General features: G+C 68.5%; 52 protein-coding genes and 1 CRISPR repeat array (2 of these 53 cut by a window edge). Of the genes, 24 read left to right on the top strand and 28 right to left on the bottom strand.

The annotated features are described in order from the left end of the window. Both G6O69_RS27580 and G6O69_RS27575 read right to left on the bottom strand, forming a co-directional pair. Window positions 1-1,127, bottom strand: the beginning of a protein-coding gene (locus G6O69_RS27580; protein ID WP_172306466.1) for a SulP family inorganic anion transporter. 1,246 nt of this gene lie to the left of the window's left edge; 1,127 of the gene's 2,373 nt are visible here — the first part of the coding sequence; the start codon lies at window positions 1,125-1,127; its stop codon lies beyond the left edge, outside the window. 106 nt (window positions 1,128-1,233) lie between these two features. Further along, window positions 1,234-1,563 (bottom strand): hypothetical protein, encoded by a 330-nt coding sequence (locus G6O69_RS27575; RefSeq protein WP_172306465.1) that lies wholly within the window; start codon window positions 1,561-1,563, stop codon window positions 1,234-1,236. Between the two features lie 222 nt (window positions 1,564-1,785). Here G6O69_RS27575 and G6O69_RS27570 point away from each other — a divergent pair, with 222 nt between their 5' ends. The 3 genes from G6O69_RS27570 to ung all read left to right on the top strand — a co-directional run bounded on the left by G6O69_RS27570 (window position 1,786) and on the right by ung (window position 4,399). Continuing rightward, the gene (locus tag G6O69_RS27570; RefSeq protein WP_172306464.1) at window positions 1,786-2,607 is read left to right on the top strand and encodes a lysophospholipid acyltransferase family protein; all 822 of its coding nucleotides are present in this window, start codon (window positions 1,786-1,788) and stop codon (window positions 2,605-2,607) included. After that, window positions 2,604-3,542 carry an NAD-dependent epimerase/dehydratase family protein gene (locus G6O69_RS27565; RefSeq protein ID WP_172306463.1) on the top strand — a complete coding sequence of 313 codons (939 nt, stop codon included), beginning with the start codon at window positions 2,604-2,606 and terminating at the stop codon, window positions 3,540-3,542. Before G6O69_RS27570 ends, G6O69_RS27565 begins: the two co-directional genes overlap by 4 nt. Window positions 3,543-3,709: 167 nt before the next feature. Next, window positions 3,710-4,399 carry a uracil-DNA glycosylase gene (gene ung, locus G6O69_RS27560; protein ID WP_172306462.1) on the top strand — a complete coding sequence of 230 codons (690 nt, stop codon included), beginning with the start codon at window positions 3,710-3,712 and terminating at the stop codon, window positions 4,397-4,399. 90 nt (window positions 4,400-4,489) lie between these two features. Here ung and G6O69_RS27555 read toward each other — a convergent pair whose 3' ends face one another. The 5 genes from G6O69_RS27555 to G6O69_RS27535 all read right to left on the bottom strand — a co-directional run bounded on the left by G6O69_RS27555 (window position 4,490) and on the right by G6O69_RS27535 (window position 8,800). Continuing rightward, the gene (locus G6O69_RS27555; protein WP_172303344.1) at window positions 4,490-5,635 is read right to left on the bottom strand and encodes a site-specific integrase; all 1,146 of its coding nucleotides are present in this window, start codon (window positions 5,633-5,635) and stop codon (window positions 4,490-4,492) included. A 68-nt stretch (window positions 5,636-5,703) separates the two neighbouring features. After that, window positions 5,704-5,931 carry a helix-turn-helix domain-containing protein gene (locus G6O69_RS27550; protein ID WP_172302468.1) on the bottom strand — a complete coding sequence of 76 codons (228 nt, stop codon included), beginning with the start codon at window positions 5,929-5,931 and terminating at the stop codon, window positions 5,704-5,706. 169 nt (window positions 5,932-6,100) lie between these two features. Continuing rightward, window positions 6,101-6,516: a CRISPR direct-repeat array (repeat unit 36 nt; unit sequence GTGCTCAACGCCTTTCGGCATCAAGGCAAGGAAGAC). An 858-nt stretch (window positions 6,517-7,374) separates the two neighbouring features. Then, window positions 7,375-7,716 (bottom strand): helix-turn-helix transcriptional regulator, encoded by a 342-nt coding sequence (locus tag G6O69_RS27545; protein WP_172303343.1) that lies wholly within the window; start codon window positions 7,714-7,716, stop codon window positions 7,375-7,377. A gap of 64 nt (window positions 7,717-7,780) precedes the next feature. Further along, entirely contained in the window at window positions 7,781-8,335 is a 555-nt protein-coding gene (locus G6O69_RS27540; RefSeq protein ID WP_172303342.1) for a Uma2 family endonuclease, read from the bottom strand. 24 nt (window positions 8,336-8,359) lie between these two features. Then, a complete protein-coding gene (locus G6O69_RS27535) occupies window positions 8,360-8,800 on the bottom strand; it encodes a hypothetical protein (RefSeq protein WP_172303341.1) in 441 nt (146 codons plus the stop codon). 145 nt (window positions 8,801-8,945) lie between these two features. Here G6O69_RS27535 and G6O69_RS27530 point away from each other — a divergent pair, with 145 nt between their 5' ends. After that, complete coding sequence (locus tag G6O69_RS27530) at window positions 8,946-9,272, top strand: hypothetical protein (protein ID WP_172303340.1); 327 nt, start codon at window positions 8,946-8,948, stop codon at window positions 9,270-9,272. 69 nt (window positions 9,273-9,341) lie between these two features. After that, a complete protein-coding gene (locus G6O69_RS27525) occupies window positions 9,342-10,151 on the top strand; it encodes a hypothetical protein (protein ID WP_172303339.1) in 810 nt (269 codons plus the stop codon). Window positions 10,152-10,264: 113 nt separating this feature from the next. Here G6O69_RS27525 and G6O69_RS27520 read toward each other — a convergent pair whose 3' ends face one another. Next, on the bottom strand, window positions 10,265-10,804 hold the full coding sequence (locus G6O69_RS27520) for a sigma-70 family RNA polymerase sigma factor (RefSeq protein ID WP_176396751.1): 540 nt from the start codon (window positions 10,802-10,804) through the stop codon (window positions 10,265-10,267). Window positions 10,805-10,958: 154 nt separating this feature from the next. On the opposite strand from G6O69_RS27520, the gene G6O69_RS27515 reads away from it, so the two are divergent. After that, complete coding sequence (locus G6O69_RS27515; protein WP_255216210.1) at window positions 10,959-12,491, top strand: serine/threonine-protein kinase; 1,533 nt, start codon at window positions 10,959-10,961, stop codon at window positions 12,489-12,491. Here G6O69_RS27515 and G6O69_RS27510 read toward each other — a convergent pair. The 5 genes from G6O69_RS27510 to G6O69_RS27490 all read right to left on the bottom strand — a co-directional run bounded on the left by G6O69_RS27510 (window position 12,452) and on the right by G6O69_RS27490 (window position 16,874). Beyond that, entirely contained in the window at window positions 12,452-12,979 is a 528-nt protein-coding gene (locus G6O69_RS27510) for a hypothetical protein (RefSeq protein WP_172303336.1), read from the bottom strand. The two genes, G6O69_RS27515 and G6O69_RS27510, sit on opposite strands and share 40 nt — an antisense overlap. Before the next feature lie 122 nt (window positions 12,980-13,101). Further along, entirely contained in the window at window positions 13,102-13,530 is a 429-nt protein-coding gene (locus G6O69_RS27505) for a hypothetical protein (protein WP_176396749.1), read from the bottom strand. Window positions 13,531-13,544: 14 nt separating this feature from the next. Continuing rightward, window positions 13,545-15,506 (bottom strand): hypothetical protein, encoded by a 1,962-nt coding sequence (locus G6O69_RS27500; RefSeq protein ID WP_172303334.1) that lies wholly within the window; start codon window positions 15,504-15,506, stop codon window positions 13,545-13,547. Beyond that, window positions 15,506-15,718 (bottom strand): hypothetical protein, encoded by a 213-nt coding sequence (locus G6O69_RS27495; protein ID WP_172303333.1) that lies wholly within the window; start codon window positions 15,716-15,718, stop codon window positions 15,506-15,508. The genes G6O69_RS27500 and G6O69_RS27495 overlap by 1 nt, the downstream gene beginning before the upstream one ends. Window positions 15,719-15,746: 28 nt before the next feature. Next, entirely contained in the window at window positions 15,747-16,874 is a 1,128-nt protein-coding gene (locus G6O69_RS27490) for a hypothetical protein (RefSeq protein ID WP_172303332.1), read from the bottom strand. A gap of 365 nt (window positions 16,875-17,239) precedes the next feature. Between G6O69_RS27490 and G6O69_RS27485 the strand changes: the two genes are divergently transcribed. From G6O69_RS27485 to G6O69_RS27420, 14 genes are all read left to right on the top strand, one after another. Next, the gene (locus G6O69_RS27485) at window positions 17,240-17,632 is read left to right on the top strand and encodes a hypothetical protein (protein ID WP_172302440.1); all 393 of its coding nucleotides are present in this window, start codon (window positions 17,240-17,242) and stop codon (window positions 17,630-17,632) included. A gap of 75 nt (window positions 17,633-17,707) precedes the next feature. Beyond that, window positions 17,708-17,932, top strand: coding sequence for a hypothetical protein (locus tag G6O69_RS27480; RefSeq protein WP_176396748.1), 225 nt, complete (start codon window positions 17,708-17,710; stop codon window positions 17,930-17,932). Beyond that, complete coding sequence (locus G6O69_RS27475) at window positions 17,929-18,528, top strand: hypothetical protein (RefSeq protein ID WP_255215706.1); 600 nt, start codon at window positions 17,929-17,931, stop codon at window positions 18,526-18,528. The genes G6O69_RS27480 and G6O69_RS27475 overlap by 4 nt, the downstream gene beginning before the upstream one ends. Then, window positions 18,528-18,986, top strand: coding sequence for a hypothetical protein (locus G6O69_RS27470; RefSeq protein ID WP_255215756.1), 459 nt, complete (start codon window positions 18,528-18,530; stop codon window positions 18,984-18,986). The genes G6O69_RS27475 and G6O69_RS27470 overlap by 1 nt, the downstream gene beginning before the upstream one ends. Next, window positions 18,949-19,635 carry a hypothetical protein gene (locus G6O69_RS27465; protein WP_172302439.1) on the top strand — a complete coding sequence of 229 codons (687 nt, stop codon included), beginning with the start codon at window positions 18,949-18,951 and terminating at the stop codon, window positions 19,633-19,635. Before G6O69_RS27470 ends, G6O69_RS27465 begins: the two co-directional genes overlap by 38 nt. After that, entirely contained in the window at window positions 19,632-19,832 is a 201-nt protein-coding gene (locus tag G6O69_RS27460) for a peptidoglycan-binding protein (protein ID WP_172303331.1), read from the top strand. Before G6O69_RS27465 ends, G6O69_RS27460 begins: the two co-directional genes overlap by 4 nt. Before the next feature lie 3 nt (window positions 19,833-19,835). After that, window positions 19,836-20,657 (top strand): hypothetical protein, encoded by an 822-nt coding sequence (locus G6O69_RS27455; RefSeq protein WP_172302437.1) that lies wholly within the window; start codon window positions 19,836-19,838, stop codon window positions 20,655-20,657. Continuing rightward, window positions 20,647-21,393, top strand: coding sequence for a hypothetical protein (locus G6O69_RS27450; protein ID WP_346017006.1), 747 nt, complete (start codon window positions 20,647-20,649; stop codon window positions 21,391-21,393). The genes G6O69_RS27455 and G6O69_RS27450 overlap by 11 nt, the downstream gene beginning before the upstream one ends. Further along, on the top strand, window positions 21,390-21,815 hold the full coding sequence (locus G6O69_RS27445; protein WP_172303330.1) for a hypothetical protein: 426 nt from the start codon (window positions 21,390-21,392) through the stop codon (window positions 21,813-21,815). Before G6O69_RS27450 ends, G6O69_RS27445 begins: the two co-directional genes overlap by 4 nt. Before the next feature lie 28 nt (window positions 21,816-21,843). Continuing rightward, on the top strand, window positions 21,844-22,683 hold the full coding sequence (locus G6O69_RS27440) for a hypothetical protein (RefSeq protein WP_172303329.1): 840 nt from the start codon (window positions 21,844-21,846) through the stop codon (window positions 22,681-22,683). A 42-nt stretch (window positions 22,684-22,725) separates the two neighbouring features. Continuing rightward, window positions 22,726-27,105 (top strand): methyltransferase, encoded by a 4,380-nt coding sequence (locus G6O69_RS27435; RefSeq protein WP_172303328.1) that lies wholly within the window; start codon window positions 22,726-22,728, stop codon window positions 27,103-27,105. Beyond that, window positions 27,105-27,740, top strand: coding sequence for a peptidoglycan recognition family protein (locus tag G6O69_RS27430; protein ID WP_172302433.1), 636 nt, complete (start codon window positions 27,105-27,107; stop codon window positions 27,738-27,740). The genes G6O69_RS27435 and G6O69_RS27430 overlap by 1 nt, the downstream gene beginning before the upstream one ends. Before the next feature lie 622 nt (window positions 27,741-28,362). Then, a complete protein-coding gene (locus tag G6O69_RS27425; RefSeq protein WP_172306461.1) occupies window positions 28,363-28,920 on the top strand; it encodes a hypothetical protein in 558 nt (185 codons plus the stop codon). Between the two features lie 166 nt (window positions 28,921-29,086). Then, on the top strand, window positions 29,087-30,616 hold the full coding sequence (locus tag G6O69_RS27420) for a hypothetical protein (RefSeq protein WP_172306460.1): 1,530 nt from the start codon (window positions 29,087-29,089) through the stop codon (window positions 30,614-30,616). A gap of 41 nt (window positions 30,617-30,657) precedes the next feature. Here the strand turns inward: G6O69_RS27420 and dapF are convergent, their stop codons facing one another. Next, window positions 30,658-31,488 (bottom strand): diaminopimelate epimerase, encoded by an 831-nt coding sequence (gene dapF, locus G6O69_RS27415; RefSeq protein ID WP_217909922.1) that lies wholly within the window; start codon window positions 31,486-31,488, stop codon window positions 30,658-30,660. Window positions 31,489-31,517: 29 nt separating this feature from the next. Further along, window positions 31,518-32,060, bottom strand: coding sequence for a TlpA disulfide reductase family protein (locus G6O69_RS27410; RefSeq protein ID WP_172306459.1), 543 nt, complete (start codon window positions 32,058-32,060; stop codon window positions 31,518-31,520). Between the two features lie 142 nt (window positions 32,061-32,202). Between G6O69_RS27410 and G6O69_RS27405 the strand changes: the two genes are divergently transcribed. Then, window positions 32,203-32,928: a hypothetical protein gene (locus tag G6O69_RS27405; protein WP_172306458.1), complete on the top strand. Its 726-nt coding sequence runs from the start codon at window positions 32,203-32,205 to the stop codon at window positions 32,926-32,928. A 148-nt stretch (window positions 32,929-33,076) separates the two neighbouring features. Here the strand turns inward: G6O69_RS27405 and ftsH are convergent, their stop codons facing one another. Beyond that, window positions 33,077-35,026: an ATP-dependent zinc metalloprotease FtsH gene (gene ftsH, locus G6O69_RS27400; RefSeq protein ID WP_172306457.1), complete on the bottom strand. Its 1,950-nt coding sequence runs from the start codon at window positions 35,024-35,026 to the stop codon at window positions 33,077-33,079. A 125-nt stretch (window positions 35,027-35,151) separates the two neighbouring features. Continuing rightward, window positions 35,152-36,207: a tRNA lysidine(34) synthetase TilS gene (gene tilS / locus G6O69_RS27395; protein WP_172306456.1), complete on the bottom strand. Its 1,056-nt coding sequence runs from the start codon at window positions 36,205-36,207 to the stop codon at window positions 35,152-35,154. A gap of 87 nt (window positions 36,208-36,294) precedes the next feature. Here tilS and G6O69_RS27390 point away from each other — a divergent pair, with 87 nt between their 5' ends. Further along, complete coding sequence (locus G6O69_RS27390) at window positions 36,295-38,109, top strand: DUF6178 family protein (RefSeq protein WP_172306455.1); 1,815 nt, start codon at window positions 36,295-36,297, stop codon at window positions 38,107-38,109. A gap of 118 nt (window positions 38,110-38,227) precedes the next feature. Here the strand turns inward: G6O69_RS27390 and rnc are convergent, their stop codons facing one another. Then, window positions 38,228-39,019: a ribonuclease III gene (rnc, locus tag G6O69_RS27385; protein ID WP_172306454.1), complete on the bottom strand. Its 792-nt coding sequence runs from the start codon at window positions 39,017-39,019 to the stop codon at window positions 38,228-38,230. Window positions 39,020-39,102: 83 nt separating this feature from the next. On the opposite strand from rnc, the gene G6O69_RS27380 reads away from it, so the two are divergent. Continuing rightward, the gene (locus G6O69_RS27380) at window positions 39,103-39,516 is read left to right on the top strand and encodes a TerB family tellurite resistance protein (protein WP_172306453.1); all 414 of its coding nucleotides are present in this window, start codon (window positions 39,103-39,105) and stop codon (window positions 39,514-39,516) included. Between the two features lie 9 nt (window positions 39,517-39,525). Here G6O69_RS27380 and mnmA read toward each other — a convergent pair whose 3' ends face one another. Next, window positions 39,526-40,614: a tRNA 2-thiouridine(34) synthase MnmA gene (mnmA, locus tag G6O69_RS27375; protein WP_172306452.1), complete on the bottom strand. Its 1,089-nt coding sequence runs from the start codon at window positions 40,612-40,614 to the stop codon at window positions 39,526-39,528. After that, window positions 40,605-41,780: a cysteine desulfurase family protein gene (locus tag G6O69_RS27370; protein ID WP_172306451.1), complete on the bottom strand. Its 1,176-nt coding sequence runs from the start codon at window positions 41,778-41,780 to the stop codon at window positions 40,605-40,607. Before G6O69_RS27370 ends, mnmA begins: the two co-directional genes overlap by 10 nt. 144 nt (window positions 41,781-41,924) lie before the next feature. Between G6O69_RS27370 and G6O69_RS27365 the strand changes: the two genes are divergently transcribed. Further along, on the top strand, window positions 41,925-43,475 hold the full coding sequence (locus G6O69_RS27365; protein WP_172306450.1) for a hypothetical protein: 1,551 nt from the start codon (window positions 41,925-41,927) through the stop codon (window positions 43,473-43,475). Window positions 43,476-43,511: 36 nt separating this feature from the next. Here the strand turns inward: G6O69_RS27365 and G6O69_RS27360 are convergent, their stop codons facing one another. The 8 genes from G6O69_RS27360 to G6O69_RS27325 all read right to left on the bottom strand — a co-directional run. After that, window positions 43,512-44,711 (bottom strand): succinylglutamate desuccinylase/aspartoacylase family protein, encoded by a 1,200-nt coding sequence (locus tag G6O69_RS27360; protein WP_172306449.1) that lies wholly within the window; start codon window positions 44,709-44,711, stop codon window positions 43,512-43,514. A gap of 126 nt (window positions 44,712-44,837) precedes the next feature. Next, on the bottom strand, window positions 44,838-46,760 hold the full coding sequence (locus G6O69_RS27355) for a glutamate-cysteine ligase family protein (RefSeq protein WP_172306448.1): 1,923 nt from the start codon (window positions 46,758-46,760) through the stop codon (window positions 44,838-44,840). A gap of 149 nt (window positions 46,761-46,909) precedes the next feature. Next, the gene (locus G6O69_RS27350; RefSeq protein ID WP_217909921.1) at window positions 46,910-47,722 is read right to left on the bottom strand and encodes a hypothetical protein; all 813 of its coding nucleotides are present in this window, start codon (window positions 47,720-47,722) and stop codon (window positions 46,910-46,912) included. A gap of 37 nt (window positions 47,723-47,759) precedes the next feature. Further along, a complete protein-coding gene (locus G6O69_RS27345; protein WP_172306446.1) occupies window positions 47,760-52,190 on the bottom strand; it encodes an AAA family ATPase in 4,431 nt (1,476 codons plus the stop codon). After that, window positions 52,187-53,773: an exonuclease SbcCD subunit D C-terminal domain-containing protein gene (locus tag G6O69_RS27340; RefSeq protein WP_346017089.1), complete on the bottom strand. Its 1,587-nt coding sequence runs from the start codon at window positions 53,771-53,773 to the stop codon at window positions 52,187-52,189. The genes G6O69_RS27345 and G6O69_RS27340 overlap by 4 nt, the downstream gene beginning before the upstream one ends. 1,299 nt (window positions 53,774-55,072) lie before the next feature. Further along, on the bottom strand, window positions 55,073-55,300 hold the full coding sequence (locus tag G6O69_RS27335; protein ID WP_176397123.1) for a hypothetical protein: 228 nt from the start codon (window positions 55,298-55,300) through the stop codon (window positions 55,073-55,075). Beyond that, window positions 55,297-56,415, bottom strand: coding sequence for an FAD:protein FMN transferase (locus G6O69_RS27330; protein WP_217909920.1), 1,119 nt, complete (start codon window positions 56,413-56,415; stop codon window positions 55,297-55,299). The genes G6O69_RS27335 and G6O69_RS27330 overlap by 4 nt, the downstream gene beginning before the upstream one ends. A gap of 1 nt (window position 56,416) precedes the next feature. Next, window positions 56,417-57,377 carry the end of an FtsX-like permease family protein gene (locus G6O69_RS27325; RefSeq protein WP_172306444.1) on the bottom strand. Its footprint extends 1,316 nt past the window's final position, so the window shows 961 of its 2,277 coding nt (coding positions 1,317-2,277); the start codon falls outside the window, past its right edge; the stop codon is at window positions 56,417-56,419.

Here is a 57,377-nt window from a genome sequence, read left to right as displayed (position 1 = left end):
AGGCAAGACAGGGGGATGCGGTTGAGCAGCCCGGCCAGCAAGAGCACCGCGCCCAGGAGCAGCGCGCCGTGGACGATCGTCGCGCGCTTGCTGACGCCGCCGGCGTGGATGTTGACCGAGCCGCGGATGATCACCGCCGTGACCGGCAGGCCACCGAGCAAGCCAGCCACGATGTTGCCCGCGCCCTGGGCCATGAGCTCGCGGTTGGCCGGGGAGCGCCGCTGCTGAGGGTCGAGGCGATCGACAGCCTCGACATTGAGCAGGGTCTCGAGCGAAGCGACGATCGCGATGGTCAGCGCCCCCGTGTAGATCGCCGGCTCTCGCCAGCGCGAGAAGTCCGGGAAGCTGAGCAGGTCGGCGACCCCCGACAGCCCGCCCTCGACGACCGGGACCTGAACGAGGTGGCTCGACTCGATCAACCACGGCCCGCCCATGGTCTCGAACACCCAGCCCATGCCCAGGCCGAAGAGCACGACCACCAGCGGCGCGGGGATCCCCGACTTGGCCAGGCGCTCCGAGCGACTCCAGGCGACCAACAGCACGAGCGAGAGCAAGCCGATGACCGCCGCCCCCATGTGCAGGTCGCTGATCGTGGCCAGCAGCTCGCTGAAGGTGTTCTCGTGGTCGGGCTGCTCGAAGGCCATCTCGCCCTCGGGATCCGTGTCGTGGCCGAACACGTGGGGGATCTGCTTGAGGATCAGGATCACCCCGATGGCCGCGAGCAGGCCCTTGATCACGCTCGTCGGCACGAAGGTGGTGAACACCCCGGCGCGCCCGAGGCCGAGGCAGATCTGGATCACCCCGGCGAAGGTCACACACAGCAAGAAGGCCTCGAAGGAGCCCAAGCTGGTGATCTGCGCGAGGACGACCGCGGTCAGCCCCGCGGCGGGGCCGGACACGCTGGTGTGCGAGCCGCTCAGGGCGCCGACGACGAGGCCCCCGACGATGCCGGCGACGAGGCCGGACATCAGCGGCGCGCCCGAAGCCAGGGCGATGCCCAGGCACAGCGGGAGCGCGACCAAGAAGACGACGAGGCCCGCGACCGCGTCGCGGAGGATGCCTTGGACGCCGGTCGGCGGGGACGGCTTTGTTGTGGAATTGGACGCGGGAGGCGCGGATTGGCTCATGATGACGACGTGACGAGATCGCTGGCGGTGGACGAATGGGTGCGGACACACGATGCAGCTCGCCGCGCGCCCTCGGTGGTGAACACCGCGAGCGCGCGCCGGCTGATCAGCAGCCCGCGTCGTCCGAGTCGTCGTCGTTCGAAGGCGGCCGTCGACGCGGCCGCTGCCAGCTCGGCGCGGGCGGAGGATCCGTCTTGGGCGCGAGCGTGCGCGGCTCGACCGGTCGAGGCGGCGCCGCGACGGTCAGCCGAGCTCCCAGGAAGCTCTCGCGTCCCCGTCGGGCCTCGACGCGCTCGGCCTCGATCGCCTCGATCGCCTCGCCCTCCCCCTCGCCGTCTCCCTCACCGCCGCCTTCGCCCTCTTCGATCAGGTCGCGCTCACTCGCGCTCGCGAAGACCGTCGCGCCCGCGCCGAAGAGCACGATCACCATCACCATCACACGGCCGATCCAAGCCAGCAGAGCGCTAGCTGGGTGGCGGCGGCGGGTGAGCGAAGAGCGCACGTTCCCCTGGGTTTAGCACGGACCGAGACTCGACAGGCCCCCTTCGTTTAGATGGGGCCTGGCACCGCATCCAGCGTCATTTGGCACCATGGTCCCAGGCGCTCGGCGCGAACAAGTGCGCCCGGACCGCCCCACGGGTTACACTTCCGCCCTTCCATGTGGCGCCAAGCGATCAGCCCCGATGTCCGTGCCCGCATCGAAGAGCTCGATCTGCCCTTCAACCGCTGGGGTCTCGATCCCTACGGCGTCTCCAAGGAGCACCTCGGTTTCTTCCTCTCGAGCCTCGGCCTGGCCTACCACCACTACTTTCGCGTCCGCACCTTCAACATCCAAAACGTGCCCGACACCGGGCCGGTGATGTTGATCAGCAACCACTCCGGTGGCCTGCCCACGGACGGCGGGATGATCCTCGCGTCGATGTTCTTCGACCATGATCCGCCCCGCCTCGCCCACGGGATGGTCGAAAAATTCGCGCAGAACTGGCCGGTGCTCAGCCCGCTCTTCTCGCGGGTTGGCCAGCTCCCGGGGCTGCCCGAGCACGCCAAGCGCCTGCTCTCCGATGGCCGGGTGCTGATGGTCTTCCCCGAGGGCGCGCGCGGGACCGGCAAGCTCTACCGCGATCGCTACCAGCTGGTTCGCTTCGGCACCGGCTTCATGCGCATAGCCCTCGAGATGAACGCGCCGATCGTCCCGCTCGCCTTCATCGGCGGCGAGGAGGCCATCCCCACGATCCACCACTCCAAGACCCTGGCCAAGATCTTCAAGGCGCCCTACGTGCCGATCACCCCCTACATCGTGCCCTTCCCCCTCCCGGTCCACTGCGAGGTTCACTACGGCAAGCCGATGCGCTTCGAGGGCAGCGGGGCCGAGCCCGACGACGTGATCGAGGGCTACGTCGCCCAGGTCAAGGAGCAGGTCGAGCAGCTGATCGCCGACGGCCGCGGCTCTCGCTCGCGCAACATCGCGGAGGAGCCGTGAAGGTCCTCGTCACCGGCATCGCCGGGGCCCACGCCCAGCACGTGGCCCTGCGCCTGGTCGAGCGCGGCCACGAGGTCCTGGGCATCGACGTGCGCCCCTGGCAGGGCGCCCCCCGGGGCGTGAAGATGTTCCAGACCGACGTCCGCAAGCGCCCGGCCGCCGACGTGTTTCGCGTGCACCGCCCCGACGTGGTCATCCACATGGCCACGGTCACGCACTTCGACACCAGCGCCGAGCAGCGCTACCGCGTCAACCTGCGCGGGACCCAGGCCGTGTTCCGCCACTGCGAGGAATTTGGTGTCCGCAACGCCGTGTTCGTCGGGCGCCACACGATCTACGGCGCGGCCGCCGACGCCCCGCTCTACCGCACCGAGGACGAGCCGCCGCTCGCCGTCTCGACCTTCCCCGAGCTCGCCGATCTCGTCGCCGCCGACCTCTACGCCAGCCGGGCGCTGTGGAGCTGCAAGTCCATGCGCACCGCCGTGCTGCGCTGCGTCTACGCCCTCGGCCCCAGCGGCCGCGGGACCCTGGCGAGCTTCCTGGCCGGGCCGCGCGTGCCCATGGCCCTGGGCTTCGACCCGCTCTTTCACGTGATGCACGAGGCCGACACCGCCGCGGCGATCGTCGCCGCCGTCGAGCACGAGATCGCCGGGGTGTTCAACGTCGCCGGCCCGCCCCCGGTGCCCCTGTCGATCCTCTGCCAGGCCACCGGGCGCACCCCCGTGCACCTGCCCGAGGGCGTGCTCCCCCGGGTGCTCGGGCGCTTTGGCCTCCCGCGCCTGCCCAAGGGCGCCATCGGCCACCTCAAGCACCCCGTGGTCGTCGACGACAAGGCCTTCATCGCGGCCACGGGCTTCACCTACCAGTGGGACGAGCACGCGACCATGAACGCCTTCCGCAGCGCGACCATCCTGCGTGAAGATCGAGGACTCTAGGAGCCCGTGGTGAAACCCAACACGACACCTCGCTTGGTCTTTTCGCCGATGGCGTTGTCGCCAAAACTTCCAGTACACCCGGTACAGCGGCGTTTTGGCTTCGCGCCCTCGACGAAAATCCCGGCGCGACTCCTCGCGCCGGGTTTCACCACGGACTCCTAGCACCCATGACCGAGCCCTTCCCCCCGCTCCCCTCCAGCTGGCAGGCCGCCCTCGGCCCCGAGCTCGACAAGCCCTACTTTCAAAAGCTGCGCGCCTTCGTGGCCCGAGAGCGCGCCGAGCATCAGGTCTTCCCCCCCGCCGAGGAGACCTTCGCCGCCCTCGAGCACACGCCCCTCGAGGACGTGCGCGTGGTCGTGCTCGGCCAGGACCCCTACCACGACGACGACCAGGCCCACGGCCTTTGCTTCTCGGTGCGCCGCGGGATCAAGGTCCCGCCCTCGCTGCGCAACATCTACAAGGAGCTGAAGACCGACCTCGACATCGACGCCCCGGACCACGGCTTCTTGGAGGCCTGGGCCGACCGCGGCGTGCTCCTGCTCAACACCGTGCTCACGGTCCGCGCCCACCAGGCCAACTCGCACCGCAAGCAGGGCTGGGAGACCTTCACCGACGAGGTCATCGCGGCCTGCGCGGCCCGAGAGGCGCCGATGGTCTTCGTGCTGTGGGGCAAGCCGGCGCAGAAGAAGGCCGCGCTGATCGAGCGCGTTGGCGAGGGGCGTCACGCCATCATCGCCATGGCTCACCCCTCGCCGCTCTCGGCCAAGAAGTTTCTGGGTACGCGGCCGTTTTCACAGGTCAACGCGGCGCTCGAGGGCTTTGGGGTCGAGGCGATCGACTGGCGCTTGCCGGACTAGGAGCCCGCAGTGAAACCCAAGCTTGGTTCCACCACGGAATCCTGAATACGCCCCTAAGCCATCGAGATCAAACAAGTTTCTGGAGCCCGGCTAGACCGTCTCCACCATGTCTCCACTCCCGACCGGCGAGCCGGGCGAAGGAAGTTCGAGGAGCTTGATCGCCCGCTCGAGCGCAGCAGGGCTCAAGTGCATGTAGCGCTGCGTCGTCTGGAGGTTGCCGTGCCCGGCGAGCTCCTGGATCGCCCTCGCGGGCGCCCCCCTCATGGCGAGGTGGGAGCAGAAGGTATGCCGGAGCTTGTGGGGCGACCTGTACTTCAGCTTGGCCTGCCGGCACAGCTTCATGAGCCAGTTCGCCAGGCTGTTGACGTGCAAGGGCTCCCCGTCGTCCTCGTAGAGGACCCGCGGGCCTTGTGAGTGCCGGTGCTTCCTGAGCGCCTTCGTGAGCCGCTCGGTCATGGGGACCGTGCGGATCTTGTCGTGCTTGGGCAGCGTCACGTGGCCCTCCCACTCCGCCTGTTCGACCGTGAGCAGCCGCCGGCGGAAGTTGATCGACGACCACTCGAGGCCGCGGATCTCACCGGAGCGCAGGCCCGCCTCGCCGCCGAGCAGGACCATCACGAGCATGCGGTGGTCCAGCCGCGTCGCTGCGGTGACCAGCGCCTCGAACTCGTCGAAGTCGTAGAACTCCATCGCGGTCATGGGCAGCTTGAGCATCTCGATCTCGAGGGGCATCGCCTCGATGATCCGCCAGCGGACGGCGACCTTGAGCATGGTCTTGACCTGCCCGAGGAGCTTGTTGACGGTGCTGTTGGCGAGGTGTTTGCGCTGGCCCTTGAAGAGCTGGATGTCCTCGGGCGCGAGCTCGTGGAGCCGAGTGCCCCCGAAGGCGGGGAGGATGTGAAGGCGCAGCTTCTTCTTGGTGTTCTTGACGGTGGTCGGCTTGTGCCGGTTGGCGTACACGTGTCCTTCGAGGAAGCGCGGCGCGAACTTGGCGAAGGTCGGGACCTCCTTCGTCTCGGACCGGGGCGCCGCCCCGGCCTTGGTGCGCGTCGACGTCTTGGGCGTGGGCCCGTGCTTGAGCAGGTGGCGCTCCCGCTGCTGACCCCAGCGCAACGCGGCCGACTTGAGCTCGACGGGCGCCTTGCGGCGCTCGCGGTATCGCTCTCCGTTGTCGAGCCGGATCATGATGTCGACTTCCCAGCCGCCCTTGCGGTACGGCCTGATTTTCACGGTCATTGCCTGTCTCTCCTGACAGGCGCGACCGCACGTCTGATGCCCACCCAGCCTAGCAGCGGGGGATCGACCTAGCCAGCCCACGGGCCAGGCTCGACGGAGGAGGCCAGCCACGCCTCGAGAGCGTCACGGCGGAAGCGCAGCCGCCGGCCGAGCTTGGTGACCCCGGGGATCTCTCCGCGCTCGACCATGGCGTACACGGCCTTGCGGCTCACGCGGAGGAGCTGGGCGACCTCGTCTGCCTGGAGGAGCAGGGGGAGGTCTTCGAAGCCTGGCAGGCGACGGGAGCGGCGCGCCATCCAAGGAGTGTGGCGCGGGTCCGAAAGGCCGCCAACGGCCGTGGGGCGGGGATCGATGCCGACGTCTTGCGATCGTTCCGGTGTGTAGGCCGGGCGGTGATGTCGGGTCGCACAGTCGTCCTTTGGGTGGCTGGGCTTCCGGCCACCCGTGACCCCGAGCGCGTCGCCCCCCTGCAAGCCCTTTCGGCATCAAGGCAAGGAATACAGGCGTCAAGTTCTAGTGGCTCCGACGCGTTCTTTCGCTGTGCTCAACGCCTTTCGGCATCAAGGCAAGGAAGACCGAGGTGAAGACCAGACACCACGCGAGCGGCTGCCACAGCCTGTGCTCAACGCCTTTCGGCATCAAGGCAAGGAAGACCCCGGGTCACCAGCAGCGAGGGCGGCCAGCGCTCGCTGGTGCTCAACGCCTTTCGGCATCAAGGCAAGGAAGACAAGCATCTCCGAAACGGTGCGCTCAACCTGCTTCGCCGAGTGCTCAACGCCTTTCGGCATCAAGGCAAGGAAGACACAGCCGTTGGTGACTCTCATGTCGGGGAGCGCCGAGACAGAGTGCTCAACGCCTTTCGGCATCAAGGCAAGGAAGACCCTGCCTCTGCAAGTCCGCAAGATAAAACACTTTTTTCACCTCCTCCGCAAGCACCTCCCCGTGCGCTCTCTCCGCACGCCAAAAGGAGACCAACCCCTGACCCAAAACCCCGCCAAACGACGTTCCCTGGCCCCAAATCCCCCGGTGAGCACCTCTGCCCCCCTCCACAGCCTCTAAGTGCGCGTGTTCATTCATGAAAGTTGTCAAACCGGGGCTTCCCTCGGCAAACACCCGGAGGTGCTCACCCCTGCTCAGAAGCTGTCGTGTTGGCGGATCGAGAGCAAAATACGCAAACCCTGACCTCGATGGTAGCACTTTTCATGCAAGCATCAGGTGCTCCCCAGTGGGCTCCCAGCTGGCGAGCAGGCCCAGGGTGATCCGCTCCGCACGCTCGAAGTCTCCCTCACCCTCGTGGCGACATATTGAGGGAGCAAGGCGTCGAAACGTTCATTCAGGGCAACTGCGAGGACGAGGGGCGCCACACCTGCACGCGCGCGCATTTCATTGATCGCATCCACACGATCGCGCAGATCTTCATCCGGCCGAAGCGGCGTCCGATCACTCACCATTTGTGACCATGCGCACTGCACGTTTGCCGAGGGAATGCCTAATCAATTCACCTACTCACTGAGCCTGACGTCGAGGGGCACGACCGCGGGAGCAAAGCGCAGGCGGGCCCCTCGGCGAATGCGGCCTACGGCAGTGGGCCCTCGGTCTCGGACGTCCACATGCATCTGTACCGCATCGCTGATCACCAGCAGCCGCACCGCGGGATCATCGGCCGCTCCCGGACCGAGACGCCAAGCACAGCCGTGAACACGACCATCGACTCGCCAGGCCGTTCTTGGATCGGGGGCTTACCCCTTGAGGCAATCGAGCAACACCTGCAACACCCTGAGCATCTGCCTCACCTCCTGCGTCTCGAGCCCCCTGAGTAAATCCTGGAGCTCCCGACTCGGATCCAGCTCGCCAAACTCGAAGGCCGCGAAGAGCGTGCTGAGGCTGAGCGTCATTCCCTGGGAGAGCTTCCTCAGCGTGTCGAGGCTCGGCGAGAAGTTCCCCTTCTCGAGCCGGCGGATCGTGTCCGCGGACAACCCCGAGCTCTCGGCGAGACCCTCTTGAGTCATGTTCCGAGCCTTGCGCAGAGATCGAACATGACTGCCAAAGTCTTGCCTGAACTCATTGTCGGTCGTGTTCATCAATCACCGATACCGATTCGATAGAGACATTCTCGCTCAGGAGGCGAGCTCGCATTTCGGGCGATCACCACAGCGGGCCCAGGCTCAGGGTGCACGAGACAAAAGGATCGGCTCGCACGTAGGCGTTGCCGGAGTGAGTCTGGAGCAGGGCAGGCACGCCATCTCGTGTCTGATAGATCTCCAGCCGCCGTCGGGGCCGGTCGATGAGCCAGACGAAGGCCACTCCGGCCGCGGCGTAGCGCGGCAGCTTGCGCTGGCGGTCGAGTTCCTCGAACGCAGGCGTGAGTAGCTCGCAGACCCAGTCCGGCCGCTTCTGGGCGCAGATGTGCTGCGCCTCGAACTCCGCGGCCTCGCCCTCGTAGCGCCACCCTGCGATGCCGGGCACGAGCAGCTCTACTCCATCGAGCCGGAGCAATGGTTCCTCGAGGAGTAGCCACCCCTCGCGCCGCTCCAGCTCGCTGAGCAAGGTCGAGCGCACGACGAGGTCGAAGAAGTGGGGCGCGGGTCGACTGTAGAGGTCTCCCCCGATCAGCTCCGTCACCCGGTCTTTGCGATCGTGCTGGTTGAAATCACGAAAGGTCGCCCCTCGCTTGATGGGCTTTGGCAGGGCGCGGCTCATCGCAGGCACGCAGGAGGGGCCCAACTAGGAACGCTCTACCAACCCCCAGCGTGTTCCGCTGGTCTGACCGTGACGCCGCACGACCCCCGCGGCCTCGAGACGGCGCATCGACGCTTGCAGCTTCCAGCGAGGGCCCCCGAGGCGAGTTCGCAGGTAGGCCGCCGCGACAGGCCGTCCAGCTGCGGTGAGCACCTCGATGGCGAGCTCATCGAAGTCCTCCCCGGTGGCCTTCTTGGCGCGCCCCAGGCGGGCGTAGTCGATCGCTGACGGGTCGGAGTCGCCGCCCTGCGCAGTGCGGCTCACCTGAAGGAGCTCATCGATCGTCAGGGTTCTGAGGACCGGAGCCAGGGGGTCGTCGCTCATGACGAAGCTGGCGAGCTCGCCGAGGCTGATCTCCGGATGACCATAGATGACGCGGAGCACCGCGCTGCGCTGACCGTCTTCGAGAAGGGCTTCCAGGCTCACGCCTTTAGGTCACCAAACCCCTCGAAGTGATGGCCCAAATCTGGGAAGCGGAACGAGAGTAAAGTCACTCCCCGGACGGGGGCGCTTGGCTTGCTTCTACGACTCTAAGAAGGAGATGGGCGCAAGTTCGAGTTGGACACACGAAATGATGTCCTTGCACCAGTATCTCGTGACGCCGAAGAGTGCGGCCCCTGACACCGAGCAACTCGTTAATCGTAAATATGTCTGGTGGCAGCATGCTCATGTGCCGGAAGTCCAAAGAAAAAATCTCTCACTTCTTCTGCTGACCTCTTCGGTTCTGCTGCCAGCCTGTGGAGGAGCGTTTGGTGGTGGCGATGACGAGGCTGGTAGTCTGATCGAGCAGGTGTGCAGCACGGACTGCAATCACCCCGAGCAGTGCTTGCTACAGACCAAGGATGATCCTGGGCCGGATGACTGGGAGGTTGTCTTTTTGTGCGGATTCCATCTATAATCTAGAGAATATGGGAATTCAAATTGAGCGTGATGGAGTCGCACTGAACCTTCGCTATGAGGTAGCGCCGTGAGCCTACGTCTACGCTGGGTGCTTCTTCCCCTGCTGGGCCTGAGCTGCTCGGAGCGCCCGATTCCCGAGCCGATTCCCGATGGTACGGCGCAGCGCTACGCTGAGGCGCTCTGTGCTTCGGTTCAGGACTGTGGCTGTGGCTACTTCGAATCTTCCGAAGCCTGCGAGGTCGTGGTGGCCGAGCAGTTCGATGCCATCGCTGGGGGGCTGCGCGACTTCGACCAGGAGTGCTTTGACGCCTTTTTGGCAAGCGGCGCCTATGAGAGCTGTGGCACTCCCCAAGAAGCGAGGGACCTCTTTCCCGATTGTGCAGCGTTTTACGGCTCGGCTGTCGAGGGGGAATCTTGCATTCCCAACGCGCTCTTTGGAGACATGAACCCCACTGACACCTGCGTGGAGGGAGTGGACTGCTACTTTGTCACCGGCGTGTGTGACAATGACCCGCCTTTTCCAGACTTCAAGTCAGAAGGGGACATCTGCTCTGAAGCGTTAACAAACAATTGCTTCAATGAATATCTCTACTGTGATGAGGGTGTTTGTCGGCAGCGGGCGGAGTGCGATGAACCTTGCACGCATGTCTTCGGTTGCCACTTCGGGTTCTGCCAAGGTCTCCAGGAGGATGGCGAGGGTATTTGCACACCTCGGTTGGACTTTGGTGATCCCTGCGACCCCAAGGACTACTACAGTTGTGACCCGCCGCTCGGTGGGGACTACGGGTGGTGTAGCCCGACAACGCAACACTGCAAAGACACGATTCCCTACGCTTGTCAGACGATCCTCCAAGCCCTCGGTCCTTCTACGTATTGATAAATTGACTGAAAAATAGTTCGTGATGGCAAACTCGTTCCCCCCAAGAGGGGGGGCAGAGGATGTGCAGCATCGCTGTATGCAGATGCGCATGGTTGCTGGGGAGTGCGCCTTCAGGACGAGGAGCTGCTTAGAGAAACCCGGGGCTTCCTCTGGCTCTCATCGAGCAGTCGCCGGAGCTGACGAACCACCTCCCCCATGCGCCACCGAGCCGTGCTCAGCTGGATGGACTCGGCCTGCGCGAGCGCTTCGGGGCGACCTCCCGCGAGGCGATGCCGAAGCGCACGCACGAAGATCGAGCCGAGCTTGGCCACAGCGCTCTCCAAGCGGCTCGCCTGCTCCTGCATCTCGAGCTCCTGACTGGGGCTCTTGTCTCGCGCCAGTGGTTCGGCCTCGAGCTGCACCCAGGGCCGCCTGACCTGGCTCTGGTGGGCTTGAAGGCGCTTGTTCTTTGCAGTCACCCGCAGCCAGCGCAGAAGGGAGTCTTCCTGCCGAGGCTCGAAGGACCAGATCTTCTCCCAGACAGCCAAGAAGGCGTCATGAGTGAGATCCCCAGAACCCAGCATGCGCTCGAGCTCCTCGGCGAGCACCTTGCCCAGCGCCTGACTGGCACCGGGCTTTTGGGCGAGCGTGTCGACTCTGAGTTTTTCCAAACGCTTGGCCAACCCTTCGTCGTTCACCATCAAACGCTATCACTGACTGCAACCGACGCGAAACTGTACCAAGGTCCATGCACGTTGGTGTAGGATTGGCGCCCCGGGGTCCCTCGTGGAGATCAAGTACCATTCCGAAGAGCAATACGTGCCGATGACGCCCGAGGAATTCGAGGTGATCGAGCGCGAGTACGCCAAGGTCTTCGGCCCCGATGACGCGATCGATCGTCCCCGCGCCGCCGATGAGGGCAAGGATCGCTACGCCGAGGGACCCTGGCGAGAGCTGCGACGCGAGGTCGATGAGCGTCATCTGAGTGCCGTGCTGGGTGACGGGGAGCACGTGGCCATCGGGCGCTTCGAGCTGCTCTGGGAGATCGGCCATGGGGGCATGGGCGTGGTGTTCCGGGCCTGGGACTCCACGCTCGGGCGCATGGTGGCGCTCAAGCTGTGGACCGACGCGATGCCCAGCGAGGACGCGCGGATGCTTCAGGAAGCGCAGGCCCTGGCTCGCCTCTCGCACCCCAACGTGGTCTCCGTGTTCGACGTCGGCGAGTACGAGGGCCACCTCTACGTGGTGATGGAGTTCATCCGTGGTCAGGACGCCGCGCACTGGGATCCGCGCCACTGGAGGGAGGTGCTCTATGTCTACGGCCTGGCGGCTCGTGGTCTGATCGCCATCCACGCGGCCGGCTTGGTCCACAACGACTTCAAGCCCGAGAACCTGCTGCTCGGGGACGATGGGCGCGTGTGCGTGGCGGATCTGGGCCTGGCGGCGTCGATGCCCCGGGGCGTTGAGTCGGAGCAGAAGCCTGGGGGGACGACCGGCTACATGGCGCCCGAGCGCGTGATCGGGGGTCCTGGGGATGCACAGTCCGATCAGTTCTCGTTTTGTGCGGCGGTCTACGGGGCGCTCTATGGGACGCTGCCCTTTGGTGGAGGGACACGCATCGCCGTGCTCGAGGCCATGGAGGCCGGGGAGTTGGCGGCCGGAGACAGAGCCCTGCCGGGGATCCCTCCGCGGGTCCGGGCTGCGTTGCTTCGGGGGCTGGCCTGGCGAGCGCAAGACAGGCACCCGAGCATGGAGGCCCTGCTCGCCGAGCTCGAGAGCGCGGAGCGAGAGGCACTGGAGCGGAAGACGCGCAGGCGTTCGATGTGGGGGCAGGTGCTCCTTGGGGGTCTGCTCTTGGCCTCCCTGGGAGGATTTGCGGTAACCAAGCTCGGAGATGTGCCTGGCAGTGAGGATTCCTCGCCGGTCCTGCCGCTGCCCTCGGTCCCCAGGTGGTGGGTGGGGTTACATGAGAACCTGGAGGCGTGGAACGCGGCATCTGCGGGGAAAACACAAGAGTGTTATAGCCACTGGCTGTTGAGCCGAGAGCTCCTTCAACGGACTCTTCCCCGTGCCCACAGTCTTTTCTCAGAGGCGATCTCAAACGAGATTCTCGAGTTATCCCCGACACCCGCCAACTACATCATTGCAGGCTGGATCGCGGAGGGGGCATCTCAGTCATGGGAGTATACCGAGGATTGGAGGCGAGCATCCATGGCCAGGAGTCAAGCCGCGTCTTTGCTCGAAAGTGCAGGCGAAATCGATCTGGCGAGGTTGCAGCAATACTGCGCAATCGCCAATGCAGTTGGAGAGCGATGCGACTACTCTTCACAGCCCGCTGTCCCATCTATGTTTGAATAAGGCGAATCGCAGTGAACGAAGAACCCTCCACATATTTCAGCGAAGCTGAGCTCGTAGCACTCGTTACTGCTCGAGTAGCAGCACAGCGGAACCGTATATACAAGAGATGAACTCCCCGAGGGCGCCACATCACAGAACCCTCGATCGCAGGCATCGTCGAAGGGCTGGTAGCACACGACCTCCCCGTTGTTCTTCTCCCCGTAGTCGCACCACATCTTGATGCCTGTCGTGCATCGCCCGTTCTCGTCGGTGGCCGTACAGCTCGCGCTCGCGCCGATCGAGCAGCACACGTGGTCGGCCCACAGCGGCGCGTCGGGCCCGGTCCACTTGCAAAAGCGAGAGAGCCTGGTGCCCTCGCTGTCGGTGACTGGTGCGCCGATCTCATCGAGGTAGACGTCGTCGCAAAGATCCGGAAGCGAGGCCAAGGCCGAGGCTGGCAGCAGTAGTCCCAGGGCAAAGGCGAGTATGAGCGTGTTGTTCCTGATCATGATGGGCTTCCTCTAAGGGCCAAAGGTAGCCCACTTCGAGCTCTGAAGGCGAGAGGAACTCGAGCAAGCCTCTGGCCAAAGCTCAAAGAGCTCAGCCGCGAGGCCACCGCACGAATCAGGCGCTACAAGTCGCAGGTGATGAACTTGTTTCGAGCACCATCGGGCAGCTCGGGACACATCTCGATGGCGTCCTGGTAGGCGACAGTGCAGTCATCGTACCAGCCGGCTTCGCACCCTGGGTTCATGCTCAGACAGTTGCCGTACTCTTCCACTACCGGATTTGCACAGTCGAGGTAGCGCTTGCCCTCCTCCTCGAAGCCCTCGAGCGAGTCGGCGAGACACTCGCGGTCTTCAGCTCGAAGATAGAGTGCGTCCGCACATGCCTGTATGCTCGCGTAGAGCACGTCCTCCGGGCATTCACAGATCTCTGCGAACGCCATGTTTTGGAGGCTCGCGTAGAGTTCGAGTTCCTCCGAGACATCGGGGGGCTGCTGGCATGCGACGCAAGAAAGCGAGGCCATCAGAAACATGCGGCATAGGCGCCTTGGCATGGTGCCATGGTAGGCTATCCCTCCTGATCTTCGCTAGAACGGCTGAGCCTGAGTGTTGCACCAGCAAGCACGGCCGCGCTACTCACGCCAACACCCACGGTGACCGCCCGACGCCAACGGCTCCGGCCGGCTGTGTTCATCGGGACGCGGGGCGCCTTAGCCGCGATTTCGTTCGCACTGGTGAGGGTGGGTCGCCCAACGACCTGCGGCCGTCGGGGCGCCCTCGGTGGCCTGATATCGGGTGCGAGCAGCTGGTGGCCATCGACCCCCGGACCCTTGAGCAAGGGATTGACCGGCGATGCCTTGACCCCGACGGCCTCGAGCTCCGCGCGGTACTCGGGATCGCTCACCTGCCGGAGGTCGATGAGCATCCGCTTGCCGTCGTTGAGGAGCGCTCGCCGAGCATCCATGAAGCGGTCGGCGAGCGCCGTGGAGCGCAGCTTGCCGCCGGGATGGTAGAGCGCGCCTGCTCCTGGCGGGACGTAGGCGACTTGAAAAGAGTCGAGGTAGTGGGCCTGGAGCGCTCGCAGGTCCTCGCAAAACGGCTTGATGATCCTCGAGAACACCGACGCCTCGAAGGGGATCGAGAACGTGCTGTCCTCCCGCGGTGACGCGATCAGCCCGAGCGGCATGTCGGGCTCCCGTCCCCCCAGCTCGGGCCCGGTCTTCCCGTCGAAGGATGTCATCAGCGTTGCCAGCCTGGAGATCAGTCCCCGCCAGCCTTGGCCTTTATAGTGAAGCCACTCCTCGGCAGCGAATTCCCAGAAAAACTCGAAGGAGCTCTTCCACTGAGTCAGCATCTTGTCGGTGTCCAGCGTATAGAGCAGTGGCCCCGGCCGGGAGATCATGTCGAGAGTGTTGAGCAACAACTTGTTCGTCGATGGATAGAACGCCCCCACGTTCTCCCCAGGGGTCGACGCGTTGAGCGGAGCCCCGCCGTAGGCCCACCCGACCCCCTCCGTCGGCCACACCGACTCCGGGTCCACGCACTGCCGGCAGTCTCGGCTCCCGTCGAAGGTCTTCACGCCCTTGTAGCAGGGCTTGTCCACGCCCTTGCACCTCAAGGTGTAGCGATCCACCGACGTCCCGCGCACCGAGTAGTAGAAGCGATACGACGCCTGCAACACCCGCAGCGTCACCATCGTGCCTGGCATGAACCCGAAGGTCGATCCATCGCCGGGGTCGAAGCTGAACTCCGTGTCGCCCTTCGGCCCCCGTGCAACCTGCGGGGTCCCTTGCTGCGCGGCGATCCCATCTTCGCGATGCTGAAAGGTCCAAGGCTGATCGTGGCGATAGGCCGGCAAGTATAGCGAGGTGTAGTCGGCGTTGTAGGCTGGCTCGATCTTGCCGTCGGGATACACGATCCCGCCGGTCCCCAGCTCCCTGAAGACCTCGAACACGCGGTTGACCTGCCACGAGTCCGTCGCGGGGTCGTCGGTCTGGAGCGGCGGCAACACCACGTCCTTGCCCAGCTCCTCCGCCCGGATGGCCATCCCCACGTCCACCGCCCACACCGCCACCGCGATCACCTGCGCGATCGTCCGCGCGATGATCCCCGTGTTCGCGGCGATCAACTGCAAGACCTGCAAGCCCATGTCCTTGAGCAGCGTCGGGAGCACCTCCTCGGCGTTCTCGAAGTTGCCGAAGGCGTCGAGCGTCCGGGTGATGTTCCCGTAGACGGTCGCCACGGCGCCGCCGAGGTCGACCTTGTCCAGCGCTGGGAGCCCCACTCGGGTCGCCAGCTCATAGACCCCGATCTGCATGCTCGAGATCCAGTTTTGCCAATCCGCCGAGGCGAAGGCTTGCATCGCCAGCTCCCCCACGAGCCCCACGGCGGGATCGAGCACGGAGTTTTGAAGCACCTCCTTGCCCGGCATCTTGCTGGCAAAGGTGAGCCACTCGGACCCCTGGGGAAATACTCGCTCGGCTCGCTTGGTGACCTCGCTGATGTAGGTCTCGGCTGGTCGCAACAACATCAGTCCTTCTCCCGTCGCCCAGGTCCGACCTGGGTCACCTTGAGTCCTTCACCGCCGCTCGAGGGCGCGGGCCGTGGCGTGTCGACGATCTCGACGAGATCGCCGAAGAGCGCGAGCGCGAGGGCTTCTTCGTCCTCGAATTCCTCGAACCCCAAGGCCCGCTCGAGGTCCTCGCAGGTGAGCCCCTCGAGCTCGCCCGCCTCGAGCTCCAAGACCGTCGGACCGAGCCGCCCTTCAGAGCTACTCTTGCGCTGGCTCGCCATAGTCCCCCAACCTGTACATGGCCAACCGGCCCACGATGTAGCGCCCCGCGAGCTGCTGCTCGGGCGTTCCAATCTCCAAGAATCGTTTGGTCACAAATACCTTACTCATCCCACGCAAGTGCAAGAGCGCCTCGCGTTCGTCTTCCATCTTTGCAGCTTCCTCCACCAACACCATGAAGCCTTCGATCGCGTTGCGATTGTCATTGAAGAGCTTGCATAGCTGCGGCTGCGTCAGTGTCATCCCCACATAGGCCAGCGCTTGCTGTGCGCATCGAAACTCAGGGAACACCTGCATGGAGCGGTTGGCCCAGTTCTCGAACATCGCCCGTGCCGTGGGCACGACCGTCGTCAACGTGGCGTCGACTGCGTAGCGCAGGAACTCCAGGGTCATCCCCCGACGCTGGGTCTGCTGCTTGGCCTCGAAGGCGCGGGCGCGGGCTTCGGTCCGCCCGGTGTGTTGGTCGAGCAGCCCTCGCACCTGCTCCTGTTCGTACTCGATCGCCCGCTCGAGGATCGCCCGGGTGCTCGAGATCAGCTCGGGCGCGGCGGCCGACGCTTTTTGCGCGAGCGAGAACGAGTGGTTGCGCTCCTCGGTGAGCTTGAGGAGCAGCTCGTCCTTGATCGCGTTGATGCGCTCGAAGTCGTCTCCAAACCGATCCTGCGGTGGGGAGTGCTCCTCTTCGCCCATCTCCTCGCTGGGGCCTCGCCCGCCCTCGACGCGGCGTGAGACCTCGAAGAGCACGGCACCGTCTTCTCCGTAGCCGCGCAGCTGGAAGTCGCAGCGCGAGTCGAGGCCGCGGGCCCAGTGGACACAGCGGCGCCACAGCCCCTCGACGATGAGCCGCGCCTGCTCGCGAAGTTCCTGCGGATCCTCGTCCTCGCCGGGCGGCCACTCGAAGTGGGTATCCGAGAGCTCGAAGCCCTCCCAGGTCCTTACGGGTGCCCCCTCGAACTCGGACAGGTCCAGCGCCGGCGAGACCATCGGCCGGTACCGGCTCGAGCCTCGCCGCCACAGCAGCCGTACTCGGAGCAGTTGTTCGTCGTGGGCGACGAGCGCATCGATCCACTCGTTCGGCGCGGACGCCTCCCGTTTCTTCACCGTCATGTTCTCTCCTTCTAACGAGCGACGAACACCAAGCTGAGGGAACCCTGGGCAAAGGTCAACGGCAAAAGTCTATTTTTCCTCTCCGCTGTCTAATTCGAGGATCTATGAGCACGAATAGACCGGACAATAGACCGGATAATAGACCGGGCAATAGAGAATCGAATAGACCGGAAGGCCTGAAACACAAACGAAAAAACCAGGCGGTGACCTCGAGGCTCTCAAAAGCGGGAACATTTGCCGGTTTTCGACAACCCCTGGCGATGGCACGCCAAAAGGCATGTGCATGACCTGGCCGCGAATAATCTGGACACATGCAGACCCGCGGGCATGTTGACGCTTTGCGAAAACCAGCCCAGTTTGTTGCCATGGCAGTCAGTAGTCAGTTGGCGACGCGCGAGGAGATGCTCGACAGCCTCGACGCCGAAATGGTGAGGCTCACCGAAGAGACCGAGGCCACGGCCTTTGGTCTCGAGTGCGCTCGACGAGAGGCCGAAGATGAGCGCCGCTCGCTCTTGTTTCACCGCACGGCCGAGGGCCTGGAGGTGGCCACGAGCGTGTGCGCGGGCAGCTTGTCCACGGTGCATCTGGGCTCCGTGCCTGCTGGCGCCGCAGCGAACTTCTTGATCGGCGGCGCCTCGAAGGTGCTCAGCTTCATGGCCCCCAAGCACCCTGCGGCCCAGGTTCTCAGCCGGGGAGGCAAGGAGTTCTTGCACTGCCAGCTGGCGATCCTCGCCCGCAACGCGATCCTCGACCCCTGAGCGCGCATGCGCACCCACAAAGGTAGACCCATGACCAAAACCCAGACACAAGAGCGCCCCCTCGAACAGCGAAAGATGCAGCGCAAGCAGGCCAAGCAAGCAGGCCGCGACCGTCGGGCCGAGATGATCTTGGCCGCTCAAGACGAGAAGAAGACCCGCGACGAGCAGCTGGAGCTGCAGATCTCCAACGTCGACGTGCGCGTCGCTGGGCTGGAGGCTCGCTGCGCCAAGCTGGAGACCCTCCTCGCCGAGTTCGCCCCTGAAACCCAGTCCCCACTGAACCAAGAGGCCAAGTCATGATCGGATCCCATCTCAACAGTCTTCTCCCTTGCACCACACCAGGCTCGCCCTACGGCCTCGAAGCCGCGCAGGAGGCCATGGAGCGCAAGATGGTCTGCCCCAGCGAGTTTGCCTTTGGCTGCGTCGTGCCTTTCGAGGTCGAGATCGCCTTGGCCCCTGGCACACGCGTGAGCCATGAGGTCAAGCCCAACGTCCGGCTCCTGCCCGTCGCCATGGTCGCCCACTTGTCGGGATCGGATATTCGGATCGAGGCGATCACGCGCCGAGACGACCGTGCCGCGGGACTCACGGGAACGGGGATCACGACCACACGCGACCCCGACAGCTTCGACTGGGAGCCCCTCAAGACGCCCTTCAACCCTTTCCCCCCAGACATCGGCCCCGTCGACAGCAGCAAGGGCTTTCAGATCACGGTCTCCAACCTCACTGGCGACAAGAGCCAGCTCTTCCAGGCCACCTTCTTCGGGGCGATCGGTGGCTACGCCGGGCTTCGCTACCTTCAGGACAACATCGGCCTGTCCGATCAGCTCTTCAGCAAGCTGGGCACCTGGCTGCGAGAGTCTGGGATCACGATCGAGAGCAGCGGGGCGAAGTGATGATCCGCTTCCCCATCGAGCTTGTCGGTGAGCAGCTGCTCAGCGAGGGGGCGGTGTTCTTCACCGAAGCCCTCGCCAAGCTCAACGCGCGTCAGTTCGTGCGTGAGCAGCCCGAGGACTCGCCTTGCTGCGCGCAGTGTGCTGGCTGCGAGCTCGATCGGGAAGCCCCGCTGCGCGACGCCAAGCGCCTGCTCGAGGCAAGGCAGGCTTCGCCCGCGAGCATCGTGGCCTACTCCATGGGCCGCGAGCTCGCGCAGGGCGTGGCCTGCCGCGTGGTGCTGATCGACGGGCAACGCCTGGCTTATCAGCGTGAAGACGGCGCGGTCGCGGATCCGCTGAGCAAGTTCGAGAGTGAGACGAAGGAGCAAGACCATGGCAAAGAGCAGTGCTGCTGCGGACAAAGCGAAGGACAGGCCGGCGATGACACCCACGCAGGGCGCCAAGACAGCCCGCGCTGACCTCCCGGCGACTCGCCCCAAGACCGACGAGCCGGCGCGCGTCGACGTCCGCAGGTCCTCTGGTGGGGTGGTCGCGGCGGGCCTCGGCGCGGCCGCGGGCACGGGGCTCGTCGCCTTTGGCCTCTACAAGCTCGGCGAGCGTGCCGGCTGGTGGGGGGATCCGAGCACGATCGTGATCGACGACCCTGCGGACAGCGGCGGAGATCAAAGCGGCGGCGGGGAGAGCAACTCCGGCGGCGGCTCCAAGAGCTCGACCATTGCGATCGGGAACCCACCCAACATGAGCGGAGATGCAGAGGGGTACAACACCTCGCTCTTTCCTTCGCCGGCGGCGGTCCGCCTGGCGCTCAAGTCCCTCGGCTATGACGTCGAGTTCGAGGCTGCGCCCCTCGTCGGCTACGAGGAGACCCACGGCGAGGTCCAGCGCTTTCAAACCGACTGGAACCGGGTCATCAAGGCGATCGACACCGGCAAGATCAGCTTGCCGAAGTCCGTGAAGAGTCCGGAGAAGCTGGCGATGTATCGCGGGCTGCTCAGCGTCGACGATATCCCCGGGAAGTACACCTTGCGCGCCATCGAGATTGCGATCCGCAACGCGCTGACCAACCTCGTCAAGTTCACCAAGATGCGAGAGGAGTCGAAGCGATGAACAGCCGACGCAAGCTCGAGGCCCTCGGCTACGGGACGACCGCCAAGGAGATGGAGCGCTTTCAACGCGACTACAACCGCTTGCCGCCCAAGCGCCTGCTCCCTCTCACGGGGCGCTTCGACGCCGCAACCGCCAAAGCGATCGACCTCGCCTACGAGGTCCGCACGATGTTCATCCTGACCCGCGACGGAGACTGAGCCATGCCCGACTTCGTGGACCTGCTCATTCAACCCTCCGTGGCGACGGCGTCGCTAGAGCCGAGCCTCGGCCCCGAGGTGATCCCCTTCGTCCCGGCACAGAGCCTGGGCGCGAGCCCGCCACACGACGAGGTCTACGAGCTCGACGACATCGACCTCCAGGCTCTCGAACCCGGGCAGCCGCCGGTCCTCGGCGAGCTCGAGGCTCCCCACTACACCGAGGTTCTCGACCAGCTGTGGATGGAGTTCGACGATCCCGAGGAGCGCACGGCTGGTCGCATGCTCGCCCTGGTCGAGCAGGTCGCGGCCGAGTCCATGCGCCTGCACCAATTGCAGCTCGAGTTTTGGGACTCCCTCGCGGCCAAGACGATCCCCGAGTCGGAGTTTGACCGCTTTCAAAGCGAGTATCTGGCCTATCTCAAGCGGCTCAAGGGCTACAAGCAGACCCTGCTCGTGCTGCCCGAGACCAGCAGGGACACCGACGAGATCTACCTGGGCTTGATCAAGCGTCGATCGGGGGCAGGCCCCGTGCCGGACGCGATCATGCACCTGTACTTCTCCAACCAGATCGGGATCCTCGAGCAGCACGCCGAGGACATGAGCGAGGGCTTTGTCGGTCGTGTCATGACGGCCCTCGCGGTCGTGGATCGCGTCGCCGAGGACGCCGCCGAAGCGCTCTCGGACGAGGTGCGGGATACCGCCGAAGACGCCCAGTCCGCATGGAAGCGAGCGTACTGGTGGATCGTGGGCGGGGTCACCGTGGTGGTGAGCGGGGCCGTGGGCACCGCGGTGTTGCTCACCCGCGAGGGCAATCGTGAGCGGTGATCTCGAGATCCCAGGGTGGGCCTGGGCGGCCCTCGGCGGCGTCACCCTCGGCGGGTTGCTCGGGGCCATGGTCATCAGCGCGCGCCGGCCTGCCTGGGAGATCCTGCTGCGCCGAGCGGGGGCGCCCCGCGAGCTGTGGCCCTTCGCGGCGATCCAGCGCTACACCGAGAGCCGCGGGAACCCCAAGGCCGGCCTTGGCCGCCCCGAGCTCTTCCCTGCGTGGGCCGAGCCCCGCAACGCCTCGCGCGCCCAGCAGCTCAACGAAGCCGACGCGGCCGCGTCCGCCTACGACCGCAACGCAGAAGCCTACGCCGAGTCGCCCTATCCCAGGCAGATGTGGGTCTTTGGTAGCGGCGGGGCCTATGGCCTGCTCCCGGCGAATGCGCTGGCGCCGTGGCAGGACACCGACGCGCTACGCCGCGGCAAGGTCACCCCCTACGACGTGTTCAACCCGTGGCGCTCGACGGTCTTCTTCCTCGAGTACGTCCGCCGGTTGATCGGGAAGTCGAGCTTCACGAGCTTGCCCGAGCGCTCGCGCACCTTCATGGCGCTCAAGCGCGGCATGGCCTCGCCTGCGCTGGTGAGCGACGTCAACGAGCAAAAGACGCGCTCGCAGACCTCCCGGAAGAACGCGACCAAGGCCCTGAAGTCCCTCGGCTTGCGGGAGGACTATCTCGACCAGCCCGTCCCCCTCGACTGGCCCAACTACCGCGGCGGCCTGGAGCTGGTGCCGTGATCTGCTGGACCACGGTTCGCCGCTTCGACGGGGACGTGTCCGAGGCCCTCCACACGGCGATCGTTCCCCCCGAGATGTCGGGCCTACGCTTCATCGCGCTGGTGACCCTCGACAAGGGCTCCGGGACCTACGCGCCCACCCCCGACGCGCCCACGCTGACCGTGGCCTGGGTGCCGCGAGAGCGTGTCACCGACGAAGCGAGCTCCACCGAGGAGATCGACGCCGCGCTCGCAGATCCCGACCAGGTGCCCTTGGTCATCACAGGGGATCAGCCGGTGTTCTATCGCAGTGACGACGGCTCCGCCTTTCCCGCGGTGGGGATCAAGGGATCCCTGATGGTCTTGGCCGTGCGCTTGACGAAGATCGTCGAAGGCGTGCACGGCCAGATCACCTTGGGCTGGGAGGGGCGTTCGAGGTGTTGAAGAGAATCGAGAGCAAGAGGATGCAGACATGAGCACGAAGTGGATCGCCTGGCTCGCCGGCGGCGTCGGATTAGCCGCCGTCATCGGTGGCCTCGTCTGGGCCTACAAGCGGCGCCAAAACGGGCAAGCGAGCCCCAATGAGGACGGGGACAGCCCCGACATCGTTCCCAGCGCGCCCCCGCGAACGCCTGGGGGCGCCAAGCAGACCCTGGGGTACGAGTTCCTCGGGGACGAGGCGCTCAACAAAGAGGAGTCCGAGACCCTCGATGAGATCCTCGGCGACGGCTGGCCACCCTCGGAGGAGACGCTCGACCAGCTCGAAACTGGCGACGTGATCGTCTTTGGGGTCGAGAGCCGACCGGTCGGCGCCTACAAGGCCGCACGCGAACTGATCTCGGCGAGCGTGATCGTGGTCGAGAAGACCCTGATCCGCGCGCGGGTCACCGGAGAGATCCGCTACGCCGAGCACTTCGGAACCAACGCGGGCCACGGCCTGCGGGCGGGGATGGCCGTCGACGTGCCGCGCTCCGTCGTGCTCGGTGCCGGTCGTCCGCAGCCCGCCGAGGGCTACGGGAGCAAGGGTGAGCCCGTGGACACCTTCAAGGCCAGCACCGAGACCGGGAAGACCTACAAGATCCACCCGAGCACGCCCTACGACTTTCAGCTCCCCTATCGCACGAAGGAGCTGGAGTGGTACGTGGATCCACAGCTGGCGACGATGAAGCACATCGGGGAAGACGGCCTGCTCGAGCAGGTCATGTTCACCGAGGGCAGCATGCGCGGAGACGTGACGGTGCGGGCGATCGACAACGATCCCATGCACGGCAAGGTCCTCGTGGGCCGCTGGGACTTCGTGCTGGACGACTGAGCGTTCGCCGGCGAGGCCGGCGACGAGACAACGAGGTGAGAGATGCAGATCGAAGCTGCGCAGCTGCGCATGGCAGACGTCGTCTTGGTTCCGGGTGTCGGTGAGCAGGAAGTCCGTCGACTCGAAGCGGGCACAGACCGAGTTCGAGCCTGGTTTCGCGGAGACGAAGCGCAAGACGCCCCCAGCCAGACATGGCCGCCCTCCGAGGTGCTGACGATCAAGCGGCCCGGGGACATGTTCGAGGCGCCGGCCCTGCCGCGACCCAAGACGGTGCACGAGGCCAACCGGCGGATCATCGCGCGTCTACGGGCGATCGGCTGGGAGTCCCATCAGGGGGGACGCTACACCTACGTCAGCGATCCCACAGACTCCGTGCGCCTCCAGCTGCGCGAGCAGGTGGTCCATCACCAAGGTCGGATCCGCAACCATCGTGGTTCCTGGACGTGGAACCCCAACACGGCGTCCATGGGTTTCACCAAAGACTATGCGATGCAGCTCGACCGTGAGGTCCCTTCGCTCGCGCGTGAAGCCGAGGAAGCCGCGAGGGCGCGACACGCATCCGACCAGGCGCTGATCGACGCGCAGCGTGAGCAGCTGGGTCCGCCCTCGTCGACGGCGGACATGTCGACGCAGGTGGTGGTTCGCTACTCGCGGATCGCAGGGGTGATCTTGTGCGGGGAGACCTACCCGCACCGCGCGAAGATCCGGGAGATCCGTGTGCCTTATCGGCTCAAACCGTCCCGGCGGCTCCCGAAGGGCTGCGCTTGGTACGTCCCGCGGACACGAGACACCTTTCAGCCGCGCGAGCGCGTCGAGCAGCTCGTGGAGGCGCTGCGCCTTCGAGGAGTGCCTGCGGTGCTGGACTACGACCACGAGCCCGAGGCCGACGCCTTGAAGACGGTCCCAGCCCTCGCCCCGGCACCAAAGACTCCCACGGCCTCACGCGCGAGGGCGAAGACGAAGGCGACAAAGCCAAAGCCCCGAGGTCGGACGCCCGACGCGAGCAAGCGCGCAGCAAAGCTGCGGGCGGTCGCGGACAAGGCCGCCGCCGCCGCGCGCCGCGAGCTCGACACCGACCGCCTCGAGAACACCCACCGGCGGGCCGAGCAAGCCGCCAGCGTCCGGCAACGGGCGCGCGGAGAGCTGGCGATCGCCGAGATTCTGCGCAGGGCCGCCGATGAAGTCGAAGCTGGCGAGCTCGAGCATGTCTCGCGGATCTCCAACAAGACCCAGGTCAAGGCGTTGGATCTCGAGCTTCGGCGCGCGGGCTGGGAGCGGGCGCGTAGCGAAGGACGCCCGTCGTCGAGCGTCACCAAGCCTGCTGCCGAGGACATCGCGTTTGCGACGCTGAGGCCCCTTCGTGCGTCCAACTACGCCGTCGATGACCTCTTGAAGGCCACCGAGGGGCTCTCGGGTGTCTCGGGTGATCGCGCCCGCGTGCGAGCCCTCCACAAGAAGATGCGCGACGACAAGGCCGAGCTCGACGCCGAGGATGTCGAGGCCGTCCGCGCCCTGCTCAAAGCCGCCAAGAAGCACGAGCGCAAGGTCTTCTTGCCCTCCGAGATGCTCGCCGACGATCTGCGCAGCCGCGACCGACTGGCGAAGCTTTCGGTCACCGACACCGTGTCCCTCAAGGCCGCGCTGCGCGAGTACCTGGGCTGCTGCGCGGTCGCTCCCAAGGGCGAGGATCCCAAGCACGCCCGCGGGCGCAAGCTGCTGAACATCAACATCTCGGGGTTTGTCCCGACCCCCGAAGACCTCGCCAAGCGCGTGGTCGATGCCGCGGAGATCGAGGCGGGCATGCGCGTGCTCGAGCCCTCGGCGGGTGCGGGGGCGTTGGCCTCGGAGATCCGTGCCCGTCACCCGGACGCGACGCTACACCTGATCGAGCTGAGTCCCACGCTGCGGGACATGTTGTGTGAGGACGGCTTTGAGGTGATCGCGCGAGACTTCTGCGCGCACGTGCCCGAGCGACCCTACGACCGCATCGTGATGAACCCGCCCTTCGAGCGTCAGCAAGATGTCGAGCACATCGAGCGCGCCCTGGGGATGTTGGCGCCGGGTGGGCGCCTCGTAGCGATCGCGTCGGCCGGGCTCCAGCATCGCAGCGACAACAAGACCGAGCGGCTGCGCAAGAAGCTGCTCGAGCTCGACGGCAGCATACGGAAGCTCCCCGCAGGGTCCTTCAAGGCGTCGGGCACCGCCGTCGAGACGGTGCTGGTGATCGTCGACAAGGCACCGGCGAAGAAGGTGATGCCAGCGCACGAACAGCCGGTCCCCAGTTCTGCCAAGACACGGTCCCCGGGATCCTCGAAGCGGCCAGCGCCGAGCAGGGACATTCAGCACCTGCTCAGCAAATGGCGTCGCCACGAGGCGCAGCGCCAGCAGGTCGACAAGGAACGCTACTGGAACGCCATCCCCAAGACCGCGTGCTGGATCCGCAAGGAGGGGAGCGTCTCCGTGACGCTGTGCGCGGCTTTGCTCGACGAGCCGACCGGCGACTGTCCGCCGACCCAGGCCATGCTGAAGGGGAACTCGTCGCAGCTGGTGCTGTGCCAAGCGGGCGAGGGCCCCGAGTATTTTCGGGGACACACGCCTGGGATCACCGCGGCCAAAGCCGAGGCCGACAACCGGATCGTCCGCGGCCGCATGCGCCGCTTCGCCGAGCTCGATGCGCCGACGCGCCCCGTGGCCATCGACGACTTCGAGGCACAAGAGCAGCTCTTGGACACGCTGGTACCCACGCGAAGGGTCTACCTCCCGCGCATGCCCTTCCAGCTGCTCGACGTGGTGCTGCTTCCACCCCAGATCGTGACGCCCGACGGGGCGTCCGTCTCGATCCTTCGCTGGCGTGGCGCGATCCCCAAGGACGCGAAGATCGTCATGCAGGTGAGCGCGAGCAGTCGGATGGACTTCGATACGTTCGAGGCCAAGCTGGGCTCGACGCTCATCCCCTACCGCGGCCACGTGGCTCCCTCGACCGCAGCGCACGTGTTGAAGGAGATCCCCGCGCCTCGTCGTGCCGAGCTCGCGGCGCGTGGTCTGACCATGCACGATATTCAGTTTGGGCGGATCGGTAGGCGCTCGCTGTACTGGCTACACGACCACGAAGGCCGGTTCACCTACGGGCCCGTGACCGCGACTGGAGAGCACGTCAACACGAAGGCGATCCGAGCGCACTTCAGCAAGCTCTACGCCGAGCCAGCGCTTCCCTTGCCCGAGCTGCCCGCAGGCTGGGATCCCAAGACGACGCTTCAGATCACGAGCCTCATCAGCAACCGGGTGGTCTGGAACCTGTGGGACGCCAAGGCGGGGAAGATACTCTTCAAGGCGGAGGGCGACGAAGACTGGCTCGAACAAGACGCCCTCCCGAGGCGCGCGCAGTGGGCCGAGAAGGACGGGTTCGTGGACATCATGCACGCCTCGGCGTACGCGCTTCACGAGGCTGTGAAGCGAGCACCCGACTCCGTTCGGCTGCGCGTGGCCGGGCCGTGGCTGGGCGTGCTCTATCCGAGCGACTTCGGGGACCGGGTGAGCTTCGATCCGCCGACGGGTGGAGCGGTGAGCGTGGAGCAGGCGACCGAGGAGTACGGCGAGTACGTCTCCTTGCTGAGCGCGTCCCCGGACAATGAGCCGCTTCAGCTGTGGGTGAAGATGGGGCCGAAGAGGATCCGCTGGGTGAAGCGGTGGCTTCGAGAGCAGAGCTCGGCGAGGGCGGTTTCCAAGCGGTCGAAGAAGACTTCTGCGGAGGACGATGACATGGGCAAGCACAAGAAGAAGACCACTGCCACCAAGAAGAAGACCGTCGCCAAGAAGAAGACCGCCGCCAAGAAGAAGGCCGCCGCCAAGAAGAAGGCCGCCGCCAAGAAGAAGACCACCGCCAAGAAGAAGACCGTCGCGGCCAAGAAGAAGACCGCCGCCAAGAAGAAGACCACCGCCAAGAAGAAGGCCACCGCCAAGAAGAAGACCGCCGCCAAGAAGAAGGCCACCGCCAAGAAGAAGGCCACCGCCAAGAGGAAGACCACGACCAAGGCGGGAGCACGCAAACGAACTGAGAGTCCGCAGACCGAGCGCAACGAGGGCAAGCGCCGGGAGCCCAAGGGGTTTCGGCTGCGTCGCAACGACAAGGTCCGGTTTCGCTCCAACTCGCGGATCGCCATCGGCCTGGGCATCGACAGCGAGCGCGTGTTTCGGGTGCTGCGTGTCGTGGCCCGCGACAACCGGGAGTTCGCTGTCCTCGACTTGGGCCTGACCAAGCCCAGCCAGGCGCCCGCGATCCCCGTGGGTCATCTCGCCTTGGTCGAGCGCGCAGACGCGATGCCGGCAGACATCCGCCGCTGCGCCGCACGGCTCTCCAAGCTCGGGGGATCTGTCTCGAAGGCGACTCAGCGGCTCATGGTCGAGCTCGCGCGGAGGTACTGATGCTCGAGCTCGTCCTTGGCCTGTCGTCGGTGCTCGCCTCTGGGGTCGTGATGGCCTGGGCACGGGCGCGGGCGAACACGCTCGAGGTCGTGGATCTGCGCGCGGAGGCCCCGGCGAGCAAACGCCAGGTACGCAAGGCCACGGTCGATGCTGTCGTCCTTCATCAGACTGGATTTTCTCGTGGGCTCGATCCGATCCGCTATCGCAAGGTGACAGCGCACTTCGTGGTCCTCCCCGATGGGACCGTGGTGCAACTGCATCCCGTGTCGGCGCGCTTGTCAGCCTCGAACGGGTTCAACTCGAGGTCAGTCGCGGTCGAGTTCGTGGGGAATTTTCGGTCGGTGCAGGGTGGGTGGTGGAAGCCGGAGAAGTACGGACGCAACACGCCCTCCGCCGCACAGATCCGTGCGGGTCGACAGCTTTTGCGCGAGCTTCAGCGAGTGGGCGTGCGCTACGTGTTTGCGCACCGGCAGAGCCTGGAGACGCGAGGGAACGACCCGGGGCCGGAGATCTGGCACGCGGTCGGGCAGTGGGCCGTGACGGCGCTGGGCATGTCGGACGGCGGCCCGGGGTACGCGGTCGGGACCGGGGCGCCGATCCCCGACGCGTGGCGACGAGCACCGACGCTGGCGTGATGATCTCTCGAGCATGGAGACGAGGGCGACCCGGCGGGTCGCCCTCGTCTCTTGTGCGATCGATCTCGATCGGCTAGAAGTGCTCCCAGCCGGCAGTTCTGGGCCTCTACAGACCCTTTGGCACCGGCAAGGATCGATCCAGAATAGCCCCCGAGCCGTCTCCACCATGTCTCCACGAGATCGGAGGAATTGGGGGGACGGATGGGGACTCACGAGGACTCGATGAAGGGGCGGCTCCAGGCTCCGAGGTGGCGTCTGCTGCAAAAGATGTGCGGTGGCGCCTAGTTAGAGAACCGATGTCAGACTCCACCACGGAATCCTGAACACGCCCCTAAGCCGTCGAGATCAAACAAGTTTCTGGATCCCGGTCGCACGGGATCTCGACCTACCCGAGAACTCGCTCAGGGCTTGGGTCGAGCAAGCCAAGATCGATGGTGCCCAGGCAGATCTCGGAGACGCGGAGACGCGGAGGCCGGAGCGGCCGAGGAGTCGGTAGCGGAGTTCGGTCGACATGGCCGCCATGATAGGGGAGGCGCGCGCGGGGGTCTGACGGGGGATCGTGTCACAATTGCCGCGTGCGGTGCCGATGTCGGCGTGCGAACATCGACCGAGCAACCCCGCGATGAAGTCGCTTCCCCACCGCTCCGCGGCGCTCGCGGGCGCCCTGCTGCTCGCCGTGGCGAGCTCGCTCGGCGGGCTCGCTTGTGTGGGCGCCGTGACCACGCGATCGACCCTGACCACACCGAGCGAGGCGCAGCGCTACGTCGTCGTGCGTCGAGATGACGCCCCTGCCGCCGAGGCGATCGGCGCGCGCGAGTGGGCTCGATCGCGTCGAGGGAGGCTCTCGCTCTGGTCTTTGCCCGGGAGCGAGGCGCTGGCGGACTCCTGGGTGATCGCGGATCTCGGACGCGTGACGATCGCCGACAAGCTCGATCCAGGTCAGCTCCTCGACGCGCTCGAACGCTACCGAGATCCGCTCCACCTCGTCGTCGCCCGCGACAAGGCCCCCCCTCGACAGCTCGCCGGGGGCTTGGACACGCCCGGAGGGTGCTCGCTGCGCGCGGCCATCGGTCGCTACCTCGACCTCGACTGCGCGCCCTCGGCGATCGGTCCGCTCCTCGCCGAGGACTGGGTGGTGGAGATCGAATTCTACAAGCCGGGCTGGGTGCGCTGGCGTTGAGCCTCAGGTGCAGCCGAGCCACGGTGTGGGATCGACGGCCGCATTCGGGCCGTCCTCGACCAGAGCGGCCCAAGTCGGCCGCCCACGACGCTGCCGACATGCTCGAAGATGAAGTATGCGACATCGCGGCAACGGCCCCTCGGGCAGACCCCTCCTCCTCCTGGCCGTGAGCCTGTCCGCGCCAACATGGGCGTGCACGACCTCCAACTGTGATGTTCTTCCCGAGAATTGCGTCACGACCAACGATACCGAGACGAGCGAGAGCTCGGGCGCTGGGGAGAGCGAAGACAGCGAGAGCGGGTCCTCGGAATCCAGCACAGGCACCACGGAAGGATCCGAGGGGACAGAAGCAACCGAGGAGGACACGGACTCCGAGGACGACGCCAGCACTGCAGAAGACACGGACTCCGAGGAAGATACCGGCTCACCTTCGATATGTGGCAATGGAGAGCCCGAAGACGGAGAGGCGTGCGACGACGGCAACACCGTCGACGGCGACGGCTGCGACAACGACTGCACCCTCACTGCAGTCGCCGCGCTCAGCCTCGGTTGGCGCTATACCTGCGCGCTGATTGATGGCGGGCGCGTTCGCTGCTGGGGCTACAACACCCACGGCCAGCTCGGCTACGGACACACAAACGACATCGGCGACGACGAGCTCCCCAGCGAGGCCGGAGACGTACTACTTCCAGGCCCCGTCACCACCCTCGACCTCGGCGGATACCACGGCTGCGCGCGCTTCGACGACGGTGACCTACGCTGCTGGGGCTACAACGCCCACGGCCAGCTCGGGAACGGTGGCACGGACAACCATGGCGACGACGAGACCCTCGCCGACTTGGACGGGCTCGGTTTGACCTCGGCCATTGATGTCCGGTTGGGGAGTAACCACACCTGCGCCCTTCTCGAGGGCGGCAATGTTCGCTGTTGGGGACACAATGCCAACGGTCAGCTTGGCCACAGCAACGTCGAGATCTCGCTCCAGCCAGGCGAGAGCCTCTCGATCGGCGGAGCGGCATCCTGGATCGCCGCAGGCGGCGACCACACCTGCGCCCTGCTCGAAAGCGGCGGCCTGCGCTGCTGGGGCGACAACACCTACGGTCAACTGGGCCTCGGCAACATCGAACCACTCGGAGACAACGAGCTCCCCGATGCCGGAGGTCCCATTTCGCTGGGCCTGCCCCCCGACACGGAGATCGTCGACATCAAACCTGGAGAACGCCACACCTGTATCCTGCTCAGCAGTGATGCGGTCATGTGTTGGGGCGAAAATCAGTATGGACAACTGGGCCTAGGGCACACGGACACAATCGGCGACGACGAGCTCCCATCCAGCCAAGCCCCCGTGCTCCTGCCCGCTGCCGCCAAAGCGCTGGCCGTCGGCAACAACCACACCTGCGTCCTGCTCACTGGCGGAGAAGTGATGTGCTGGGGCCGCAACATCTCCGGCGAGCTCGGCCTCGGCCACACCGACAACATCGGTGATGGCGAGCTCCCCCACGACGCAGGCTTCGTCGAACTTGGCGGGAGCGCCCTGATGATCGCTGCTGGCGGTCGCCACACCTGCGCCCTGCTCGAGAACCTCGACCTTCGCTGTTGGGGCTACAACGAGTTTGGCCAGCTCGGTCTCGGCCACACCGACGATGTGGGTGACGACGAGCTGCCTGCGGATGTGGACCCTGTCCCGGTGCTCTGACCGATCAGTCGAATCCCAACCCAATCTCCCGCGGGAGATTGCTAGAGCACGCCCGCGAACACGCGGCGGGCCGGCCCGCGCATGAACACCCCCGCGTCGGCGCGGCTGGGGACGAGGATGCTCAGCAGCCCCCCAGGCAGGCGCACGCGCAGCTGTGTATCCGCGGCGGCGAGCCCCTCGCCCACGGCCGCGGCCGCCGTCGCGCACGCTCCGGTGCCGCAGGCCTCGGTGATCCCCACCCCGCGCTCCCAGACCCACAGGCGCAGCCACACCCCCGCCTCGTCCTCCTCGCGCGCCGCGAATTCCACGTTGGTCTTGCTCGGCAGATAGGCGGGGTCGACCTCGACCCCGGGCCCGAGGCGACGGGCGAGGGCCTCCGGGTCCTCGCCCGGGGCGACGAAGCAGACCGCGTGCGGGTTGCCCATGGACACGTCGAGGAAGCGCCGACCTTCCCCCGCGGCCGGCCGCGACTCCCCGAGCGCCCGCGCCGGGCCCATGTCGACGCCGACCTCGATGACCCCCTCGGGGCTCGCGGCGACGATCTCACAGCGCAGCGGGCCGGCGCCCGTGGCCACGCGGAGGACCTGGCCGGGGGTCTGCGCGAGGTGGGCGGCCACGCAGCGCAGGCCGTTGCCGCACATCTCGGGGACCGAGCCGTCGAAGTTGACCACGGTCATGCTCGCCTCGGCGTCGCCTCGCGCCGGGCCGACGAGGAGCAGGCCGTCGGCCCCCACCCCGCGCCGGCGATCGCAGATCCCCGAGGCCTGCGCCCGCGCCCAGTCCAGGGTCTGCGCGAGCGCCTGCTCGTCGCCCTCGCGGCAGTCCACGAGCACGAAGTCGTTGCCCAGCCCCTCTACTTTGGTGAATTCCATCGACTCGATGCTCCAAGCTCGATGCTCGATCAGCCCTCGGCCAGCACGGCCTCGAGCATCGCCGCGAGCTCGGGATCGTTGCGCAGGATCACGCCCTCGCGCTTCCAGCGGATCCGGCCGTGGCGGTCGATCAAAAACGATGTCGGGTAGCCGTTGAGCTTGAAGGTGGTCTGCGCCTGCCCACCGGCGTCGAGCCAGATCGGGAAGGGCAGGCTCTGCTCGGCGACCATCGAGCGGACCGCGGGGAGCTTGGTGCGCACGTCGGCGTTGAGGCCGACGACGGTGAAGCCTTTGGGCTCGAGGTCGCGGTGGAGGTCGGCGAGCACCGGCAGCTCGGCCACGCAGGGCTTGCACCACGTGGCCCAGACGTTGAGCAGGACCACCTTGCCCTCGAGATCGGCCAGCGCGACGCCCTCGCCGGCGAGGTCTCGGGTCTCGAAGGCGGGGGCCTGCTCGCCCTCGGAGGACGCCACCTTCGCGCCCTCCTCGGCCTTGCAGGCCACGCCGGCCAGCGAGATCAGGCTCAGGGCGAGCACGGCCGCGTGACGACGCAATTTGAGGCGAGCGCGCACCTTCACCGTGTACCCCGGGCTCTGGGCCGCGTCCAGGTGTCCGCCCGGCGCGGTGGCGCATGCTTGCGCCAGCGCGCCGCTCGGTTGAGTTCGACGGCTCCCCGCGCTGGCAAAGCATGCGCCACCGCGCTACACGGGGCCGGTGAGCGCCGATGCCCACGATCCCCGCGCGAGCGCGCCCGCGCCAAAGGGCGCCGATCCCTCGCCCGCGCAGCTCGTCCGCGGGCAGCAGCGCAGCTACCTCGTCGACCTCAGCCCGCGCGAGGTCCTCGACCGCCTCGCCGAGCAGCCCGGGGTCAAGGCTTACGACAGCCACCTGCTCCCGGACTTTGGCGGGCTGATCGAGGACGCCGACTACACCCTCGAGCGCATCGGCGAGCGCGAGTTCAGCATCCACTGCGGCCCCCCGGCCGCCCGCGGGCAGTCGGCCACCGGCATGCTCCGCCTGCTCTACCTGCGCGGCACCCTGGTCCCCAGCGAACGCGGCACCAAGGTCGAGCTGCGCTTCGTCTACCGTCGGCCACGCTGGGCCCTCCAGCGCTGGGTGGGCTTCTTGGCCCTCGCCAGCCTCGGCCTGGTCTGGGTGCTGATCGGCCCCGGCCTCCTCGCCCGCAAGGCCCTGCTCTACGGCGCCCTGCTGCTCGTCCTCGGCCCGGTGGTCATCCACGACCTGCGCCGAGACAAGCGCCTCGCCGGCCAGCGCCTCGACCTCCTCAACCTCGTCGCCCACACCCTCGGCGCCATCGAGATCGACGCCAGCGAGGCCGACAAGCCCTACCGCCACGGCCAGCTCCGCGCCGGCCCTTCGCCGTCGGGGCACGACGATGACGACGACGACGACGACCACGACGACGACGACGACGACTGAGGGTGCCCCGAGCTCGCGCTCGGCGAACTGATTCAGGGCCACAGTAGGCACAGGGCAGCTGGGCGCTGCAAGAGCGAAGGGCAAGCTCGAACCCGTGGGGTCTGAGCTTGCCCTTCCTCTCTCGCGTCATCCGACGCGGTCGCCGCTCCTAGCCCGCGTCGGGGACGGGGAAGCCCGTGGGTCGAGGCGTGTCGAGGCCCGATCCCGAGGGCGAAGCCGTGGGCGTCGAGGACTCGTCGAAGCGCGAGCCCAGCGGCTCGCGCGGCTCGAAGGGCCCGAGCTGGTGGCCGGCGATCAGCTTGCGGACCTCCTCGGCGGTCAGCACCTCGCGCTCGATCAGCGCCTCGGAGACCCGACGCAGGGCGTCGTAGTTGTCCTCGAGCAGCGAGCGCGCCCGCTTGTACTGGCTGGTGACGATGCGGTGGACCTCGTCGTCGATCGCCTGGGCGGTGGCCTCGGAGTAGTTGGCCTGGCGGTTGATGTCCCGGCCCAAGAAGGGCTCGGAGTCCTCCTTGCCGAAGGTGATCGGCCCGAGGCGCTCGCTCATGCCCCACTCGCAGACCATCTTGCGCGCGAGCTCGCTGCAGCGCGCGAGGTCGTTGCCGGCCCCGGTGCTCTTGAGGCCCTCGAACTCGAGCTCCTCGGCGATCCGCCCGCCGAGCAGCACGGCGATGCGGCCCTCGGCGTTGTTCTGGTCGAAGGAGAGCTTGTCCTGCTCGGGCAGGAAGTGGGTCAAGCCCAGGGCGCGACCACGGGGGATGATCGTGACCTTGTGGATCGGGTCGACGACGCCCTTGGGCAGCAGCGCGGCGACCAGGGTGTGGCCAGCCTCGTGCCACGCGGTGGTCCTCTTCTCCTCGGCGGAGATGCGCATGCTCTTGCGCTCGGCGCCCATCATGACCTTGTCGCGGGCGTGGTCGAAGTCGTCGTGGGTGACCCGGTCGCGGTTGCAGCGCGCGGCGTTGAGGGCCGCCTCGTTGACGAGGTTCTCGAGGTCTGCGCCCGAGAAACCCGGGGTCCCGCGGGCCACGGTGCCAAGGTCGACGTCGTCGCCCAGGGGGACCTTGCGGGTGTGCACGCCGAGGATCGCCTCGCGGCCGCGGACGTCGGGCAGGCCGACGACGATGCGCCGGTCGAAGCGACCGGGGCGGAGCAGCGCGGGGTCGAGGACGTCGGGGCGGTTGGTGGCGGCGACCAGGATGACGCCATCGTTGCCCTCGAAGCCGTCCATCTCGACCAGGAGCTGGTTGAGGGTCTGCTCGCGCTCGTCGTGACCGCCGCCCAGGCCGGCGCCGCGGTGGCGGCCGACGGCGTCGATCTCGTCGATGAAGATGATGCAGGGCGCGTTCTTCTTGCCCTGCTCGAAGAGGTCGCGGACCCGGCTGGCGCCGACGCCCACGAACATCTCGACGAAGTCCGAGCCGGAGATCGAGAAGAAGGCGACCCCAGCCTCGCCAGCGATGGCGCGGGCGAGCAGGGTCTTGCCGGTGCCGGGCGGGCCCATGAGCAGCACGCCCTTGGGGATCCGGCCGCCCACGCGCATGTATTTGCGGGTGTCACGCAAGAAGTCGATGATCTCCTCGACCTCCTCGCGGGCCTCTTCGATGCCGGCGACGTCCTTGAAGGTGACCTTTTGCTGGTGCTCGTTGAGCAGCCTGGCCTTGGACTTGCCGAAGCTCATGGCCTTGCCGCCCCCGGCCTGCATCTGGCGCATGAACATGATCATCACGGCGACGATCAGCAGCACCGGGAGCCACATGAGGGCGAACTGGAAGAACATTCCGTCGTCCTCGGGCTCGACCTTGTACTGGACGTCGTTGTCCTCGAGGAGCTTGTAGAGATCGTCCGTCGCCGGCGCGACGACCTGGATCTCCTGGCCCTCGTTTTCATAGGAGACGTTGACGTGGCTCGAGTGAACCTCGAGGTCCACCGAGATCGAGCTCTCTTTGGCGCTGAGCTCCTGGTTGACGACCTGCTCCCGAAACTGGGAGTAGGTGATCTGCTCCGGCTTTTGGCTGTTGGAGAGGAGGTTCGCCAACACCAGCACGGCCACGATCAAGCCGAGCCACACGAGTAAGGTCTTGGTCTGCTGCTTCACGTCGTCGCTCTCGGGGCCCCGGCGGGTTCATCCCGCATGTGCCGTTGTAGCGCACGGATCGGCCGACTCTGCCCGTTGTTCGGCCCCGAACGTGCTGGGGAGCATAGCCCTGGCGCCAAAGGCGGTCAAAGGGCGCCCTCCCCTGTTGGTTGGCTCTGGGGCCGAAGATGAACCCCGTTTTTGGAGATCGACAAGCGCAGCGCGGGCGCGAGGTCCCAGCCGCGGGGAGCCGGCCGCGGGGCGCCAGGACCCGAGGCGAGGGCCTGAGCCATATTTAGAGCCGCCTCCTCCATGGCCACGAGGACGCGGCGGCGGAGCTCGGAGAGATCGGCGCCGGCGCGATCGCAGATGATCCGCAGCGCGCGCGTCCTCACCGCGCGCGGGAGCTGCTCGAAGGACGCCAGATGCCAGCCACCATCCGGGAGAACGCGGGCGTCGACCTCTCGCCGAGCCCAGGCGTCGAGCGCGATCTCTGCCTCGCGGGCCTGCTCCGCGAGCTCGACGAAGGCGCGATCGATCCTCGGGTTGCGCTCGCGCAGCGGCGGGAGCACGGCCTCGCGCAGCCACACGCGCAGGTGGGTGAGATCTTCGTTGGTGGGATCGTCGACGAAGGGCAGCTCGAGGCGCCGGGCGAGGTCGCGCAGCTGCGCGCGCGTGAGCTGGAGGACCGGCCGCAGCCAGCGCCCGTCTCGGGTGGCCATGGCCGAGACCCCCTCGAGGCCGCAGCCCCGGGTCATGTGCATGAGCATGGTCTCGGCTTGATCCGTGGCCGAGTGCGCGAGCACGACGATCTCGGCGCCGAGCTCGTCCGCCTGGTCCAGCAGCGCGCGCCGTCGCATCTGCCGAGCCCGCGCCGGGAGGCCCGGGCCGGGCTCGAGGGCGAGCGTGCTGACCCGCACGGGGAAGCCCAGACCCTCGGCGATCGCCGAGACCTGCCGGGCCTCGTCGGCCGAGCTCGAGCGCAGGCCGTGATCGACATGGCCGACGCTGATCGCCAGGTCCTCGCTGCGGCGCAGCAGCGTGAGCAGGCCCAGGGTCGCCATCGAGTCCGCCCCGCCAGAGCAGGCCAGGTGCAGGCGGCGCGGCCTCTCGAGCTCCACGAGCTCCACGAGCGCCCGCCGCACGCGGCCGAGGGCGTCGGCGAGCGCGGGGTCGTGAGGTGGGCGCCGAGGGTCGAACAAGGCGCTCATCATACGTGCTCCCCCGCGCCCGCCCACCTGGCCAGCGGCTGATTTGCCACGGCCGAGGGGAGGTCTACCCTGGGCGCCGTGACCGGACCGGACCCGCGCGACGTCGCCCCCATCCCCTACCCCGTCGAGGAGATCCAGCTCGTCATCGACGAGCCGATCAGCCTCGACGAGCGCGACGACGCACCCGAGGTGGTCGCGGCCCTGCCCGTGCAGAGCTTCGTGACCGTCGCCCGCAAGCTCCGCGCCGAGAACCGCCTCGACCTCGTGCTTCGCTACGCCAGCCCGGCGCAGATCGTCGGCGTCTTCGACCTCGACGCCTGGGAGCGCGACCGCATCGCCGTGGCCCGGGCCCGCGAGTGGCTCGACCGCATCGTCGACGCCTACCGCGAGGGTCAGGCCGAGCGCGGCGAGCTCGTCGAGCTGATGCTCTCGACCGAGCCCGAGCTGTGGGTCCTGGCCAACGCCGCGGCCACGGCCATCGCCGAGCTCGACGAGCCCGACGACGACGAGGCCCGCCAGCGCGTGCTCGAGGACATGGCCGCGCTGCGCACCTGGGAGACCCCCGACGGCTTCTTCGTGGTCGGCGTGCCCGACAACGAGCTCGGGCGCATGGCCCTGCGCGTGCTCGAGGCGATCTACGCCGACAGCATCACCGAGGGGCGCAAGCTGATCAGCGCGATCAAGTGGAGCCTCCACGCCGAGCTCGAAGAAGATCTGCTGCGCTGGCGAAAGGGTCGCCTTGCCGACCTCGGCTTCCCCGACTGGGAGGAGGCCATGCGCCTGTTCTCCCCCCTGGCCCGCGACGCCATCGTCCGCGACGACCTCGACTCGAGCGACACGGACTCGAGCGACACGGACTCGAGCGACACGGACAGCGACAAAAAAGCAGCCGCGAAGCCCCGGCCCCAGACCCACGTGCCGCCCACCGGCAACCTGCCCCCTGCTAGCCTCGGCGAGGCCCGCGACGTGCTCCGTCGGGTGCTCGCGCGCCTCGACGACGCCGAGTACGACCTGCGCCTGCGCGAGTTCTTGCTCCTCGCCAACGAGCTCATGGCGGCGCAGCGCTTCGAACCCGGCGACGAGGCCCTCCAGCAGCGCGCCGTCGGCCAGGCCCAGGGCACCCTCAACCTCGCCTGCGAGATGCTCCTGGCTGGCTCGCCCGCGGACGACCCCGAGGCCTTCATCGCCGCCCGCGTCCGCGCCGTCGGCCTGCGCCAGCTCTTTCGCTTCGGCTACGGCCCGCTGGCCAAGCTGCGCAAGGCCGCCCTGGCCCTGCACCGCGCCGGCCAGGTCTCGCTGCGCCGCGTCGGCTCACTGCTCGACCGCCCCTGGGGCCCGGCCCTGGCCAGCCTCTCGCGCTGGTATCCAGAGCTCCCCGTCGAGGGCAAGAGCGCCGACTCCCGCCCGCTGCGCGGCCTCGACGACCTCGCCCGGGCGACCGCGCTGATCGGCGAGGCCGGAGCCCTGGCCCAGCTGACCTTCGCCCCGGCCGGCTACGCCGTCGACCCGATCTGGCTCGAGCGCGTCGACGAGCCCGAGCGCCTGCACCTGGGCGATCTCGTCCGCACCTCGCTGATCCTCGAGCAGCTCCCGGGCACGCCCAGCGCCCCCGGCCTGCGCCCGCTGACGCCCGACGATCTCGCCTGGGCCGCCGACAACCTGCTCGACGGCAACAGCCGCCCCGTCCCCGCCCTGATCGCGGCGCTCCAGACCCGCGCCGAGGCCCTCGGCGTCGGCGACCACGCCGCCGCCGTCTCCGAGCTCGTCCTCGCCCGCCTCGCCGTCGAGCTCGCCGGCCTCGAGCGCCACGAGGACGGCCTCGTCGACCTCACCAAGGTCGCCGGGCTGCTGACCATCCAGCACGTCGGCGTGTGGCTGCGGACCTCGGCCTGAGCTGGGCCTCGCCTCGCTCGAGCCAGAAGCGCGCTCGAGTGGGCCCGATCCGCGCCGGCACGCTCGCGCGACTCGGGTCGCGCTGACGCGGCTCAGGCTGCGCGGACGCGGTTCAGGTTCAGGTCGCGTCCGCGCGCTCGAGCGCGACCTGGGCCGCGCTGCGCTCGGCCGCCCGCAGGCTCCGCCCCTCGCCCTCACCGAGGATCTCCACCTCGCCCTCGGGCGGGCGCAGCTCCACCCGCGCCCGCCAGTGCGGGTCCTCGGGCGGCGGCGGATCCCCGACGGTCACATAGACCGGGGTCAGCTTGCGCTCCGCTTGCATCAGCTGCTGGAGCCGCGACTTGGGATCGAGGCCATCGTCGGGCGTCAGCGTGCGCACGCGCTGGCCAAAGCGGCGCTCGAAGACCTGCGCCGCGGCCAGGGTCGGGTCCTCACCGCGGGCGCGGGCGTCGAGGAAGACCGCGCCGAGCACCGCCTCCAGGGCGTCGGCCAAGGTCCCGTCGCGATCACGGGCGCCGCGCTGCTCGTCGCCGCGGCCAACGTGGAGCCAGCGGCCCAGGTCGAGCTCACGGGCCACCCGCGAGAGCGATCGCTCCGAGACCAAGGAGGCCCGCAGACGCGTGAGCGGCCCTTCGTCGAGGGTTGGAAAACGCCGCCACAGGGCGTCGGCCGCGACGAGGTCCAAGACCGCGTCGCCAAAGAACTCCAGGCACGCGTTGCTCGGCCAGCCGGCCTCGCGGTTCTCGTTGGCCCAGGAGCCGACCGTGAGGGCGACCCGCAGCAAGGCTACGCGCTCGAAGCGGTAGCCCAGGGCATCCATGAGCACCTCGAGCTCGGCGATCCCCTCGGAGGCGTCCCCCTCGCAGACGTCGGGGAGGTCGCGCAAGACCAGGGGCAACTCCGAACTCACCGCACGAGTCTATCCCTCGAAAGCAGCGAGGTGTGCGCCACGCACGGGTGATCGGGTATAACCCGCCGAGACGCACGAGGGCCATGAACGAACACGTCGAGACCATCACCGACCTGCTCCTCGGAGCCGCCTACGCCGACAAGCGCCTCGAGGGCCAGGAGAAGCAAAAGATCCGCGAGTTGCTGCTCAAGCTGATCGGCGCGGAGGCGCTCCCCGAGGCGATCGAATCGCGCTTCAAGTCCTTCTCCCCCGCCGCCTTCGACGTGGCCGCCGCGGGCCAGCGCCTCGCCGACCTCGGCCCCGAGCGCCGCAAGGTCCTCGAGATGGTCGCGGCCGTCAGCGAGTCCGACGAGGAGATCGATCTCGCCGAGGACCGCTACCTTCGCAAGGTCGGCGAGGCCATGGGCCTGGCCGACAAGCAGTTCCGCGACCTCGTCGTCGACTTTCAAGAGCTCGACGATCTCGAGGGCATCCTCAGCGAGACCCTCGGGATCTGAGCCCGGTTTCTACTGGTCGTCTGGGAGCCCTCGAGCGATCCACCCGCCGCCGAGCAGCTGCTCCCCGACGTAGACCACCGCCGCCTGACCCGGCGCCACCGCCCGCACGGGCTCCAAGAAGCGCACCCGCGCGCGCTGGCCCTCGACCTCGACGCGAGCGGGGCTGGCCGCGCTGCGGTGGCGGATCTGGACGTGCGCGTCGATGCCTCCGGCGAAGCGATCCAAGTCCACGAGCGGCTGAAAGTCCTCGACCTCGAGCTCGCGCACGGCGAGGGACTCGGCGTCACCGACGACCACGGCGCGCTCGTCCGGGAGCACGCGCAGCACGTAGCGCGGGCGATCGCCGGCCACGCCCAGGCCGCGGCGCTGGCCGACGGTGATCCGGTGGATCCCGCCGTGCTCCCCGAGCACCTGGCCGTCTTCGTCGCGGATCTCGCCCGCGCCCAGCGAGCTGTCGTCGAGGCCCATGGCCTGGATCCGCGCCGCGACGACCTCGCCGTGATCGCCCCCGGGGACGAAGCACAGCTCCTGGCTGTCGGGGGCGTCGGCGTTGGGCATGCCCAGGGCCCGGGCCTTGTCGCGGACCTGCTCCTTGGTCCACTCGCCGAGGGGGAAGCGGACCTGCTCGAGGTGCTCGCGGCCCATCGCGAACAGGAAGTAGCTCTGATCCTTGCGGTGATCGACGGCCCGCAAGAGCGCGCCCTCGTGGACCCGGGCGTAGTGCCCCGTGACCAGCCAGTGCGCGCCCAGGGCCCGGGCGCGGGCGAGCAGCGGGCCGAATTTGACGTGCTGATTGCAGCGCGCGCAGGGGTTGGGCGTGCGCCCAGCCGCGTACTCCCGGGCGAAGTCGTCGATCACCGCGGCCTGAAAGCGCTCGCGCTCGTCGACGGTGTAGTGGGGCACGCCCAGGCGATCGCAGACCCGCCGCGCGAGATCGATCTCCGCGGGCGAGCAGCACGTCCCGCCCCTGCCCTTGCGCTCACCGGTGGCGTCGTAGAGCGCCATGGTCAGGCCCACGACCTCGTGGCCGGCCTCGACCATGAGCGCCGCGGCCACGGACGAGTCGACCCCGCCGGACATCGCACAAACTACGCGCATCCCCTCTCCTCCCGCACCCGCGCGACGATCCCGGGCAAGAGCGCGAGCACCCGCGCGATCTCGGCGGCGCTGTTGTCCTTGCCCAGGGAGAAGCGCAGCGCCTCCGAGGCCCCCGGCCCCTCGCCCAGCAGGGTCAGCAGGACCTTGCTGGCCGCGAACTTTCCGCTGTTGCAGGCGGAGCCCGTGGACACGGCGACGCCCTCGAGGTCGAGGTTCATGAGCAGCAGCTCCCCCGGGCAGCCCGGGAAGCCGACGAGGGCGGTGTTGCCGAGGTGGCGATCGGGATCGCCGTAGCGCAGGTGCCCGGGGGCGACCTCGGCCAGGCCCGCGAGCAGCTGCGCGTGGAGCTCGGCGACGTGAGCCCGGCGCTGGTCGAGCTCGGCGGCGACCAGCCCCGCGGCCACGCCAAAGCCGTGGATCGCCGGGACCGCCTCGGTCCCGACCCGGCGCCCGCGCTCTTGGGAGCCGCCGATCCACAGCGGATCGATGCGCAGGTGCGGACGATGGATCAGCGCCCCGACCCCCTTGGGCCCGTGGATCTTGTGGCTCGACACGCTCATCAGGTCGAGGTCGGCGGCCGCGAAGTCCACGGGGTACTTGCCGAAGGCCTGGACCGCGTCGGAGTGGACCAGCAGCTCGCGCCCCGGGAGGCCGCGGACCGCCGCGACGATCCCCGCGATGTCGTAGACGTTGCCGAGCTCGTTGTTGGCCGTGGCCAGCGAGACCAGCCCGACCTCCGGGTGCGCGCGCAGGGTCTCGACGACGGCCGCCGCCTCGATGCGCCCGTGCTCGTCGAAGGGCACGAAGACCTGGGGGATCCCCTCGCGGGCGAGCAGCTCCCCCGCGCCCCGGACCGCGGGGTGCTCCAGCTTGGAGCTCGCCAGGGCGCAGGGTCGCCCGGCCTGGCGCAAGGCCCGGCACGTCCCGAGGATGGCCAGGGCGTCTGCCTCGGTCCCCCCGCTGGTGAAGGTGACCCCCAGGGGCTCCGCGCCGACGGCCGCGGCCACGCTGCGGCGTGCATCCTCGACCACGGCCCGCGCCCGCCGGCCGCGACCGTGGACGCTCGATGGGTTTCCGTCGAGGCTCGGATCGCCCAGGAGCTCGATCATGGCCGCGCGCACGCGGGCGTCGAGGGGCGTGGTGGCGTTGTGGTCGAGGTCGATCACGACCGCGCCATATAGCACCACGGCGGGTGCTTGGGGCGCGCCCCTGCGCACTTGGCCAGCAAAAGCCCGCCCGCGCCACCCGAGTTCGCCCACAGTTTGACGCCGGGGGGGCGAAAGACCGATGATCGCCGCTGCGCTACGAACATGAGCGTGCTCGGAACCATGATGTTGCGCGCGGGCCTGCTCTCCGAAGGGCAGGTTGAAGCTGCCAAGGAGCACGCCGCGACCCACTCCACTTCGCAGATCGACGCGATCCTCGCGCTCGGGCTCGCTGACGAGGACACCCTCGTCGCGTTCCTGGCGAGCAAGCTGATGATCCCCCGGGTCCGCTGGGCGATCCTCGAACGCGTCGGTCCCGAGGTCGCCTCTCGCCTCCCCGGACTCGTCGCTTGGGAACGTCAGCTCGTCCCCGTCAGCGCCGACGACACCGGCAACCTGACGGTGGCCATGGCCGACCCCAGCGACGAAGAGGCGGTCCGCGAAGTCACCGCGAAGACCGGCGCCTATCTCGTGCGCGCCGTCGCCTCGGCCTCGGATCTGCGCCGCGCTCTCGAGCGGCTCTACGGCAGCCCCGACAGCCTGCGCGCCCAAGCCCAAGCCCAAGCTCCCCAGGTGCAGGCGCCCCAGCCCACCACCGAGGCCGTGCCGGTGCCCAGCTCGGCCCCGGAGCGAGCGACCGCCCATCGCCAGGCGGCCCAGCCCGCCGCGCCTGCTCAGCAGGCTCAGCAGGCTCAGCAGGCTCAGCAGGCTCAGCAGGCTCAGCCCGCCGCGCCCTACCAACAGGCTCAGCCCGCCGCGCCCTACCAGCAGGCTCAGCCCGCCGCGCCCTACCAACAGGCTCAGCCCGCCGCGCCCTACCAGCAGGCTCAGCCCGCCGCGCCCTACCAGCAGGCTCAGCCCGCCGCGCCCTACCAGCAGGCCCAACCCGCCCCTCAACAACACGCAGGCACCTACCCGCCCGCGACCGACGAGGGCACGGGGATCCCCGTCGACGATGACGACGTCGCCACCAGCGTCACCGAGACGGCGCAGGGGATCACGAACGGGGACGGGAGCGAAGATCCTGGGCCGATCACCGAGCCCGCGCCACCGGAGACCGATCCGAGCCCACGCCCCCGCGGTCCCGCTCGCGTCGCTCGCCGCCGCGCCCACACCCCCTGGAACCCGCCGCTGCAGGGCTTCTCCGGCCCCGTCGACGATCCCACGCCCCTGTCCCCCGAGGCCTTCGCGGCGATCTTGCCCCAGCTCGAGCAAGCCCAAGACCGCGACGACATCACCCACCTGCTGCTCGAGTTCCTCGGCGCCGGCTTCACCCGGGTGATCCTCTTCGTGCACAGCCACAACGAGCTGCGGGGCCTCGACGCCCGCGGCCAAGACCTGATGGTCGAAGCCGTCCGCCAGGTTCGAATCCCGAGCACCGGCCAGTCGATGTTCTCCTCGGCCATCGAGCGCGCGACGCCCTACTTTGGGCCGATGCAGACCACCGACAAGATCGACCAGGCCTTCTCCCAGGCCCTCGGCGGCCTACGGGGCAACGTGCTGCTGCTGCCGATCACCGTCGGCAGCAAGGTCCCCCTGGTCCTGTGGGCCCACGGGACCACCCACCCCGTCGATCCCCACTCGGTCACCGAGCTCAGCGCGACCGTGAGCGCGGCGATCCAGCGGATCATCGCGGCGGCGCGGCGCAAGAGCTGAGAGCGCGACTTCAGGGCGCGGGCCGAGGACGCGGCTTCAAGCCTCGCCCTCCCCCTCGCCGCCCCGCTTCTTGCCCCCGCCCTCGGAGGCGAAGCGCTGAGCGCCGAGCTCACCGCCGCGACCGCGGCGCGTGCTCTCGCGCTGGCGCCTGCGCGAGACCGCCAGCGTCGACCCCTCCGTCTCGGCGTCGCGGCGATAGCCGAGCATCCGCAGCGCCCCCTTGATCACCCGCCGATCCTTGGCGCCGCGGATCACCAGCTGTTCTCCCCCCTCGCCCTCGCCGCTGACCTCGACCCCGGGCAAGAAGGGCAGCAGGCCGTCGACCTTGAGCTTGCGCAGGGCGACCGAGAGCTGCAGGCGCGCGTCGCCGAGGTCCTTGGCGATGAAGAAGCCGTCCTCACCCTGGCCCTGATAGAGCGGCATCAAGATCCGCCCCACGCTCGGCGAGCGCACCTCCCCCTCGCGGTCGGTGGCCAGCCGCTGGTTGCGGCGCAGCGCCTGGAAGTTGTGAAAGCCCGGGTCCATGCGAAATTCGTCCTCCGGCACGATCGCGTGGCGGTAGACGATCTCGACGGCGCGCGGGAGCCCAGCCCCGGCCTCATCGAGGCGACGCTCGTGAGCGGCGAGCTCGGGGAGGTCTTCGCGGGCGATCAGCCCGGCGCGGACCATGGCGATCCAGATCGCCGCGACGTGGTTCTCCACCGTCCGCGGGTCGTCGTGCTGCCCAGCCTCGAAGCCCACGGCGACGTGGCCGAGGTCCGCGAGGTAGCCGAGCATCGTGCCCTCCACGGTCTCCTCGAGGCCCAAGATGATCGGCACGCGCAGGTCGAGGGCGATCGGCCGGTTGCGCAGGGTGTCCGCGACCACGGAGAAGGGCGGGCCCTCGGCCGAGAAGCTGTGCAGATCCATGATCACCAGCGGGTGATCGAAGCGCTCGTCGAGGCGATCGAAGATCTTGAGCAGCTCGCGCTGTTCTCGGTCCTCGGAGCTGTCGTCCTGGCGGGCGCGATCACGCAGGCGAGCGAGGTGGTCGGGATACCAGCGGCGGTTGAGGTCGCGGCTCATGAAGCGCTGGCCGCGAGCCAGCGCGCGGACGTTGCCCGCGAGCCCCAGGAGCTGGCCGCGCACGGGGATCCGCCCGCGCGAGAGCTCGCGCAGCACTCGCTTGATCGCGTGGACGCCAGCGGGCTCGTTCCCGTGGACCCCGCCGACCACCACCATGGTCGGCCCGGGCATCTGCCCGGTGTGCGCGCCCAGCCAGCGGCGAATACCCGCCAGCCCCGCTGGGGGCCCGCTCGCCGGGGGTCGATCGCCGGGGGGCGATCCTGTTCCAGATCCAGCGCTCCCCCCGGCCGAAAGCACTCAGGGTCCTCGCAGATAGTCCTCGAGCAGCTTGCTGGACACCTCGATCAGGTCGCGCTCGGTCACGATCCCGGCCAGCGTGTCCCCATCGACCACCGGCAGGGCGCCGATGTTGTAGTCGCGCATGATCCTCAAGACCTCCAGCGTGGTGGTCTCGGGCGCGACGGTGATCGGATCGGGACGCATGATCTCTCGCACCGCCACCTTCTCGGACCTGGCCCGATCGAGGTGACCGCGGGCGACGAGACGTAACACGGCCCGGTGAGAGATCAAGCCGACGAGGCGCCCGTCCTCCTCCACGGGGACGTGGCGAATGCGCTCCCAGTCCATCAAGCTCGCGGCGAGGTCCACGAGGTCCTCGGGGTGGACCGTCAGCAGGTCCGTGGTCATGAACTGCCCGACCGTGAGGTAGTTGTCGCGGACGTCGCTGACCTTCTCGAAGGCCGCGGGCTGCCAGCTGTGGATCGGCTCGTTGGCGCGCTGGTGCTCGACCATGGCGTTGACCAGGGCACGCGAGCGCGCATCCCGGGGGCCGACGGCCGGCATCGCCGCGAGCGAGGTCATCGCCCACGACGCACCGGTGACCATGCGATCGACGCGGTCGCTGAGCACGCCGAGGTAACGATCGATGTCGTCGCTGGCGATCGAGTGGCGCTCGAGGCCCTCCCGCGCCAGGGGGATCAGCGCCTGTTGCAGCAAGTCCGAGACCTCGTAGGTCCGGCCGCCGATCCAGGTCAGCCGCGCGTCGAGACCGTAGCGCGCCGCCGAGAAGAAGTTGTGGCGGGCGTCATCGAACTCCATGACCTTGCGCAGATCCGGGACCTGCTCGCCCAGGCCCGAGAGCAGGCCAAAGTAGAGCGCGGCGTTGGCGACCTCGTCGAGCACGCTCGGCCCGGCGGGCAGCGCCCGGTTCTCGATGCGCAGGTGCGGCACGTTGTCGACGACGCCGTAGCAAGCGCGGTTCCAGCGATAGACCGTGCCGTTGTGCAGGCGCAGCGCCTTGAGCTCGGGCACCCGACCGGCGCGCAAGGCCTCGAGCGGATCCTCGCCGTCGAGGGCCGTGGACAGCACCACCCGAAAGCGGGCGATGTCCTCGCGGAAGATCTCGAGCACCGAGTCGTCGACCCAGCGATCCCCAAAGCTCACCCGCGGCCGACCGCCGCGGGCCTTGTGCGCCTCGTTGCGCGTGTCGACCGAGTGGTGAAAGAGGGCCACCCGGGTCTCGTTCCACAGCCGCTTGCCCATGAGCACCGGCGAGTTGACCGCCACCGCGAGCACGGGCGCCGTGACCGCCTGGGCGAGGTTGTAGAGCCGCGCGAACTCTTCGGCGCTCGACTGAAAGTGAATCTGGAAGCTGGTGTTGGCCGCCTCCAGCATGACGTTCTCGTGGGCGAGCTCGAGCTCGTCCTTGCCCTTGATCGTGACCTGGAAGGCCTGCCCGCCGCGCATGCGCTGCATCGCCTTGTTGAGGGCGAAGTAACGCGGAAAGGGCGTCATGTTGTCCATGGTCAGGTCGGGCTTGCGCAGCGTCGGCAAGATGCCCGAGAGCACGACCTTGGCCCCGTTGCGCTGCGCCGCCTCGCGGGCGATGCCGAGGACCTCCTCGATCTCGTCCTCGAGCTTGCGCAGGCAGTCGCCGCCAAAGTCCTGCGGCGAGAGGTTCGCCTCGAGGTTGAACTTGGCGAGCTCGGTGGTCAGGCGCGGATCGTCGGCCGCCTCGAGCACCTGCGTGGCCACGGGCGCCGCCGACAGGGTCTCGTCGACCAGGAACATCTCCTGCTCGGCGCCGATCCGCCGGATGCCGGACTCGATCATCCCCTTGTCGATGAGCTCTTCGAGGGCGTGCACATCCGCGAGGATCGCCCGCATGAAAGCCCGGAGCTCGGCGTCGTCAACTTCGTCGGAGACCTGGTGCTCGCCCATGTACCTTCACGGTACGCAAGCGCCCCGCCCGACCGCAAGGCTGGTTTGCCCAAAGCGAGGAGCCTGCGGCGTCGCGAACAGGGTTCGTCTCGGGCCAGTCCCGGCCCAGGTCTCAGGCCAGTGACATGGACTGCGGCGACGCTCTGCGCTCAACACCCGCCGACGTGACAGCCCGCGCAGGTGGTCAGGTACTCGCCGTAGACCGCCGCGCGCTCGTCCGCCCCCTCCGTCTCGAGGGCACGCGCACCGACCTCGTAGATCCGCTCGCGCAGCTTCAGGGTCTCGGCGTCGAGGACCTCCGCGTCCGGGATGGGACAGGGCTCCGGAGGCGCCACGGAGACCGCCCCAGCGCCCAGTTTCCAGCGTTCGTCCGAAGGACCAATCATGCCCTCGCGCATGCGCTGCGCCGCCCACTGGTGGCGACGCATGCGGGTGTCCGTGTCCTCTCCCTCGGGTACCGGCGAGGCCGGAGCGAAGCTCGGGCCCTTGCCCAGCGCCTCGTGACAGGTGCCGCAGGTCCCCATGACCCGGCCCGCGGCGACGCCCGCGGAGGCGAGGTCCTCGGCCCCCGCGGCCTCCTTGGCCGCCCCGTGCATGGCGTTCAGCTGGGGCCGCCACGCCTCGGGGAGCGATTTTTCGGGCAGCTCCTCGACGAGCACGCGCGCGTGTTCGCTCGCCGCCTCGAGGTCGCCGTCGATCACCGCCTGCTCGAGCTGGACCGCGTGGACGAAGTGCTCGGTCATCGCCGCCGCCACCTCGCCGCCAACCTGGGGCTCGGGCGCCTTGGCCGGGATTTTGGATTCACCATCGGCCGCTGGAGATTTTGCGGCGGCCTGCTCGCCAGGCTCGTCCTTGGCCGCACCTTTGCAAGCGAGGCTCGCGGCGACGGGCACGAGCAGACACAGCGAGAGCGCGTGGAAGATCGGAGAGCTCGAGATGGAGGGCACGCCGAATCCTGCCACCACCAGACCAATGGTCCAAGGACCAGCCGCGGCCCGCTCACGCAGTATTTCCCACACCCACGACGCTGATCGAGCTGCGCCCCGACGACTGCGGCTCGACCCGGATCTCCACGCCCACGCGCTCTGCGAGCCCGGGGACATGGGAGATCACCCCGATCTGCCGGCCCTCGGCCTGGAGCGCGTCGAGGGTGCTGACCGCCACGTCGAGGCTGTGGGCGTCGAGGCTGCCAAAGCCCTCGTCGATGAACAGCGAGTCGATGCGACAGTCCTCGGCCGACAAACTCGCCAGCGCCAGCGCCAGCGCCAGCGAGACCAGAAATTTCTCGCCCCCGGACAGGCCACGGATGCTGCGGACCTCGTCGCCGAGGTCGTGGTCGATGAGCTGCAGCTCGAGATCGTGCATCGGCACCCTGGCCAGGGCGTAGCGCGGCTTGAGCTCGCGCAGCTGGGCGTTGGCCTGGGCCAAGAGCAGCTCCAGGGTCAGGGACTGGGCGAAGCGCTGGAATTTGTCGCCCGAGGCGCTGCCGATGGTGTCGCGCAGGCGCCCCCAGATCTCGGCCTCGCGCTGGGCCGCCGCCAGCTTGGGCGCCATGGCCTCCGCCCGCGCGCGCGCCTCGGCGTCGCGGCGCAGCTCGATCTCGACCTCGACCAGCTGGCTGCGGAGGATCGTCGACTCCGCCTCCAGGGCCGCGAGGGCCTCGGCCACCGCCTCGGGAGAATCCTCTGCCTCGCCCGTCCCACGCGTGTTTTCGCCCCCTCCCCGAGTGTCTTCGCCCCCTCCCCGAGTGTCTTCGCCCCCTCCCCGAGTGTTTTCGCCCCCTCCCCGAGTGTCTTCGCCCCCTCCCCGCGTGTCTTCGGGTGCGGCGTCGCCCTCGGGGCGTCCTGCGCGGTGCTCGCCCAGGACCCGCTCACGCTCCTCGACCACCGTCAGCGCCCTCGCCCGACCGGCCCGCGCCGCCTCGACGCGCTCGCGCTCGTCACGCAGACGCTCCTCGGCCCAGCGCGCCTCGTCGGAGAGCAGCGTATCCAGGCGCGCCTGCTCCAGGGCGGCCCCGGCCAGGGCCACCTCCGTCTCCTTGGCCGCCGCCTCGAAGCGCCCGCGCAGCTCCTCGAGCTGGTTCTCGAGGGCGTGGATCTGCGCCCGGCGTCCACGCAGGTCCACGTCGAGCTTGGCCACCGCGTCCTTGCAGCGCTCCCGCTCCCCTCGAGCCAGGGCGACCTCCCCCTCCAGCTCGCGCTCGACCTCCGCCGCCGGGCGACCCTCGAAGAGCCCGCGGCGCGCCTCCTGTATCCCCGCGATCTTGGCGTCGATGGCCTCCAGCTCGGACACCAGGCTGTCCTCGGTCTCGCGCCGGCTCGCCAGGACGCTCACCAGCGCCACCTGGCGGTTCTCCAGGTTGACGAGCTCGTCCCGCGCGTCGTCCCTGGCCGAGACGCGCGCCTCCCAGCCCATCCGCGCCGTGTTCAGGGTCGAGATCAGCGGCTTGGGGGCCTCGCTCAGCCGCGCTCCCAGGCGATCGCGGCTGTCCGCCCCCTCGCCTGCCCCTGGATCAGCCGCGTCAGGGCCGTCACCGCCCTCGATCCGCCGCAGGATCGGCGTGATCGTGTTGTCGAGCTCGCTCAGGCGTTCGCCGATCTCCCGCTCGAGGCGCTCGATCTCCGCGCGATCCCTGTCGATCGCCCGCTCGAGCGGCTCGCGCGCCCGTGTGAGCTGCTCGAGCGCCTGCCGGCAGCCCTCGAGGCGCGCTTCACAGCCGTCGACTTCGAGCTGACGGGCCGTGCGATCCTCGCTCAGCGCGTCGACGCGGCTCTGATCACGCTCGATCGCCTCGCCGCGCGCCTCGATCACGGCGACGCACGCGTCGAGGGCCGCGGGCGCGCGTGGATCCTCGACGTCGACGGGCAGCCCGCTCGTCGTGTACATGCTCGATCCTCGCGGATCGCCGGCCGATCCCTGCGTGTGCAGCTCCGAGTCCCGCCCCCCAGATTCTGCTGCTCGACCTGCTGATCCCCGCGACTTCGACCGCGATCCCTTGGATCCGCCCCGTCGCGGAGGCTCGGGCGCCGCCAGATAGCTCAGGAGCGAGAGCTGCCCCATCTGTTCGGGCTCATCAGCGTCCTCGGGCGCCTCATCCTCGGGCGCCTCATCCTCGGGCGCCTCGGCCCTGGAACCTTCATCCCTGGCCGCCTCGCTCCCTGCCTCCTCCACCTCGGCCTCCCCCACCTCGGCCTCCCCCCCAGCAGCCTGTCCAGCCTGTGCTGCCCCCCCCGCAGCCGCCGCACTCGGCGCCTCGGCTGGGGCTTCGAGCCCAGCGCGACCGGCCTCGCGCTGCTCTTCGGCCTCGAAGGCCGCGCTCAGCTCCCGCCAGCGCGCGCCCAGCTCGGCTCGTCCCTGCTCGAGCGCCCTCTCCTGCGCCGAGAGCTGCTCCAGGCTCGCCCTGGTCGCCGCGATCCCGCTGGCGAGCTCCCCGAGCTCGCGCTGGTGGCCATCTCGCGCCCGCAGCAGCGCCTCTGTCTGCGCCTGCTGAGCCGAGAGCCGATCGTCCTCGGGCCCACCGCCCGCCTGCTCACCACCATCGACGAGGGGGTGCTCCTCCGCGCCGCACAGCGGACATGGCTCGCCGGGCTGGAGCTCGCGGCGATGCTCCGCCAGGTCGCGGACCGCCTCGAGGTGCCGCAGCGCCCGCCGAGCCTCCGCGTAGGCGGCCTCCGCTCGCGCAAACTCGCGCTCCAGCGCTCCCTTGCGCACCAGCTGGCGGTCTTGCTTGGCCACGAGCGCGACCTTCTCCTGCTCGAGGAGCTCCGCCCGCCGCCGGTTGTCCGCGAGCGCGTCCTGGATCCTCCCCAGATCGCGCGCGCGCGCCTGCTGCTCCGCCTGCCTGCGCGAGCGCGCGCGCAGCTCGACGATCCCTGGCGCCTCGGCGAGCGCCTTCTCGACCGCACGCAGCCGCCCCCGCGCGAGATCCCGCTGTGTCACCGCCGCCTCGAGCTTCGCCTTCGCCCCGCGCAGCTCGACCGCGAGGCGCTCGAGCTGCGGCCCCTTTTCCTCCGCGATCTCCCGGCGGAGCGCGCGACATTGGGCGAGATCGCGCTGCTGATGCTGGAGCAGCAGGCTGTAGTGCCCCCACTGATCCGCGAGCTCGCGCAGCTCCCGGTGCTCACGCATCCAGCGCTCGCAGGCCTCGCGCTTGGCTCGAACCTGCACCTGCGCGTCCTGGATCTCCGCCAGCGCCTTGGCGCTCTGGGCGATCTGAGGCCGCAGCGCGTCCAGCTTCTCGGCCGCCCTGGATCGCGCCGCGCTCAGCTCCCCCAGCCTCGCGTCCAGTTCCCGCGCCCGCTCCAGCTCCGGGGCCACGCGACGGCGCCGCTCCTGCGTCCGTGAGAGCAGCTCCTCCGCCGCCTCGAAGGCCTTGCCCTGCTGCTTGCGCTGCTCCGCGTAGATCTCCTGCTCCCCACGGTGAAAGCGCAGCTCCTCCTCGCGCTCGTCGAGCGTCTGGCGCAGCCCATCGCGCTCACGCAGCTGGCGACGCAGCGGGGCCAGGCGCTCCATCCACCCGAGCTCCTCGGCGAGCTCGCGCAGCTCCTCCACCCGCGCGTCCCAGGCCGCCAGCTCGCGCTTGGCAGCCCCGTGCGCCTGCTCGAGCTCGCGCAGCCGTCCACGCCAGCGCAGCTGGGCGTCCAGCCGTCGGCGGCGCGCATCCAGACCATTGACGCGCGCACCGAGGTTGCGCGCCAGGCTGTCCAGGCGCCCCCGCTCCCTCGCGTCGAGCAGGGTCAGCCGCTCGCGCTCGCGCTCGAGCAAGGTCCGCTCTTGCTCGGCGATCTTCGCCCGCTCGAAGGCAGCCCGACCGAGCTCGCGGTAGAGCCCCGTGCCCGTCATGCGCTCGAGCAGCTCGGCGCGCTCGTTGCCCGACGCCTCCAAGAAGGCCGCGAACTCGCCCTGAGCGAGGAGCACCGAGCGGCGAAACTGATCGAAGTCCAGGCCCAGGCGCGCCTCGATCTCCGCGAGCACGTCCGACTTGCGACCCGCCTCCACGGGGCGCTCCGAGCCGAGCCCCGGATCGAGCTGGCTCAGTCGCATCTGCTGGGCCTGGATCCGCCCCTCGACCCGATTGCGAGCCCGGCGAACCTCCCAGCGCGCGCGCCAGCGGTGATCGTCCACGCCCAGAAAGTCGACCTCGGCCCAGGCGTCCGCGGCCCCATGACGCAAGATCCCGCGCACGTCCGTGGCCCGCAGCCCGCCGTCGTCGCCCGCGCCGCCGATGACCACGCCGCCGCGGTTGGCGAAGCGAGGCGTGCGATCGAAGAGCGCCAGGCACATCGCGTCGAGGAGCGTCGACTTGCCCGCGCCCGTCGGCCCGGTGATGGCGATCAGCCCCGCGCGATCCAGGGGCGGCTCACAAAAATCGACCTCGAAGTGACCCGCGAGGCTGGCCAGGTTCTTGCCCCGGATCGCCAGGATCTTCACGCCTCGCCCTCCTCGTCACGCCCTGCCCCGCTCGCGTCATCACTCCCGTCCGCGTCATCACTCCCGCCCGCGTCATCCCTGCCCTCCTCGCCCGCGTCTGCCCCCTCCCCCGCGTCTGCCCCCTCCCCCGCGTCTGCCCCCTCCCCCGACGCTGGCGGCGGCACCAGCCGAGCCGCCGCAGGGTCGCCCGCGGCCACGGCCTCGCGCAGCTCGTGAAAAGCAGCCAGCAGCGCGTCGTCGGGCGCCGCGCCGTAGGCCCGCTCGTGGCAGTCCACGAACACCTGCTGCGGATCGATTCGCCGCAGCTCACGGCGGATCGGGAAGTCGGCCAGGCTCCCGCCCTCGCCCGCGTACTCCACGGCGATCTTGAGCAGGCGCAGCGGCAGCGAACGCAAGGCACGATCGATCTCCGCGCGCAGCTGCGGCCGCGGCCCGTCGAGGAGCACGCGGACCTCGAGCCACGGCCAGCGCGACTTGGGCAGCTCTGCGTCGAGCTGAAGCTGAGCGATCTCGAAGAGCAGCGTATCGAGGGGCGCCGGCCCGGCCTCTGGCAGCCGCAGGATCTCCACCGCTCGCGGCACCAAGAAGCTCTGACAAAGCTGCAGCTCGTCGCCCTCGAAGCTGGCGAGCAACACCTGGTGCTCGTAGTCCGCCTCACTCAGCGAGAGCGGGATCGGCGAGCCGCTGTAGCGGACCTGCTCGGACTGCTCCACGGCCTGCGCCAGATGCAGGTGGCCCAGGCCCACGTAGGCCCAGGGATCGGCGAACACCGCCCTGGGGATCGCGTGCTGGTTGCCCCCCAGGACCTTGCGCTCGGACAGCTCGGACAGCTCGCCGCCGCGCATGTAGAGGTGCCCCGTGGCGATCAACGCCTGCTCGGAGCCGCCCTCGGCCTTGGCGGCCTCGGCCCGCGCCTGCGCGGCGGCCAGCACCCGCGCATAGATGGCACCGACGCCGCGGATCAGCGGGTCGCCACGCCAGGCCTCGGCCTCGGCCTCGGCCTCGCTCGGCGTCTCCGCCTCCCCACCTCCAGCCTTCTCGCCCTCGGCCTCGCTCGGCGTCTCCGCCTCCCCACCTCCAGCCTTCTCGCCCTCGGTCTCCTCACCTCCCGCTTTCTCGCCTCCCCCGAGCTCGAGGTCGGCGACGCGCAGGAAGGGCACCGCCGCCAGCTGAGCGACCACGGCACCCGAGGCGTCGTGCAGCGGGATCAGCATGCGCTCGACATCCAGCGTCCCGTCCTCGTGCCGCGGCAGCGCTCCAACCACATGAATGCCAGCAAAGGCCAGCATCGGCGCCAGGGCATCGAGGCGTTGAGCGGAGTCGTGGTTCCCCGCGATGATCACCACGTCGAGTTTTGGCAGCCGCCGCCGAAGCTCGGCCAGGAAGCCAGTCAGCTCCGCGAGCGCGGCGGTCGGCGGGTTGGCGGTCTCGAAGACATCACCGGCGATCAACAGGGCGTCGGCCCGGGTATCGACGAGGGTCGAGAGCAGCCAGTCGAGGAAGCAGCGATGCTCGAAGCGGCGATCACGACCATGGAGAGTGTGGCCGAGGTGCCAGTCGCTGGTATGGAGCAGGCGGAGCACGAAAGCGCTCCATTGATGCGGACGAATTGGGTGTAGGCAAGGTGTAAAAGCTCGTCTGCAGGGTGAGGGCGGGGGTATTCGAAGAAAGTGGGCGGAGGTTGATTGGAGATCTCTTCGGAGGAGTCGCGCTTGCGGGATGAGGGGGCGGCGCCGGGGCTGTTTGCGGGCGGGCTGTTTGCGGGCGACTGTTTGCGGGCGACTGTTCGCGGGCGGGCTGTTCGCGGGCGACTGTTCGCGGGCGACTGTTCGCGGGCGGGCTGTTTGCGGGCGACTGTTCGCTAGCGGTACACCGCGGCCTGTTCGGCGGAAGCCTTCCCACCCCTGCGCTCTCGCCGGGTGACGGGCGACCAACAAACGCAGCAGCATAGCCGGCTCGGTGCTCGGCGCGGGCCCCTTCCGCTCGAGCGGCCTGCTCTACGTTTGCGAAGGACATGCCGTTGTCCTCGCGCAAGGCTGCTCTCGAACTCCCTGTTCTCGACGTGGCGATCTTCATCAGTGAGATACGCCCTGCCCCATGCCGCGCGCGTCATCGTTCGCTCGCCTCCAAGACATCGGGCTATCACGAGACACGATCGCTGGGACCAGCGGACCCCCCTCGCCATCACAGCGCTTGCTGAGAGCCCTCCCATAGCGAGCCCCGACTCCGGGTCTCGACTCGCAGTCCAGACCTCCCCATGAGGCCTCGACCATGAGCCATCACTGCGAGGACCGGCATCCCCCCGCATCCCTCTCGCAAACGGAGAACAGCCCCCCAACCGCCTCGAACACGGGCCATGACCGCGAGGACCAGCATGCCCCTCGCAAACGTAGAGCAGGCCGCTCGAGCGGAACGGCCCACTCACGGGCCATGACCGCGAGGACCAGCATGCCCCTCGCAGACGTAGAGCAGGCCGCTCGAGTGGAAGGGGGCCGCCCCGAGCACCGAGCCGGCTATGCTCCCGCGTTTGTTGGTCGCCCGCCTCCCGGCGAGAGCGCAGGGGTGGGAAGGCTTCCGCCGAACAGGCCGCGGTCCACCTCTCGAAGCAAAGCCCCCCGCATACCGCCCCAAACCGCCTCGACCACGGGCCGTGACCGCGAGGACCAGCATGCCCCTCGCAGACGTAGAGCAGGCCGCTCGAGTGGAAGGGGCCCGCCCCGAGCACCGAGCCGGCTATGCTGCTGCGTTTGTTGGTCGCCCGCCTCCCGGCGAGAGCGCAGGGGTGGGAAGGCTTCCGCCGAACAGGCCGCGGTCCACCTCTCGAAGCAAAGCCCCCCGCATACCGCCCCCCATGACCGCGAGCAGCCCGCTCGAACGAGCCCTCACCCCTTGCGCAGCTGCATCAATTCCCCAGGCGCCTTGAAGCGCCCCTCGAGCTCCCCGTCCCCATCCGTCTTACAAGCCCCCGGCGTCCCCGCCTCCTCGCACGCGCAGCTCCCCCCGACACCACCACAAGATCCCTTCAGAGGCTTGTTCGAGAAGATCACACCCACCGCCATCCCCCCCATGAGGAGCGCGACGATGACGATGGTCAGGAGCACGATGGTCATGGCAAGAGCGCCTCGAAAGCTGAAGTCTGGCGAACCGAGAAGCCCTCGGCCTCGCGCACCAGGAAGTATGCCGCGAGCCCCTCGGACTTGGCCAGGGCCAGGCCCTCGTCCGGTCCCAGGACGTTGAGCGCCGTCGCCCACCCGTCGGCGAGCGCCGCGGAGTCGGGATGGACCACCGTCACGCTGGCGAGGCTGTGCTCGATGGGGCGACCCGTGCGCGGATCGACGGTGTGCGAATAGCGGACGCCGTCGACCTCCCAGTAGTTGCGGTAGTCCCCGCTCGTGGCTGCGCAGGCGTCGCGCAGCGGCAGGATCGCCTGCACCGCCCGTGCGCCCTCGGCGTCGGCTGTTGGGCGCTCGATCCCGATCCGCCACGGCTCCCCCTCGGGGTTGAGCCCACGCGCCCGCACCTCCCCGCCGACCTCGACCATGTAGCGCTCGAAGCCCAGGCCATCGAGGACCGCCGCCACGCGATCACAGCCGTGCCCCTTGGCGATCGCCGAGAGATCCACGCGCAGGCCGGCCACGCTCTTCTCCAGGACCCCGGCGTCGACGTCGACGCGCAGCTTCTCGTCGCCGACCCGCGCGCGCAGAGCCGCGATCTCGTCCGCCTCGAGCTCGCGCCGCTGCCGGGGATCCGGGCCAAAGCCCCACGCGTCGACCAGAGGGCCCACGGTCACGTCGAAGGCGCCACTCGAGCGCTCGCTGATGTCCTTGGCTGCGGCGACGACCGCGATCAGATGCGCGGAGGCGGCGAAGGGCTCGCCGGCGCCCGCGGCGTTGAAGCGCGAGAGCGCCGAGTCCTCCAGATAGGTCGACATCTCGGCGTTGACCGCGGCGAGTTCGGCGTCGACGGCCTCCAGCGCGGCGGCGATCGGCTCGGCCTCGAGGCCCTCCCCCGCCAGGACCACCGAGTAGCTCGTGCCCATGGTCGGGCCGCGCAAGCTGGCCTTGCCCTCGAGGTGGCGCAGCTCCCAGGTGGCCTCGCCGGCGTCGCCCGCCACGGCGCCCTGCTCGAGCGCCGGCGGCCGCGGCCAGATCATCCACACCAACCCAGCCAGGCCGAGCAAGCCGATCAACACGAGCGCGAGCGGCTTGGGTGCAGGGCGGCTCATCCTACTTGTCCTGCTGACGCAGCCCGTCGATGGGGCGCATGCGCGAGGCCACCCGCGCGGGGTAGATGCTCGACAGCCACACGATCGCCAGGGCGGCCACGCCGACGAGGGCGACCTCCGCGGGGTTCACCACCACCGGCAGCCGCTCGATGTAATAGACGTTCTCGTTGAAGGGCACCCCAAACGTGTCCAGAGCCCAGCACAGCGCCAGACCCACGGAGATGCCGCCCACCGCCCCGAGCACCCCGAGGACCAGGCCCTCGGCCACGAACACCCGCAAGATCAGCTGATCTTGGCTGCCCATGGCCTTGAGGATGGCGATCTCCTTGCTCTTCTCGAGCACGCTCATCAGGTTCGAGGCCAAGATCCCGAAGCTCGCGACCAAGACGACGAAGAGCAGCGCCACGAACATGGCGATCTTCTCGAGGAACATCGCCGAGAACAGGTTTCGGTTGAGGTCCTCCCAGGTCTCGACGATCAGCTGGCCGTCCTCGTTCGCGATCCCCAGCGCGGTGCGGAGGGCCTCGCGCTGCTCGTCGGACTCGATCCCCGCGGAGGTCGCGGTCAGAATCCGGCCGATGAAGGGCTGCGTCCGACCCAGGCGGCGGAGCTCGAGGTCCACGGCGCGCTTGCCCGCGGCCATGGCGTCGACGTCGTGGAGCTTGACCTCGATACCCGAGATGCGCGCGCCCGTGCGCAAGAATGCCTGCGCGACGGGCAGCGGGATGTACACGTTCTTGCGGTCGTACTCGTACATCCCCGAGTGAAAGACGCCGCCGACCTTGGCCGCCAGGATGCCCGGGACCCGGCCCGCGGGGGTCAGGCGACCCACCGGGGTGATCAACTGGACGCGAGATCCGACGCCCACGGCGAGCTCGTTTGCGAGCTCGCGGCCGAGGAGGATCGGATCCACGACCCCCTCTACGGACTCGCTGTCTTCGCCAGACTCGTCTTCGCCAGAA

Source organism: Pseudenhygromyxa sp. WMMC2535 (assembly GCF_011083025.2).
Note: the sequence above shows the minus strand (reverse complement) of the source record. Positions and strands in the feature narration are given on the sequence as shown.

Coding starts and splice junctions, on each gene's coding strand:
- G6O69_RS27475 (WP_255215706.1), top strand. CDS start 17,929: ATGATCGGATCCCATCTCAACAGTCTTCTCCCTTGCACCACACCAGGC.
- dapF (WP_217909922.1), bottom strand. CDS start 31,488: ATGGAATTCACCAAAGTAGAGGGGCTGGGCAACGACTTCGTGCTCGTG.
- G6O69_RS27425 (WP_172306461.1), top strand. CDS start 28,363: ATGAAGTCGCTTCCCCACCGCTCCGCGGCGCTCGCGGGCGCCCTGCTG.
- G6O69_RS27480 (WP_176396748.1), top strand. CDS start 17,708: ATGCAGCGCAAGCAGGCCAAGCAAGCAGGCCGCGACCGTCGGGCCGAG.
- G6O69_RS27490 (WP_172303332.1), bottom strand. CDS start 16,874: ATGACGGTGAAGAAACGGGAGGCGTCCGCGCCGAACGAGTGGATCGAT.
- G6O69_RS27440 (WP_172303329.1), top strand. CDS start 21,844: ATGAGCACGAAGTGGATCGCCTGGCTCGCCGGCGGCGTCGGATTAGCC.
- G6O69_RS27505 (WP_176396749.1), bottom strand. CDS start 13,530: ATGCCAAGGCGCCTATGCCGCATGTTTCTGATGGCCTCGCTTTCTTGC.
- ung (WP_172306462.1), top strand. CDS start 3,710: ATGACCGAGCCCTTCCCCCCGCTCCCCTCCAGCTGGCAGGCCGCCCTC.
- G6O69_RS27470 (WP_255215756.1), top strand. CDS start 18,528: ATGATCCGCTTCCCCATCGAGCTTGTCGGTGAGCAGCTGCTCAGCGAG.
- G6O69_RS27575 (WP_172306465.1), bottom strand. CDS start 1,563: ATGGTGATGGTGATCGTGCTCTTCGGCGCGGGCGCGACGGTCTTCGCG.
- G6O69_RS27360 (WP_172306449.1), bottom strand. CDS start 44,711: ATGCCCGGGCCGACCATGGTGGTGGTCGGCGGGGTCCACGGGAACGAG.
- G6O69_RS27460 (WP_172303331.1), top strand. CDS start 19,632: ATGAACAGCCGACGCAAGCTCGAGGCCCTCGGCTACGGGACGACCGCC.
- G6O69_RS27430 (WP_172302433.1), top strand. CDS start 27,105: ATGCTCGAGCTCGTCCTTGGCCTGTCGTCGGTGCTCGCCTCTGGGGTC.
- G6O69_RS27510 (WP_172303336.1), bottom strand. CDS start 12,979: ATGATCAGGAACAACACGCTCATACTCGCCTTTGCCCTGGGACTACTG.
- G6O69_RS27435 (WP_172303328.1), top strand. CDS start 22,726: ATGCAGATCGAAGCTGCGCAGCTGCGCATGGCAGACGTCGTCTTGGTT.
- G6O69_RS27545 (WP_172303343.1), bottom strand. CDS start 7,716: ATGAACACGACCGACAATGAGTTCAGGCAAGACTTTGGCAGTCATGTT.
- G6O69_RS27485 (WP_172302440.1), top strand. CDS start 17,240: ATGGCAGTCAGTAGTCAGTTGGCGACGCGCGAGGAGATGCTCGACAGC.
- G6O69_RS27550 (WP_172302468.1), bottom strand. CDS start 5,931: ATGGCGCGCCGCTCCCGTCGCCTGCCAGGCTTCGAAGACCTCCCCCTG.
- G6O69_RS27530 (WP_172303340.1), top strand. CDS start 8,946: ATGATGTCCTTGCACCAGTATCTCGTGACGCCGAAGAGTGCGGCCCCT.
- G6O69_RS27515 (WP_255216210.1), top strand. CDS start 10,959: ATGACGCCCGAGGAATTCGAGGTGATCGAGCGCGAGTACGCCAAGGTC.
- G6O69_RS27455 (WP_172302437.1), top strand. CDS start 19,836: ATGCCCGACTTCGTGGACCTGCTCATTCAACCCTCCGTGGCGACGGCG.
- G6O69_RS27335 (WP_176397123.1), bottom strand. CDS start 55,300: ATGACCATCGTGCTCCTGACCATCGTCATCGTCGCGCTCCTCATGGGG.
- G6O69_RS27380 (WP_172306453.1), top strand. CDS start 39,103: ATGAACGAACACGTCGAGACCATCACCGACCTGCTCCTCGGAGCCGCC.
- G6O69_RS27365 (WP_172306450.1), top strand. CDS start 41,925: ATGAGCGTGCTCGGAACCATGATGTTGCGCGCGGGCCTGCTCTCCGAA.
- G6O69_RS27330 (WP_217909920.1), bottom strand. CDS start 56,415: ATGAGCCGCCCTGCACCCAAGCCGCTCGCGCTCGTGTTGATCGGCTTG.
- G6O69_RS27555 (WP_172303344.1), bottom strand. CDS start 5,635: ATGACCGTGAAAATCAGGCCGTACCGCAAGGGCGGCTGGGAAGTCGAC.
- G6O69_RS27540 (WP_172303342.1), bottom strand. CDS start 8,335: ATGAGCCGCGCCCTGCCAAAGCCCATCAAGCGAGGGGCGACCTTTCGT.
- mnmA (WP_172306452.1), bottom strand. CDS start 40,614: ATGCGCGTAGTTTGTGCGATGTCCGGCGGGGTCGACTCGTCCGTGGCC.
- G6O69_RS27465 (WP_172302439.1), top strand. CDS start 18,949: ATGACACCCACGCAGGGCGCCAAGACAGCCCGCGCTGACCTCCCGGCG.
- G6O69_RS27570 (WP_172306464.1), top strand. CDS start 1,786: ATGTGGCGCCAAGCGATCAGCCCCGATGTCCGTGCCCGCATCGAAGAG.
- G6O69_RS27500 (WP_172303334.1), bottom strand. CDS start 15,506: ATGTTGTTGCGACCAGCCGAGACCTACATCAGCGAGGTCACCAAGCGA.
- G6O69_RS27355 (WP_172306448.1), bottom strand. CDS start 46,760: ATGGGCGAGCACCAGGTCTCCGACGAAGTTGACGACGCCGAGCTCCGG.